Raw genomic sequence first — 55955 nt, 5'->3', positions numbered from 1 at the left:
CCGGCACAGGCCGCTGAGCGTGGTGCGGCCGTACCGGCGCGGGAACTGCCGGACGAGTTCCGGCAGGACCCGGTCCAGCGGGGCGTCCGCGTCGTACAGGGCCTTGAAGTCCATGAGGGCGTCCATCAGGGTGCCCCATTTGCCCTTGGTGATGCCCATGGAGAACAGGATCAGCGTCGTGTAGCTGTCCGTCTTCTCGACGACGATCCCGCGCGCCGCCAGATAGGCGGTCAGGATCCGTGCGGGGATGCCCCAGGTGCCGGTCTCGCCGGTGGCGGTCACGCCCGGGCAGGTGAGGGTCACCTTCACCGGGTCCAGCAGGCAGTAGCCCTCGCTCAGCCCGGCGAAGCCGTGCCAGTCGGCGCCCGGCTCCAGGTGCCAGCACGACGGCTCGCGGCTCAGGAGCGAGGGCCGCGCGTCGGCGAACGCGATGCGCTCCCCGGTCGCCGGATCGGTGACCGACTCGGGCTGCCACACACCGAAGAACCAGTCGGGCCGGTCCCCCGAGGCGGCGATGCGGCGCCCGGTGCGGACCACGGCCTGACGGAAGCGGATCGCCTCGGTGACCGCCTCGTCGATCAGCCACTGTCCCTGCGGGCCGTCCATCATCGCGGTGGCCACGTCCAGCGAGGCGATCGCCGGATACAGCGGTGAGGTGGTGCCGTGCATCATGAACGCCTCGTTGAACCGCTCGTGTTCGACGGGGGCCCGCGGCGCCGACCGGACGTGGACCATCGCGCACTGGGAGAGGGCGGCGAGCAGCTTGTGCGTGGACTGGGTCGCGAAGACCGTGGGCCTGCCCGGCCCGCCTTCCTCGCCGCCCTCGCCCTCACCCTCGTCCTCGCCGTCGCGGTCGCAGTCGGGGAAGGTGTCCGGACCGACCGCCATGCCGTAGCGGCCCGCGTACAGCGGATGGAAGGGGGCGTACGCGAACCAGGCCTCGTCGAAGTGCAGACGCGGGGTGCTCGGGGCCAAGGCGCGGGCCGTCGCGACGGTGTCGTAGCACAGCCCGTCGTAGGTGGAGTTGGTCACGACCGTGTACTGGGCGTCGGGGGAGAGCGCCCCGGCGGTGAGAGGGTTCGCGGCGATCCTCGCGGCCACCGCCGCCGCATCGGTCACGGCGGGCGGCAGGGGGCCGGCGAGTCCGTAGCCGTTGCGGGTCGGCACCAGGTAGACGGGACGCGCCCCCGAGATCACCAATCCGTGGAGCACGGACTTGTGGCAGTTGCGGTCCACGAGTGCGATCTCGTCGGTCGTCACGCTGTAGTGGCCGACCATCCGGTCCGCGGTGGAGTCCCCGTGCAGGACGAAGTAGGTGCGGTCCGCCCCGAAGACCCGGGCGGCGTTGCGTTCTGCCTCGCCGATCGGGCCGTTGTGCTCGAAGAGGGAGCCGAGTTCGCCGACCGAGATCGACAGGTCGGTACGGAAGAGCCGTTCCCCGTAGTAGTCGAAGAACGCCCGCCCGGCCGGGGACTTGAGGAAGGCGACCCCGCCCGAGTGGGCGGGCGTGTGCCAGGAGTACTCGTGGGAGTCCTCGAACCGCCGCAGGGCCTTGAAGAACGGGGGCAGCAGGTCACGGTGGTAGCCGCGGGACGCCGCCGCGACGCGGCCCGCGATGAAGGAGGGGGTGTCCTCCAGCGCCCAGACGTACCCGACGACCGTCTCCGAGACCCACAGTGGCAGCCGCTCCAGGTCCTGATCGGAGTCGTCCGCCATCACCAGGAAGACCGGGAGGTCCTTGAAACGCCGCGCGATGTGCCGCAGGACCTCCCCGCCGCCGCCCTCCTCGACCGGGCTCCCGGCCGCCCGCGGCAGGTCCCAGGCGACCACGGCCGCCGCGAGACCGGCCTCGGTCTGCAGGGCGGCCCGCGCGTCACGCGCACTCGGCGCCCAGCGCAACTCCAGCCCTTGGTTCTCCAGCTCCTTGCCGATCCTCCGTAGCTGTTCGGCGCTGACGCCGCCACCCATCGGGTTCTCCCGGAGTGCCAGCAGGACCGTAGCGTTCGTCATCTCTTCCGCTCTCCGTGCGCAGGGGTACGGCAGCCCGTACCGGGGCACAGTCTCCAGGCCCCGCCGCCGCTCGCGCCGATCTTCGACGGGGCTTCACCCGCAGGTGGGCGTGGCGCGGGGAAGGTGCGGCGGGAGCCGCTCGGGCCTCCGGTCGACACCCCGTGACGGGTGGGGGAGCATGGCACGAGGGCCGCCTGTCATGTGCCCCTCCCCTCCCCCTCCCGCTCGACTTCGATGGGAGCACCCTCATGTACCGACGCACCCGACGCGCCGTGGTCACGTCCCTGCTCGTCTCCTCGGTCGTATGCGGTGGCACCGCCGTGCTCGCACCGGCCGCCGGCGCGGCGGCCCCAGCTGCCAGCTGTACGGTCACGCCGGGGCCGAACGACACGTACGTCGTCATCACCGGTGAGGGGTTCACGGGACCCCGCAAGCTCAACGACGGCGAGAGCACCGAGGACCTGGCGATAGGCCCGGACGGAACCTTCCGCGTGCAGCGCTTCCAGAAGAACGTCGACTACACGGTCCTCGCGGTCAACGAGGACCAGAACTTCATCTTCGTGAACTGCAAGAGGGTGGCCTCGGCGGCGACGCCGAAGCCGCAGAACCCTCAGAACACGCCTTCGATCCAGCCGGGTTCCCGGCGGGACATCGCCCAGGGCCGCGCGGCCGGCGCCCAGGCGGGCGTCGCTGCGGCCAAGAAGAGCTGCTCGACCAAGCCGGTGGCGGACAAGTCCGGCCAGCAGCACAGCAACGCCTACTGGGCAGCCTGGACCCAGGCGGCCAACCGCGCCTTCAACCTGGCCTGCAAGGGCAGGTGAGCCGCTCCACCCCGAGCCGCGAGACCACCACCAAGGCGGCGGCGCCGCACACTGCGGCGCCGCCGCCGGCGGCTGTCCTGAGCCGACTTCGTTCCTCAGGGCTCACGCAGGCGTACGGCGAGGGCGGCGATGTCGTCGTCGAGGCGTCCCCTGCTGTAGCGCAGGAGGTCGCGGTGAAGAGCCGTGAGCAGTTCGCGGGGCGGGGTGGGGGGCTGCCGGCGCATCCAGGCCGCCAGCGGGAAGAACTCGCCGTTGCGGGCGCGGGCCTCGGTGATCCCGTCGGTGTAGACGAGCAGCAGGTCACCGGGGGTGAAGTCGTAGGTGTCGACGTTGTAGTGATCGCCGATCAGTTCCGCGAGGCTGAGCAGGGGCGAGGGGGTGTCGGACTCGAGCACGCGGAGTTCCCCGCGGTTCAGGAGCAGCGGTGGGGGGTGCCCGCAGTTGAGGATGTCGATACGTCCGCCCCCGTGCGGGATCTCGACGAGAAGGGCGGTGGCGAAGCGTTCCATCGGCCCGTCGGGGGGATAGGCGGCGTTGTAGCGGGTGCTGCTGGCGTCCAGCCTGCGTGCGACGTTGACGATGGCGGACTCGTCGTAGGCCGCCTCCCGGAACGCGTTGACGATCGCCGCGGCCGCGCCCACGGCCGGCAGGCCCTTGCCGCGCACGTCACCGATGAGCAGCCGGACGCCGTATGTCGTGTCGACCACCTCGTAGAAGTCCCCGCCGATGCGGGCCTCCGCCGCGGCCGCGAGGTACAGCGACTCGATCTCCACGTTCCCGAAGCGGCGTGGCATGGGGCTCAGCACCACCTGCTGCGCCGCGTCGGCGACGAGCCGTACCTGGAAGAGGGTGCGTTCTCGCTGGAGCCGTACGTGGCTTCCGTACGCGGCGGCCACGGTGACCGCGATGATCCCCGCGGCCGTCCACCACGTTCCCAGATCGGGGAAGACGAGGCTGAGGCCGATCATCAGAAGGAGGCAGACCGTGCCGAGCAGGACGGTGGGGAGGACCGGCCACATGGCGGCGGCCAGGGCCGGCGCCGCGGGCAGGAGGCGGCTGAAGGCCATTTCCGGCGGGGTGGCGTAGGCCAGGCTGGCGATCACGACGGTCAGAATGACCGGCGACAGCCGCACAAGCCTCCACCGGCCGTAGCGCCGAGCGAGCCGCGGCCGTCCGGTCTCGATCACACTGCCCAGAATATCCGGGTAATGACGGCCCAGCGCTCTGGCGCATGGAGCCGGCGGCCTGCGATGCCCGGTGGCGCGACCGCCGGAACCCGCCCGTCATCGGCAGGGGAGCGGTCCAGGGCCTACCTGCGACGACCCCACTGAACGGGTGGGATCGGCGGCGGGGGCGGGCCGGGCGGCGGGGCCGGGCCGGGCGCCTGGGGTGGACCGGGCGGCTGGGGTGGACCGGGCGGCGGGGCCGGTGCCGTGGGCGGGACGGGCGACTGGTGCGGCAGCAGGTCGATCGGCTCGCGCAGGCGCAGCGCGGCGGGCAGGTCCAGCCGCCCCTCGCGCGAGGCGACCACGACGTCCCGTACCGCGAGCTTGGCCTCCACCGTGCACTGCCCGCTGCGGGCGGCGACGAGCAGGCCGTCGCGGACGACCCCGACGAGCCCGCTGATCCGGAAGAGCACGGTGAGGTGCACGGCGACGGTGGCGGCCTGGGCACCGTCCACGAGGAGGTCCACCGACGGGTGGTGCGTGGAGCTGATCGTGTGGGTGGCCAGGGCGACGACCTCCTCGCTGCCGGGGGACCGGCGCGTGCGGCGCGCCGCCTCCTTGAGGACCTCGTACTTGGACCAGCCCGAAGCCACCAGGGAGACGAGGTCGAGATCGAGGAAGCCGTTGACGACGGTGGCCAGCTCGCGCCCCACGGCCCGGTCGGCCGCGGTGGTCAGGCCGTGCGGGCCCGGGAGGAGGCCCGTCACCGCGCCACGGGCCCGTAGGGAGCCGGCGAGCGCTTCGGGGGCCTGCCCCTCGGGGCCCAGCAGCAGGTCCCGGACGGTGAGGGGCTCGACGACGGGAGCCGTGGTCATGGGCCCTCCTCCTTCAGCGTCTGGTCACCCGGGTCCGGGTGCGGTTCCAGCCGTACGGTGCGGGTAGGCGGGCCGGTCTCGGAGGGCTCGGCCACGTCCGTGGCCGCCGGGGCGGGGCGCAGCCGGGAGCTGACGTGCTCGTGGACCCAGAGCGGCCCGCGGTGGCGGTGACTGAGGAACGCGGATCCCGCGAGGGCCAGCAGGGCCACTCCGAGCAGGCTCGAACCGACGACCAGGCCGACCGGGATCGTGACGGGGGTGGGATCGGGGGTCGGGGTCGGCGTGGGCGGAGTCGGAGGCGTCGGGGTGGGCGGGACCGGACCCGTGCCGTTCACCGTGAACGCCGCCTCGGCCCCCACACCGGGGTCATTCGTGCATTGGGCCCGTACGGTGTAAGAGGCCTCGCTCGTATCCGGCGTCACGTCGAACGCGATGTCGAAGGTGCCGTCCCCGGCGGGCGCCACCGTGTCCCATTGCTCGCCCTCCCACGACAATGCCACCTCCGGGCAGTTGAATCCCGAACCGGTTATGGCCACGGACCCGCCACCGAACGGCAACGAGGGGGGATCGAGCGTCACCTGCGGGTCAGGCTGCGGTCGCGGCCCGGGCGCGGCGGTCACCGTGAATCGCTGGTCGGCAGAGACCTGCTCGTACCCGACGCAGGTTGCGGTGACCGTGTGATCCGTGGAGTCCGCCTCGGACGGAACGGCGAACTCGGCCGTGAACGCGCCGCCGTCCAGCGTGACCTCTGCCGGAGTGACGTCCGGGAGCGGGTTTCCGTCCCACGACAGCGTGACCGTACCGGCTCGGCCGCCGTCCGCGGCGCAGCCGTCGAACCCGGAGCCGGTCACGGCGACCGGCGTCTCTACGTCACCCTCGGCCGGGTCCAGTGTCAGGACCGTCGGCCCGGGCTCGGGTTCGGGTGTCACCTGGAAATCGGCGGTCGCCTTGAGCTTCGAGTTGACGGTGCAGAGCGCGGTGACGTCGTAGCTGCGCGCAGTCGCATCGGACGGCACCGTGACGTCGGTCTCGAACTCACCGGCGGCGTCGGCCGTGACGACGCTCGGGTTGTCGCCGCCCTCCCAGGTGATGCGGATCTCGGCGGCCTCGGCGGGGCGCGGCTCCGGCACCGGGCCGGCCTTCGTGCAACGGTCGAACCCGTAGCCGTGGACCCCCACCCGGCTCCCCGGCGGCCCTTCGGACGGATCGAGCGTGAGGGACCGCGCTGCCGCGGCCTGGACCGGCGAGGTGGCGGCAGGAGGGGCAACGGGCGCGCCCCACGCGAACGCCGTGCTCAACAGCACCGCGGTCAGCGAACGGCCGGCCCATCGGGCAAAGGGAAGCATGACCCTCCGTGAGCTGCCTCCCATTCTCCTCGGGGTCCCGCCGGCCCGCCTCCGCCGCCCTCGGGGCCGCAGCAGTCGGGGTCATCGCGTGCGCCCCATTCGCCTCAAGGTTGACCATCTCAACGCTGAGGTAAAAGCGGCCGCCGTGGTCACACGGCGCGATTCACGGCGCCGCAGGTGCGTCCGGTTGCTCGGCGATGATCAGGAACCGGTGCGCACGCACGTCGAGACGTCCTTCGGAGCGCATCCGATGGTGGAGGCGACGCAGCGCGGCTTCGTAGCGCTCGGGGTCGAAGTCGGGGATCTGCCAAGCGACCAGGCGCAGGTGGTAGACCACGGCGCCGATGTCGTAGAAGGTCAGCACCGGAAACTCTTCCTCCGCCCGGATCAGCCTCAGGCCCGCCGCGCACAGGGCCTCACTTGCCGTCCGAAGGGTCCAGCTGTCCGGCTCGTGCGCGGCCGTGGCGCCGAGGGCTTCGTTCAGGCCGGCGCAGTCTCGGCTGCCCACCTGCTGTGTCACCAGCGTGCCGCCGGGGCGCAGCGTGCGATGGACTTCGGGCGCGGCCAGACTTCCGTGGCGGTTCAGCATCAGGTCGATCGACCTGTCCGGAAGGGGCAGTTGCGCCCGGTCGGGGGCCGGCACGACCGTGACCCCGAGCGGTTCCAGTCGATCGCGCGCAATGGCGACATTGGGCAGCCAGCCCTCGGTCGCCCACGTCAGCCGGGGCAACGGCCGGAGCGAGGCCAGCAGCTCGCCACCACCCGTGTCGACGTCCAGCAGGCGATCGGCAGTGGCGATGTGCGCGCGGGCGATCGCCGGATAGGACCACGACGGTTCCGAGCCCTCGGCCCGTCCGGACAGCCAGCCGAAGTCCCACCCCTCGATCGGAGCGGCCATCGCGGCGGAAACCAACTCGTCGTACCGGGCAGCGGTCATGTCCGGAGGCTAGGGACGCCCACGGGATCCGGCAACGGAATTCCTCCGCGATGTGCCGGATGACGGGCAAGGGGGGGCATCGGCCGCTGGGTCGTCGCGCCTCGCCAGGATTTCAACTGCCGTTCTCCTGTGCCGAGATGATCGTATCGGCTGGTTTTTGAGCCCGCGTCAGGAGGGCTATCGTGTGCCGCATGTCAGCCCCTGAACTCATCCGCATCGTCTCCCGCGACTCGCCCATGGCCCTCGCCCAGGTGGAGCGCGTCCGCGCGGAACTCGCCGCGCTCCATCCCGGCACCGCCACCGAGGTGGTGCCGGTCAAGACGACCGGCGACAAGTGGATGGGGGACCTGGCCGCCGTCGAAGGCAAGGGGGCTTTCACCAAGGAAGTGGACGCGGCCCTGCTCGACGGGAGCGCCGACCTCGCCGTGCACTGCGTCAAGGACATCCCCGCGGACCGGCCGCTCCCGGCCGGGACCGCCTTCGCCGCCTTCCTCAAGCGGGACGACATCCGCGACGCCCTCGTCCACCCCGACGGGCTCGCGCTGGACGAGCTGCCGGCCGGCACCCGCATCGGCACCTCCTCGGTCCGCCGCATCGCCCAGCTCGCGGCCTCACACCCGCACCTGGAGTGCGTACCGATCCGGGGCAACGCCAACAGCCGGCTCGACAAGCTCGCCGCCGGGGACGCCGACGCCCTGCTGCTGGCCGTCTCCGGGCTGGAGCGGATCGGCCGGCCCGACGTGATCAGCGAAATCCTGTCCGCCGAGACGATGTGCCCCCCGATCGGCGCGGGCATCCTCGCCCTCCAGTGCCGGGAGGGCGACACCGCCCTGATCGAAGCCGTGAGCGCCCTCGGCGACCCCGCCACCCACCGCGAAGCCACCGCGGAGCGCATGTTCCTCCACGTGCTCCAGGGCCACTGCAACAGCCCGATCGCCGGATACGCCTCCAGCGAGGGCGACGGAGAACTCGCGCTGTACGCGAAAGTCTTCACCCCGGACGGCAAGCGGATCCTGCGCGCACACGAATGGGCCGGCCCGCTCGACCCCGCCACCCTCGGCACCTCCGTCGCCGTCGCCCTCCTGCGGCAGGGCGCCCGAGAACTCATCGACGGCATCGCCCACTGACGGCACGGCGCGGCCCGGGTCGGCACGGCGCGGCCCGGCTCGGTCCGGTCGCTACGTCGTGCGCGTGAAGGCCCGGCGGTAGGAGCGGGGCGGGACGCCTCGGCGTCGTACGAACTGTTCGCGCAGCACTGCGGCGCTCCCGTAGCCGACCTGGCGGGCGATCTCCTCGACCGGAAGGTCCGTGGTTTCCAGGAGTTCCTCGGCTCTGCTCAGTCGCAGGCTGCGCAGCCAGGCGTGCGGGGTGGTGCCGGTCGCGGCGCTGAAGCGGCGGGCGAAGGAGCGTTTGCTCATCATGGCGCGGTGGGCCAGTTCCGTGACGGGCAGGGGCTGGTGGAGGTGCTCGCGGGCCCAGGCGAGTACCTCGGCGAGCCGTTCGTCCCGGCCGTTCTCGGGGGCGGGCGCGGCCAGGTACTGGGCCTGCCCGCCGTCGCGGTGGGAGGGCAGCACCATGTCCCGGGCGATCGCGTTGGCCAGGGCGGCGCCGTGCTCGCGCCGCAGCAGGTGCAGGCACAGGTCGAAGCCCGCCGCGGCGCCCGCGCCCGTGACGATGCTCCCTTCGTCGACGTAGAGGGCGTCAGGATCCACGGTGACGTGCGGGTGGCGGCCGGCAAGCAGTTCGGCGAACCGCCAGTGGGTGGTCGCCCGCCGGCCGTCGAGCAGTCCGGCGGCGGCGAGCGCGAACGTGCCGACGCAGTGCGCCGCGACCACGGCGCCGCGCCCGTGCGCGGCCCTCAGCGCGTCGAGTACGGCGGGTGCGGGTGGTGTCCGGAATCCGGCCCCGGGCAGGGCTATGAGCAGGTCGGCCGAGGCGAGCCGGTCCAGGCCGTGCGCGATGGAGACGGGGACGCCGCAGTCCGTGGAGACCGGTCCGGGCCGGTCGGCGCACAGGGCGAAGTCGAAGCCCGGTACCGCTGCTCCGTGGGGACCGAACACCTCGGTGACGATGCCCACGGCGAGCATGCCGACGCCGGGAGGGACGTACGCGGCGACGGTCTTGAACGGGGGCACGGTCACGGTCACGGTCACGAGCGCAGTGTGGCACACGGTTGGCACGAAAGCTGCGATGAGAGGCATCTCTGCCACTCGTGAACTGCCGCCGCTCCCGGAAGGATTGAGGCCATGACAGACGCACCGCTCGGCCGCAGCGCCGCATACAAGATCCTGACCACCGGCTACGTGGGATCCACCGGTCCCGGAGTGGCCGCGACCGTCTCCTACGTACACGACGCGGGACGGCACGTGATCTTCGACCCGGGGATGGTGGCGAGCCACGACGACATCCTCGTCCCGCTCGCGGAGCTGGGGCTCGGGCCCGAGGACATCACCGACGTGGTGCTCAGCCACCACCACCCGGACAACACCATGAACGTGGGCCTCTTCGGCCGTGCCCGGGTGCATGACCACAAGGTGGAATACCTCGCCGATCAGTGGCGGAACCGGGACGCGGAGGGCTACGAACTCACCCCCTCGCTGCGTCTCATCCGCACCCCGGGCCACAGCCTTGAGGACATCACACTGCTGGCGGGCACCGGTGCGGGCGTGGTGGCCTTCGCCGGCGACCTGTGGTGGCACGCGAACGGTCCGGCGGACGACCCGGTCGCTCCGGACCGCGAGGTTCTGCGCGCCTCCCGGCTGCGGGTGCTGGCCGCGGCGGACCTGATCGTGCCGGGCCACGGCGGCCCGTTCGAAGCCGACGTCAACACCCCGCTGTAGCGGTTGGTTCCGTTGGGCTGACGACTGCTCGGCTCAGGTCGCCGACCTCACCCACCTGAGCCTCCGGGCGTTTGGAGAACGGCCCCGGGCGTCACTTGTGGACGACGGTCCGGCCCCCGATGACCCAGAGGCCGGCCGGGACCGGGGCGCACTGGGTGGCCCGGCCGGGCTTGCTCGGGTCCGACAGGTCGGCGCCGGCCCAGCCGACCCGGCGCTCGCCGTGCTCGTCGGCCGGGTAGAAGGTGAGACCTGTCTCGGGGTGCCAGCCGGCCGGCCCGGTGGTCGCCGGGCCTCCGCCGACCGGGGTGACGGTGGCCGTGGCGACCGGCCCGGTGACGGTGACGGCGCCACCGTCGGTGTTCAGGCAGTCGACGTCGAACTCGACCCGAACGGTGCCCTCTCCGATGAACACGTGCTGGACGACGGCGTGCCCGCGGGTGCGGCCGTCGACGTTCCGGGCTTCCACCCAGGCGGTGAGCCGCTCGCCGGGGTTGGCGCCCGGACCGTGCTCGTTGAGCAGGGTCCAGCTGAGCAGGGTGAGGTGCTCGGCGGGCACTGGTACGGGGGCGGCCCCGGCGGCCCCGGCCGCCCCGGCGGTTCCGGCTACGAGGGCCAGGGCCGAGGCGACGAGTGCGACGGTCGTGGTGAGCCTGCGCATGATCAATCCTCCACGGAGAGCGGGGAATCGGACGTTCACCCGCTGCCGTCAAACCTCTCAGCTCGCCCCGTCCGCGGCTTCCCCCGTACGGAGGGACCGCCTCCCCCGGGCGGGGGAGGCTCTTCGACACGTCCTTCGCAGTGCTACGTGGCGGAGGGGGCGATGCCGTCGGGACCCGCACCCGCTGCCGGTCGGTTCGTGTAGCGGTCGCGCAGGGCGCCGCTGGGCGCGAGGCGGGAGTTGCCCCACGCGGCCGGCGTGACGATCACAGGGCGCAGGGAGCGCCCCAGGGGAGTCAGTACGTATTCGTGGCGGACCAGAGAGCGGAGACGGCCCCCGCGGCGCAGGAGCTTCACTGCGGCTCCGCCCAGCCGTTCCGGACGGCGTGACCGCCGAGCTGCATCCGGGTCCGGACGCCGGCCAGGTCCATGAGGTGGCGCAGGCGCCGCTGCAGCGTGCGCGGTGACACACCGAGCTGGGTCGCGACCGCCTGGTCGGTCAGACCGGCCAGCAGGAGCGCGAGGATCCTGCGGTCCAGGTCGGTCGGGCCCTCCTGCCCGCGCTCGACGGTGGTCTCGGCGGCTCCGCCGGTGCCCGACAGCTCCAGGGGATGGGCGGTGCGCCATACCGTCTCGAACAGCGCGTCCAGCGCGTCCAGCAGACCGCTGCGGTGCAGCAGCACGGCGCCGGGCTCCCCGTCCGGTGTGACCGCGAGCGGCACGAGGCCGAGGTCGGCGTCGGCCAGTACGAGTTTCATCGGCAGCTGGTCGGCGACGCGCAGTTGCACCCCGTTGTGCAGGGAACGGATCGCATCGGTCACGATGCCCGGCTCTGCCAGCGCGGCCCGGTCCAAAACCGCCCGGAACCGCACGCCGCGGCCGAGGGCCACGGGTTCGGCGGTGTTCTCGTCGGGGGGCACGGCGACGAACGGTGCGGTGATGAAGGTGCGGATCTGCCTGCGGGCCGCGTGCTGTACCTGGAGGAAGCGGTGACCGATGGCGTCGACGCCCGTGACGACCTCGATCAGATCGTTGATGCTGCTCCCGGTCATCGCCGCCCGGTGTTCCTCGGCGAAGGTCACCAGGGCCTGCTCGGCCATGCGCAGCCCGTCCCGGCGCTGGCTGATGAGAGAGCCGAGTGCCATCGCCGGCGGCGCGGCGGTGAACCGCTCGTCCGCCGACCTGATCACCAGTCCCCACCCGACCAGCCGGGACAGGGCCGTGTCCACGTCGGCCCGCGGTACGAGGAGCCGGTCCGACAGCAGCATCGCGGTGGAGTCCGGCAGCCCGAGGAGCACCCGGTAGACGCGCTCGTCATCGGGTTCGAGGCCCAGCACATCCAGCATCGACGACCGACTCCGTTCCGCTTGCGACAGCGGGGAGAGTATGCGCCACGGCGGCAGGACATGAGTAGTCCCTGCCGGCAGCAACTGCGACGGGAAGGGCCCCGGGGAGTCGCCTCCCCGGGGCCCGACGGTGCGGTTCATCGCAGGCCGTACGCCCGGATGATCTCGTTCTTGACGCTGTAGCCGCTGTTCGTCTCGGCGCCCGCGCGGACCGAGACGAAGCCGCCGGGCTTCTTCGCGGTCCTGAACGAACCCTTCCAGTAGCCGTCGGCGCCCTTGGCCAGGGTCACCTTCTGCCAGGTGGCGCCGTCGTCGTACGAGACGTCCAGCTTCACCGACTTGACGGTGCCCGGCACGGTGCCGCCGTCCATCGACACCGGCTTGAGCGCGATCCGCTGCTCCGCATTGGCCTTGACGTCGCCGTGCAGGTCCGACTCCAGCTTGTAGTCCAGGTTCAGGACCGAGAACCGCTCGAAGAAGTCGGAGTCGACGGTGTCGGACATGAAGGTCCACTCGGTGTGGGTGCGCGTCGAGAGCCGGAAGAGGTCACCGGGCCGCTCCGCGTCGAGGACGGCGCGGTAGGGCAGGTTGCCCTTCGGCACCTCGATCCACTGCATGTCCGTGCTGTGCGGATTGTCATGGATCAGCGTCTTGCCCTGGAAGACCTGAAGGTGGGTCGGCGTCTCGCCCCACGGCAGGTAGCCGCCCAGCCGCATGGTGTCGCTGGAGGAGGCCCACGCCTGCACGTTCCACGTCATCTGGTTCTGCCAGCGGGAGTTGTACACGCCGAAGGACTCGCCCTGGCCGGGGCGGATCGCCGGGGCGAACCAGTCCAGACGGGTGGTCCTGCCCTTGGCGTACGTGTTGTCGCCCGACACCATCACCCACGGCATGGCGCCTTCGACGCCCTGCGCGTGGAACTCCCTCCAGACCTGGCCGGGGGTCACCCATTCGGTACGGGTGCCCGGGTGCCACTCGCGCTCGGGGAGGTTGAACGACGGGTTGAGGGTGAAGTCGGAACGGTAGCCTTCCGCCGCCCCGCCCTGCGCGGCCGAGTAGTAGCGGGCATCGATCCGGGCGAGGTCACCCCGGGTCGGCTTGTAGACCAGGGCCCGGTCCGGCACCCGGCCGGGGTAGTCCCGGGTCAGGTCGTAGACGAACGGCGTGTACTCGGTCTGCTTCGCGGTCAGCTCGAAGGCGCCGGTCTTGGCCATCGCGATGAGGGTCCTGCCCGCGTCGCGGTGCACGGTGGCGACCGGGATGGCCGACTCGCCGACGTACTCCATCAGGGCGCCGACACCGTCGTTGACCACGATCAGGGCCTTCGCACCGGCCGCGACCGCCGCCTCGGCGCGCGCCTGCGGCGAGACCGCGTCGCTGCGCTCGACGACGACGGCCTTGCCCTTGGCGCTGACCTTCTCGTACGCGGCCGCCGCGCCGTTGCCCGCGTAGACCGTGTCCAGCTTGTCCGTGGCGGTGCCCAGCGCGCTGCCCGCCTGTACCAGCGCCTCGAAGCCCAGGCGGCCGCCCAGAGCGCTCAGGGTGAGCGGCGGCTCGCCCTTGCGCCAGCGGGTGATCAGCATGAACTCGCCCTGCGTCATCGGCTCCGTCGGCGAGACGTACACGTCGTCGTACGTCGGCGGCACCACGTACCCGCTGCGGAAGTCCGTGAACGGGTCGAGGCCCTTGTAGTGGACGTTGAAGTCGACCTTGCGCTGGCGGTCCTCGGTGCGCTGCGGCGCCTCGGTCTGGAGCAGGCGCGCCTTGCGGGCGTCGAGCACCACGTCCGCGGAGCGGTCCTTGAGCAGGGTCTCCGGGTCGACCATCACGGCCAGGCCCGAGCGGTCCGCGTCCTCGCCGGCCACGTCGAGATAGGCCGCGACGGTGTACGTACCGGGCGCCATGCGCAGGGTGGTCTGGCCGTCGACGTACACCGACCACGGCCAGAGGTCACCGGCCAGGTTGACCGTGGCCCAGCCGGCGGCGGGCTTGCCGTCCCGGCCGACCAGCTTGATGTTCAGGTCGTAGCGCTCCTCCTCCTTGAGCAGGGCCACGGAGGTGCGGGTCACCGGCTTCCCGGTGGTCGCGTCGGTGCCCATCACGTAGCCGACGTCCCGGCCTGCCGGGGCGGTTCGCGGGTCACCGGTCACCGGGACGACGGCGGTGCCGCCCGCGGGGACGGTCACGGTGGCGGCTCCCAGCTTGAACGGGCCGCCGTCGTCGGTCAGTGCCAGGTTCAGCCTGACGTCGGCGGAACCGGAGTTGGTGAAGGTCAGGTCCTTGGTGACGGCGGCGTCGCTCGGCTCGTGCGGCCACGTGTAGTTGCCGAAGAAGAGCGATCCGGTGCTGCGGACCGTGGTGCGCACGGCGGCGGCCACGTCGAGACGGCCGGTGCCGACCTCGTACGGCGAGTACCGGTTGCCCAGCCCGTTCGCGGTGCTCATCAGGTGTTCCTTGAGCCGGGCGCCGGTCCAGTCCGGGTGCTGCTGGGCCAGGATCGCCGCCGCGCCGACCACGTGCGGGGTGGCCATGGAAGTGCCGCTGAGGGTGCGGTAGAGGCCCTCGCCGCCGCCGCTCATCTCCTGGGAGCGGGCCGCGGTGATGTCCACGCCGGGCGCCGCGATGTCCGGCTTCATGGCGCCGGAGTAGGCCAGTGGGCCGGTGCTGGAGAAGGACGCGAGCTGGTCCTGCTTGTCCGTGGCGGCCACGGTCAGCGCCGAGGCGGCCGCGCCCGGGGCGGAGATGCTCTCCGGGCCGGCGTTGCCGGCGGCTATGACGAACAGGGTGCCGTACTGCGCGGACAGTGCGTCGACGGCCTGCGACATCGGGTCGCTGCCGTCCGTCGGATAGGAGTCGCCGAGGCTCATGTTGACGACGTCCGCACCGGACTCGGCGGCCCACTGCATGCCGGCCATGACCCAGGAGTCCTGGCCGGAGCCCTCCGGGCCGCCGAGCACCTTGCCGACGACCAGGTCGGCGCCGGGGGCGACGCCCTTGTTGACACCGCCGGAGGCGGCTCCCGAGCCGACGATGGTGCCGGCCACGTGCGTGCCGTGCCCGTTGACGTCGGTGACGCCCTCACCCGGGACGAAGCTGGCCGTGCCGTCGATCAGGCCGGCGAAGTCGGGGTGGTTGACGTCGATGCCGGTGTCGAGCACCGCGACCTTGACGCCCTTGCCGGTGTACCCGGCCGCCCAGGCCTCGGGCGCGCCGATCAGCGGCACGCTCTCCTTGAGGTTGGCCTTCACGCGACCGTCGAGCCACAGCTTCGCCACACCCGCGCCCAGCGTCGTGCTGCCCCGCGGCGCGACGTCGGTCCAGAAGGTACGGGCCTGCCGTTTCTCGGTGCTGAGCGCGGCGCCGCGGATGCCCTTGAGGTCGCGGGTCAGCTTGCTGCCGCGGGGGGCCGTCGGCTCGCCGGCCGAGCGGGACTTCGACGGGGCGTACGTCGCGATCAGCGGCACCGCGGCCGACTTCGCGTCGTCGTAGCCCATCTCGATCAGATCGGTGACGTTGAACAGCCGCCGGTCCAGCTTGTCGGTGCCGAGCAGTGGCACCGCCTCGTCCGGGATGACGAACAAGTCGCCTTTGATCTGCTGGACCTTCACGCCGCCGACGGCGCCGGCGGGCCGCTTGACGTCGGCGGTCTGCCGGCCGTCGGCCATCGCGGTGACCGTGACGACATCGCCGGTGACCAGGGTGACCTCGTGGGTCGCCGAGGGCTGGGCGGGAACGGGGGGCTTGCTCGGAGCGGCTTGAGCGGGCGTCTGCAGAACGGCGAGCCCGGACGCCAGCAGCGGCACCACGCCGGCGGCCGAGAGCAGCTGCCAGCGCCTGCGCCGGAAGGCGGAAGCCTGAGAGGGGGAGGACATGCCATGGGTCTATCCGCCCGGTAACACCGACGTGAAGGGCTGACGGCGGCAAGTCCTCGCCATGGCAAGGATTCGCCAGCCGTGAACCGCGCGAATCCGGGCAAGGCGGCGGCGTGCCGGGACAGTTGCCCGTCACGTGGCCGTGGCCGACGACCTGGGCCGTGGCCGACCACCTGGGCCGTCGCCGTTCCTGAGCCAGTGGCCGAGGGACACTGTGTGAGTGCTGATCATGGATGCCGTACTGGAGACCTACGGGGCCACAGGCTTCACCCTGTGGCCCATCGCCGAACCGTCCGTAGACCGCCTTCTGCCCCTGTCCGGACAGCTGTCGCCGCGGCAGGTCGGCACGGCCATGGCGATCCTGACGGACTACGACAAGGAGGACGGCGAGGGTGGAGTCCCCGCGCCCGAGAACGGTGCGGAGCAGATCCGCGCTCTGGTGACAGCGGAGTGTGTCGCCGCTCCCGGTGGTCTGAGGATCCGGGACACCGCCACCGGGGTTACGGCGTTGCCCGGGTGCTGTTTCGGACTGGAGAACTGGCGGGACTGGCTCGTCCTGGCCGACGGCGAGCGGCCCTGGCTCGGGCACGATCCGACGCCGCGCGTCGAGCACGTCGGGGAGACCATCCGGCTGTGGCCCGATGCGGACCGCACCGAGGGGCTCCCCATCGACATTCCCCGGGCCCGGTTGCCCGACCTCCTGGGCTCCGTTCAGGAGGAACTCGTCGCCTTCCTGGCTTCCGTCGGCCGGTGGGCCGAGCAGTGCGCTCCGCCGGTGGCCGCGGCCCTGGTCGGGAAGCTTGACGAGGGCCTGGTCATATCCGCCCCGCTGCCGGACAGCCGTGGCTGAGATGCTCGTCGGCGGTCGTCCGCTTGTCCGGTTGTCGGCTTGTCCGCTCGGCGGCTCGTGGCCCGCCCGTGAGGGTGAGGAAGGCCGGCAGCAGCAAGGCGATGGCCCGAGGCAGCCGGTCAGAGTGCACTCTCCCGCTCCGTGCGTCCGGCCGGGACGGGAATCGGCCGGGCCCTAGCGTGGGTCCGGAACGATCCGGGCGTACCGTCGCCAGGATCCCGGTCTTTCGGAGGAGCCCTACCATGCCCGTCGGAATCTCTGAGCTCACCGGGGACTACGTCCTCGACCCCGCCCACACCCGCATTGGCTTCGTCGCCCGCCACGCCATGGTGACCAAAGTCCGCGGCGCGTTCCACCAGTTCGAGGGGACCGCCCATCTGGACGGCGCCGATCCGGCCCGATCCACCGCCCAGGTGGTGATCAAGGCCGAGAGCATCGACACCGGCGTCGAACAGCGCGACCAACACCTGCGCACCAACGACTTCCTGGACGCTCCCAGCTTCCCCGACATCACCTTCCGCACCACCTCGATCGAGCCTCGCTCGGATGCCGAATACCGCGTCACCGGCGACCTCACCATCAAGGACACCACCCGCCCGGTCACCGTCGACTTCGAGTACACCGGCAATGCCGTCGACCCCTACGGCAACCTGCGCGTCGGCCTGGAGGGATCGGTGACCATCTCCCGCAAGGAGTACGGCGTGACCTGGAACGCGGCCCTGGAAGGCGGCGGCGTGCTGGTCGGCGACAAGGTCGTCCTGGAGTTCGACATCTCCGCGATCAAGCAGGGCTAGCGGCTCCCGACCGCTCGACCGCTCGACCGCTCGACCGCTCGACCGCCCGACCGCCCGGCACGCCGGGCCGGCGGCACGACCACACAGGTGGCCGACGGGTGCTGCGTTCCGCGACGGGTTTCCTCGATGCGGTGCGATTGCCTCTCGGGTGATCGCACCGCCCAGACTCCCTAGGCTACGTTCGTGGTCATCGCCCCCCCCCGCAACGAAGGAGCCCCGAAGGAGCCCGGTGGCGCGCGCTTACGGCTTCGCTCATCTCCGCAGCCGACGGACCGGTCAGGTCAGGTCCGTCTTCGGGTTCACGGACCAGTGGTTGCTCTTGAAGACGCTCCCGGCGAAAGTCACCTCGGCTTCCGAGACGAAACGGAAGCCGACCGAGCGGCAGATGCCGTTCGAGGCGGCGTTGCTCGTTGCCGGGTAGGCGTGCACGATGCCCCAGCGGTCCTCATCCCGGGCCAGCTCCAGGAGAGCGCGGACGGCACGCTTGCCCAGCCCCTGGCCTTGGAACTCGGGCAGAACCATCCAGCCGATCTCGGAGACCGGACCCTGATCGCAATCGTGGGACCAGAGGTTCACCGTCCCTGCCACCACCTCGGGAGCGGCCGGATCGGGGACGATCATCTTGAACCAAGCGAGGTCGGCGGCCGCCTGCTCGGCATCCCGGCGCACCTTGGCCGCCATCTGCTCGGGCGGCTGCGGTCCGCCGAGGTCGGCCATCATGACGGGATCGCATCGCATCCGGACATAGGCGTCGACATCGTCCGGCGACACGTTGCGCAACCTCACGGGCTCCTCCTCGGGTTCACCGAAGATCGTCGCACGGCAGCTGTCTTGGGCGACGCCGAACGCTCATGCTCCCGGCCGAGACTCCGCAGGGCAGCGGCGCAGGATGCCCGCGTGGCCGGGGTCAGGCGAGGGTGAAGCGGCTGCTGGGTTCTCCCCGCAGCCGGCCTCTCGGCAGCCTGCGGCCGAAGGCGAGCAGGAGGAGGTCTTGGGCGGCGCCGTACACGGGAGAGCCGGATCCGTACGACCAGTCCAAGTCCTCGGCGCACAGCCGCACTCCGGAGAGGTCGGCGCCGAAGAACCTCAGGCCGCTGGGCCGGATCCCGTTGAGCAGCACGCGCAGCCGGTCCTCGGGGACCCGCCGGTCGAGGCCGAGGGCGACGGTGATGTCCAGTCCGTGCACCACGTCATGGCCCAGCGCCGCCGCGAACCCACCGACCGGTGGCGTCCAGGGGTGGTGCGCACCCTCGCGCACAAAGGCGGCGAGCGCGGCGGTGGAATGGACGGCCGCGTCCCTGCGGGCGACACGGTCGGTCATCCGGTGCAGGTTCCCCCGCGCCTTGGCCAGTTCGCCCAGGGTCCCCGGCAGCGAGAGCCGGAACCCCATCGACATATGGGCCGCGACCTCACGGACCCGCCATCCCGTGCAGAGGCTCGGCCCGTCCCACTGATCGGGTCGCAGGCCGTCGAGCAGGTCGGCCAGCTCCTCGCGTTCCGCCGCGATCCACGCCCTGACCTCAGCGTTCCTGCCCTTGTGCGATGTCGGGTTCTCCATGCGATCAAGCCTGCAGCCAGCCGAACGATCCCCGCGCAGTAGGCGAACCCGGGACCGCCGTTCCGGTTCTTGACGGGCCGTACGGTCAGCCGGGGCCGCTCACCGAACGCCGTGCCCGGGGGTGTCTCCGGGGTTCCAGGTGTATTCCATCTGGCGAGCGGTGCGGCGGGCGAGTTCGACACCGTAGAGGCGCCCGACGATGTGGAGGCTGGCGTCGATGCCCGCGCTGATTCCCGCGGAGGTGACGATGTCACCGTCGTCGACCCACCGCACGTCGCGCCGCACCCGGATGTCCGGCCAGCGGTCGGCCAGTTCGTCCTGGTCCTCCCAGTGGGTCGTGGCCGGGCGACCGTTCAGCGCGCCCGTGGCGGCCAGCGGGAAGGCGCCGGTGCAGATGCTGAAGGTCAGCGCGGAGGTCTTGCGGCGCCGGGCCAGCCAGTCGATGACCTGCGCGTTCTCTTCGACCGCCGTGGTGACCCCGCCGGGGATCACCAGGACGTCGAAGGGCGGGTCCTCGTCGAGCGTGTGGTCCGGTACGACCTTCAGTCCGCCCCGGGCGCGGACCGGCCGAGCGGCCGCCGCGACCGTCACGACGCGCAGCAGGGGCTCGTCGGCGGCGGTACGGGCCAGTCGGCCGGCCGTGCTGAAGACCTCGAAGGGGCCTCCCATGTCGAGGACTTCGACCTCGTCGAAGACGAGCATGCCGAAGGTGAGCGGGGCAAGGGTGTCACGGTTCATGGCACCAGACTCCGGGTGGACGGGCTCCGCTGATAGTGTCGTAAACGTCGAGCACCGCTAGGATCCCGTCATGCCTCATCACCGGATCGCCTGCCTCGCCTTCGACGGGATGGCGCCGTTCGAGCTCGCCACGGTCGTCGAGGTCTTCGCGGTCCCACGGCCGGAGCTGGACGTGGACGGCTGGTACCGGTTCGAGCTGTGCGCCGAGACACCCGGACCGCACCGGGTCGTGGGCGGCTTCGACATCGTGGTGCACCACGGCCTGGACCGGCTCCGGTTCGCCGACACCGTCATCGTCCCGGGAGTGGCGGACGTACCCCGTGACGTCCCCCCCGCCGTTCTGGACGCGCTGCGCGCCTCGTACGCGCGAGGAGCGCGGGTGATGTCGATCTGCAGCGGGGCGTTCGCGCTGGCCGCCGCGGGTCTCCTGGACGGCAGGGAGGCGACCACGCACTGGCGGCACGCCGAGCTGCTCCGGACGCGATATCCGCAGGTCACGGTCAGCGCATCCGTGCTCTACATCGACGACGGCTCGGTCATCACGGCGGCCGGCACCGCCGCGGGCATCGACGCCTGCCTGCACCTCGTCCGCAAGGACCACGGCTCGGCCGTCGCCGCCCGCGTGGCGCGCCGCATGGTCGTGGCGGCGCACCGCGAGGGCGGCCAGGCCCAGTTCGCGGAGCGTCCCGTGGTGGGCGAGGCCCCCGCGGACGACCCCATCGGCAGCGCCATGGGCCATGCACTGGACAACCTGCACCGGCGCCTCGCCGTCGGTGAACTGGCCGGCGTCGCACACCTGTCGGTACGGCAGTTCGAACGCCGTTTCGCCGACGCGACCGGCCTGCCGCCGGGACGCTGGCTCACGGACCAGCGGATCCGGGCCGCGGCCGTGCTGCTGGAATCCGCGGACCAGCCCCTCGACGTGGTGGCCGGCCGGGTGGGCCTGACGGTCGCCGGTTTCCGTCACCACTTCCGGAAGACGATGGGCGTCAGCCCCTCGACCTACCGGCGCCAGTTCCGGGACGCACCGGGCAACGCCGCACGCGAGAACGCGGTGAACGCGGTGAACGCGGAAGCCTGACCGGCGAGGCTGTCGTGGAGGTGTCGTGGAGGTGCCTCGGACGGGTGTCCGGGTGCGCCCGGGCCCCGGCTCCGGCGCGGTGCGGACCGCCTTGAGGAGTGGCTCAGAACCGGTACAACTCGTTTCCGGCAGGGTCCAGGATCAGGACCAGACGGCCGTTGGGCCAGACCACCAACTGGTCCGGATAGTAGTCCAGTTCAAAGGGCTCATCCGGTGCCTTGGTTCCCGACCACGGCCGCTGCGCGTCCGCGTCGCCCACCGTCACCACCGTGACCTTGGCGCCCGGCTCCAGCCACTCGCTCCAGCAGTACGGTTCGAGTACGAGCTCCAGCGGGCTCCGCCCGCTGTTGGTGACCGGGAGCCGGGCGACCGGAGCGGCCGGGTCCCAAGGCTCCGGCGGTGCGAGCACCACGGGTTCCGCCTCCTCGGCCGACGGGGCGCGCTCCGCGCCCGCGACGGCGCTCTCGCCCGCCGCCGGGCCCCGTTCCCCCAGACGTTTCCAGAACATCCGGGGAGCCTACCCGCCGCCCCTCCCGGGTTCAGCGCTCGGGCAGGACCCGGCCGTCCTCGTCGAGCGGGGGGTGGAGCCGTGTGGGGTCCTGGGTGTTGACGTCGGACGGGCGCGGGCCTTCGGGGCCGTCGACGCCCCAGCGCACCAGGCGCCGGGTGCGGGCGATCTCGTACATGCTGCCCTGGAATTCCACCCGGTTGACGCGGCACCCGGCCCGAAGCCTGTCGGCGGCCGCGGCGTACTCGGCCAGCTCCGCGGCCGCCGGGCCGGTGGAGCCCGCGCCGGCGGCGGTCACGGTACGGGCGTCGCTGTGCATGTCGGCGTCGTACGCGATGAGACCGCGCATCCGCGGCCACATCCACGTCAGGGAGAAGTCCAGGGCCTTGCGGGCGGAGTGCGCGCTGGTGTGCGGGCCGTTGACCGGTGTCCAGCCGCCCGCGGAACGCTCCACGATCATGAACGACGGCGGCAGCAGCAGTACGTCCGGATGGCTGTCCAGCGCCCGCTGCGCGTCGGAGCGCACGTCCTCGGGGAACCGGCCGCCGGAGTAGGACAGGCCGCGCAGTGCCAGCTGTTCGACGGCCTGGGCCGGGGTGACCGGAGCGTCGGGATCCAGTACCAGGTCGTCGTCCACGTCCGGGCCCGCGCTGCCGCGGGACCAGTCCGGGACGGGCGGTTCCGGATCGCTCGGGCGCGGCCCTTCGATGCCGTCCGGGCCCGTGACGGCGTACTCCTCGGCGCGCACGATCCGGTACCGGATCCCGGCCACGGCGACTTCGTCGACCCGTTCGACGTCCAGGCGGGCGACCGCCGCGAGCAGGGCGCGCCGTTCCGCCCGGTCGTGCGCATCGTCCTTCGCGCGGAACCACAACAGGGAGTTCATGCTGTCGCGGGCCTGCTGCGGGCACCCGCCGGTGACGGCGCTCACCACCCGCCAGCGGGGCCCGTCCCCGGCGCCCTGCACAGCCACCCCGAACACCGGTCCGCGTACGACCACATCGCCGGCCCGGGCATTGGCCTCGACCGCGTCGGCTTCCGCCGCGGCCTCCACCGGCTCCACGGGCACCCGCACCACCATCGGCCGCGATCGGGCCGGCCGCCCCACATCCCCACGGTCCATGCGCCCATCCTGCAGATCCGCACACGGCCCCGCCCCGGATTCTCCGGTTCCGTACCCGCCGGGAAGCCACGTGTGGCAAGGTGCGGGCGCCCTGCGATGATCGCGCGGTGAGTGACGCGAGTGGTGTGAGCGACCTGGGTGGAGGAGCGATTCCGGTGGCGGCGGATGCCGTCGAGTAGCGGCGACCGGCGCGGGGGAGCAGCGCCTACCGGTGCTCCGGGGCCCGCGGCGGCGGGGGCGGCGGAGACGGCTGCGGGGGCGGGATCGCGGCGCTGCCGGGCGCCGTCTCGGGCCAGACCAGCAGGACGGGGCACGGCGCGTGGTCGACGACGAAACGGCCGGCCGGTCCGAGGCTGCGGGGTCCGAGGTGGGTGCGGTCGCCGTCACGGGCGAGGACCAGCAGGTCGGCACCCGCGGAGGCGGCCACGACTTCCCGCTCGGCACGGCCGGTGCGCTCCTGCCGGGTGCACGGGCGGCCCAGCCGCCGTGCGGCGTCCGCGAGGAGTTGATCGGCGGAGGCGGCGGCCAGGTGTTCCAGCCGTGTGCCGGGATCGCGTTCGGGGTGGCCGCGGCCGAGGAGGCCGGCGAACGCGCCGTGCGCCGCGCCGGCGACGTCGACCGGGGTGACGTGGAGGAGGACGACGTCCGCGCCGGCGGGAGCGTGGTCGCGGGCGGCGTCGACACAGGCGGGCCAGGTGCCCTCGGCGATCCAGACCAGCACGGCCATGGGGTTCAGCCTCCTTGCATCGCGGTCAGGGAGACCCACAGTGCCAGCACCGCGGCCGCCAGGCTTGCCGGTACGGCGTACAGGCCGAGCCGTGTGAACTCCTTCAGCTCCACCTCGGCGTCGTGGGCGTGCACGATGCGCCGCCACAGCAGGGTGGCCAGCGAGCCGGCGTACGTGAGGTTGGGGCCGATGTTCACCCCGAGCAGCACGGCCAGGACCGCGCCGGGCCCGGACGGGGCGGTCAGCGGCAGCAGTACGAGTACGGCGGGCAGGTTGTTGATCATGTTGGCCAGTACGGCGGCCAGCGCGGCGATGCCCAGCAGGGCCGGCAGGCCGGTCCCGTCGGGGATCAGCCGGCCGAGGGCCGAATCGAGGCCGTTGTCGACGACGGCGCGGACCACGATGCCGAGGGCCAGGACGAAGGCGAGGAAGGGCAGCGCGGCGGCGCGCACGATGGCGGCCGGGGTGGTGCGGCGCCGTGCGAGGGCGCGTACGGCGAGGACGGTGGCGCCCGCGAACGCCGCCCAGGCCGGGTCGATGCCGACCGCGGAGGTGACCACGAACCCCGCCAGTGTGCACGCCACCGTGGCCAGGGCGAACAGCGGTGCCTCGCTCGGTGGGGCGGTGGCCGGGGCGGCTGAGCCGGCGTCCAGGTCGGTGGCGAAGAACCGGCGGAACACGACGTACTCGACGCCGATGGCCACCAGCCAGGGCAGGGCCATCAGGGCGCCGAACCGGGTGAAGCTGAGTCCGCTGGCGGTGAACGCCAGCAGGTTGGTGAGGTTGGAGACCGGCAGGAGCAGGGAGGCGGTGTTCGACAGGTGGGTGCAGGCGTACACGTGCGGCCGTGACCGGGCGCCGAGCCGCGCGGCGGTGGCGAACACCACCGGGGTCAGCAGCACGATGGTGGCGTCCAGGCTGAGCACCGCGGTGATCACCGAAGCGAGGGCGAACACCTGCGCCAGCAGGCGGCGCGGCCGTCCCGCCGCGGTGCGGGCCATCCACGCGCCGCAGGCGTGGAACAGCCCCTCGTCGTCGCACAGCTGGGCCAGGACGAGTACGGCCGCCAGGAAGCCGATCACCGGCCCCAGCCGGGCGGCCTCCTCTGCCGCGTGGTCCAGCGAGATCGCCCCGGTGGCGATGACGGCACCGGCGGCCGGGACGGCGACGACGGCCTCCGGCCAGCCGAAGGGACGGATGACCGCGCACGCCAGCACGACCACGAGAAGAACGGCGGAGAGGGCCTCCGCGAGAGCGGTACTCACACCGCATCTTCTCCCGGTCGGCGGATGCTCCGGCAAACGACGAGGCTCCGGCAGGTCCGGCGCGGTCCGTGCCGCAGGCGCACTGGGTGCGTCGATGGTGACGGTGCACAGCGGGGGAGGCACCGGCATCATGGCCGCGGCTGTTGCCGCGGCCCGCGACTTCCCGCGCCTGCGGGTCCTCGCCTTGACCGTGGTCACCAGCATGACCGGTTCCGACCTCGCGGATGTCGGGGTCGACGCCTCGACCGAGGAGCAAGTGCTGCGGCTGGGGCGGCTGGCGCACCGGGCCGGGTGCCACGGCGTGATCGCGTCTCCGCAGGAAGCCGCGCAGCTGCGCGGCGTGCTGGGTGCCGGCTCCCTGATCGTCACGCCGGGCGTCACGCTGCCCGGTGAGGAGCGGGCCGAGCACGCCCGACCCGGGACGCCGCGTGCCGCCATCGCCGCGGGGGCGTCACACATCGTCCTGGGCAGATCGGTCACCCGAGCGCCGGACCCCGTGGCCGCGGTACGGCTCGCCCGCGCCGACCTGGCGGCGGACGGGTGATGGCCGTCCCGGTGCTCGCAGGACCGTGGCGGCCGCAGAGGCGGACCTCTTCGTCCGCAACACGATCGCCGCCCCTCCGCGCGTTGATCCGCGGCTTCGGGCAATTGCTGCAGGAGCTCGGGGCACACCACCCGCTTACCATGATCAACGGTCAATGGTGAATGGACCGACGTGGCCCCGTGCAAGGAAAAAACCTAAGTGAAACCCGTATCTGATGTCAGGCAATTCCGAAGACTGTGGCTGGCGACGGCCACGTCGAACCTTTCGGACGGGGTGAGTCTGGCTGCCGCACCACTGCTCGCGGCCAGCATCACCCGTGACCCCGCGCTGATCGCCGGGATCACGGTGGTGCAGCGGGCTCCCTGGCTGTTCCTGGCCTTCATATCGGGGGCCATGGCCGACAGGCTCGACCGCAGGCGCGTCACGCAGGCGGCGAACTGGATCCGCGCGGCGGCCTTCGCGACCCTGCTGGTCGCGGTGGTCTCCGACAGCATGTCGATGTCGCTGCTGTACGTGGTCTTCTTCGCGATCGGCACCGCCGAGACCCTGTACGACAGTTCGACAGCCGCGTGGCTACCGACGCTCGTCGAGTCGAAGGACCTGGCCTGGGCCAACGGCCGACTACAGACCACCTACGTCATCTGCAACGAATTCGTCGGGCCCCCGGTCGGCGGATTCCTCTTCGCTGCCGCCGCATTCGCCCCCTTCGCCCTGGGCACGGCGGGCTACCTGGCCGCGGTGGGTCTGCTCGCGTTGATCCCGGCAGCGGTCAAGCACCGCCAGGAGGCGGAGTACGAGCCGCTGACGGTGAGGTGCGTCAAGGAGGACATCGGCGTCGGTGCCCGGTGGTACTGGTCGTCGCCCACACTCCGGGCGATGAGTCTGGTGGCCGCGGTGGGAAATGCGGCCAGTGCGGCGAGCTACGGAATCCTCGTGCTGCTGGCGCAGGAGGAACTCGGGGTATCGGAGAGCGGGTACGGAGTCCTGCTCGCCGCAGGTGCCGTCGGCGCGGTCACGGGCGGTATGGCAGCCGGAAAGGTCGGGGAGTGGCTCCGGCCCGGCACGCTGATCCTCGTCACGAACCTGGTCTCGGCGGCGTCCACCGCCGGCATGGGCCTGGCCGTCAACCCGGCCGTCACGGTCGTGTTCATGGCACTCGACGGATTCGCCGTCCTCATCCAGACCATCCACGTCGTCACACTGCGACAGCAGATCGTCCCGAACGAACTGATGGGACGGGTCACTTCCGTGTACCGCGCCCTCGCGGTCGGGTCCTTCAGCGTCGGGGGGATCGCCGGAGGTCTGGTGGCCAAGTCCTTCGGGATCCCGGCTTCCTTCTACGCAGGCGGAGCGGCCATGGCCGTCACTGCCTTCATGGTGCTGCCGGTCCTGAACAACGCGCGGATCGCCCGGGTGAAGGAAGAAGCGGAAACGTCACGGGCCTCCGAGCGGCAGCGCGAGGGAATCTCGCAGTAGATCTCTCCCGGGGTGTGACCGAGATACGTGCCGAAGGGGGCAACGGGATGATCTTGAAACCCTGAGCGCCCGTCGGCCGTCACCCAGAGCACGCTGCCGGCGTAACGGGCGGAGCGGACCGCCAAGCACTACCGGGGCCCGGTCCGCGAGCAGGCCGGAGTGACGTACGACCAGGCCAAGGCTGAGGTGAACGCCTCGATCGGTACGGGCATCCACGACCGCATGAGCGCTGCTCGGCGGGCGGGGCTCATGCGGCTGTTGGAGGACCGTGACAGCGACGGGACGACGCTGTCAACCGGCTGAAGACCACGGCGACCAACAAGGTCGAGTCGTTCAACCGGTTCTTCCAGCACATCAACCGGTTCGGCGAGTACAGGACCCGCGGACTCGGCATCCAGCCCGAGGCACGACCCGAAGCTCGACGTCGACTTCACCCCGCTGTGCGGCTCTTCAGTGAAGATCTGACCGGACCTCGGTCAGTCGATGCCTTCGACGATGCGGAAGTCGCGCTCGACGCCGTCGGAAAGGGCGACCAGCGCCTCCTGGTAGGCCGCACTCTCGCGCGCCGCGACGGCCTGCTCGAAGCTGTCGAACTCGATCAGGACGGTGCGCTCGGCGATTCCGGCGTCATGCGCCACGACCCGACCGCCGCGGGCGAGGACCCGGCCGCCCCCGGCCTTGACGGCCGCAGGGGCCAGCTTGTTGTAAGCAGCCAGCTTCTCAGGGTCTGAAATGGTGCGGTAGACGCTGACCCAGTAGCCCTTGGGCATGGAACCTCCAGTGTTCGGATGAGTGCATCTGACTTACGGGTTGGTCTCGGACGAGCGTCGGCGGGCGAGAGCGAGGCTTGCCAGCGCCGTGATCGCCATGGCGCCGATGCCGACCAGCGCCGCGGTGGTGTAGGCGTTGTCGTCGGGGAAGAGGTGGCCGGGGCCGGTGCCCGCGGCGAGGATCAGGCCGCCGATGGCGCTGCCCAGGGAGTACCCGACGCTGCGGACGACGTAGTTGAAGCTCATGGCGCTCGACGTCTCGCTCTTGGGGGTGACGGCCAGGATGACGCCGGGCATCGCGGCCGAGAAGCCGCCGACGCCGAAGCCGAGCACGCCCATCGCCGCGAACAGTTCGGCCAGGTCCGACCGGGCCGCCGCGAACAGGGCGAACCCGCCGCCGACCACGACGGCGCTGCCGGCCAGGAGCAGGGGGTCGGCGATCCGCGTCCGGACCCGCGGCGTGAGCTTGCCGGCGACGAACCCCAGCACCGAGAACGGGATGAGGACCAGCCCGGCGACGAAGGTCGTCAGCCCGAAGCCGTAGCCGGCGCCGTGCGGCGTCTGCGCGTACCGGGTGATGAGCGTGAGCAGGAGGTACATGCCGATCCCGCCGGCGAACATGGCGAGGTTCGCCCCGGCGACCGCCGGGTGCCGCACCGCCCGCACATCGACCAGGGGCGTCGTGCTGCGCAGCTCGATGACGGCCCAGACGCAGAGCAGCACCACCGCGACGACGGCGAGGCCCGCCGCCACGGCGAGGTGCCGGCTCCACAGATTCCGTTCGCCGGCGAGGAACAGCACCAGGAGCAGCGCAGCGGCCAGGACGACCGCGCCTGCCACGTCCACGGGGGCGGAGCGGCCTTCGGGGGCTTCGGGCATGGAGCGCCACGCGGTCAGGAGGGCGGCGGCGGTGACGACCAGGCCGAGGCCGTAGGCGGCCCGTACCCCGCCGAGCTCGGCGAGCAGTGCGGCCAGCGGGTAGCCGACGCCGGCCCCGATGATCGAGACCACCGAGATCAGGGCGATCACGGCCGCGCTGCGCTCCTCGGGGAGGTGGTCCCGGGCCACGCCCATCATCAGCGCCGTCAGCCCGAGCCCGACGCCCTGGGCCGCCCTGCCGGCCAGCAGCCACGCGAACGGCAGCGGCAGCACGGTGAGCGCGCTGCCGGCGACGACGACCGCCAGCGTGGCGAGGATCGTGGCCCGCCGGTGCGGGCCGGCTCCGAGCCGGCCCAGGACCGGCGTGGCGACGGCGCCGCTGAGCAGCGCGATGGTCAGCGTCCACTGCGCGCTGCCGAGCGAGACGTGGAACGAGGTCGCCACGCTGGTGATGAGCGGCGTCCCGAGGCTGGCGACCGCCGCCACGACCAGGGCGACGAACATCAGGGCGGGGGCCAGCAGCCGCGCCTCGGAACGCGCCACCGGGAACGCCTTCACCGAGACCCCGCCGACCGGCTGCCCGGTCACTGCTTCGGCCCTTCGCGGTCCTGGCTTTCGAGCTCTGCCAGATGCTTCAGCGCCGGAAGGGCCGCCACCAGCGCCTCGACCTCGTCGCCGGCGAGCCCGCCGATCAACCGCTCGAACGCGTGGACGCCCGCCTGGCGCCGCGTCCGGACGTAGGAGGCGCCGGCCTCGGTCAGGCACACCAGCGTGACCCGCTTGTCGGACGCGTCGCCCCGCCGCTCGACCAGGCCGGACTCCTCCATCACCCGGACCAGGGCGGTCATTGCGGGCTGGGTGACGCCCTCGACCGCGGCCAGATCGGTGATGCGCCGCGGGCCGGTCCGGTCCAGGGTGGCCAGGGTGGCGGCGGACGTCAGGCTCATGTCCCGGGGCAGGCGTCTCGCGGCCCTGGTGGCCAGGCCGTAGAGGGCTGCCCCGATGGCGGCGGACGCGCCGGGAGCGGTGTCTTGACGACTCATGCTCGAAGCATAGCACTTTTATATTCACAGTTTATGGAAATGGCCGACTGACGCGGGCGGCGTGCCCCTTGGGCACTGGTGACGCCCTTCACGGGAGCGGGCCGGTATGCCCCGGAATCCTGCTGCGAGGGCCGGCCTCCAATACCGTGGCCCGGGCAGGTGATGCGATAGCGCTGCCGCGGGGGCGGGGTTCGTGACGGTTCTTGTGGGCTCTCGCCGTATTTCAGAGGGATGCCCGCGCTGTTCTGCCAGCGGCAGAACAGCGGCCGGACCGGGCTCGACGATCACTACAGTCCAGTCTCATGACGGCGATGACGACGCGTACGGTCGAGTATCCGGCCGACGGTTTGACGATGATCGGGCACCTCGCGCTCCCGGCCGGTGTCGACCGCCGGCCCGCGGTGCTGCTCGGACCAGAGGGCATGGGGCTCAGCGACGTCGAGCGCCGCCGGGCCGATGCTCTCGCCGAGCTGGGATATGTAGCGCTGGCCTTCGACCTTCACGGCGGGCGCTATTTGGGCGACCCCGAGGAGATGCTGGCCCGTTGCCTGCCCCTGCTCGCTGATCCCGACCGGATGCGGCGCATCGGCCACGCGGCACTCGACGAGTTGCGCACCGAGCCCCGGACCGACCCCGACCGGATCGCGGCCATCGGCTACGGCACCGGGGGCGCCATCGCGCTGGAACTCGGGCGAGGCGGCGTCAACCTGCGCGCGATCGGGACGGTCAACGCAACTACCACGGGCCGACCGGGCGAGGCGGCGCGCATTCGCTGCCCGGTGTGGGCCGGGGTCGGGTCGGAAGACCCGATCATGCCGCCCGCGCAACGGGACGCGTTCACCGCTGAGATGCAGGCCGCGGGCGTCGACTGGCGCCTCGTGGTCTACGGCGGCGCCTTGCACGCCTTCCATCACCCGCCGGTCGGCCACCCCGTGGTCCCCGGCGTCGGCTACCACCCACGGCACGCGCAGCGAGCCTGGAGCGACGTCGTCGACCTGCTCGCCGAGTGTCTGCCCGTGACGGAGGATCTGGGGCATGGCCCAGGGAAGCATGCTGGCCCCGGGCACTGACAGTCCACTCCCCTCAAGTCCGCACAGCAGAAACGCATTCGGGCGGTGCCTTGCTCGATCGCGGAGACGTGTTCACAACTACCGCAGTGGATACCGCATTTACTGCGGCAGTACCGGAAGGGCGGTACGGCGTGACGATCGAACCGGTGACCGAACTCGGGAGCGGGGCGCACTTCGGTTGCCGCGTGCTCGGGTCGGCTCGGGTCGTACCTCTGTCCGCCCCGCCGTCGTCGTACACCGCGGCGGTCGGGCGGTAGCTGCGCTACGCCCGCCCCGGCGCCGACTCGGTCGCCCGGCACGTCGCCGAACGCGACCCCGCTGCACGCTTCGATTCACGCCGCCGCGCCGGCCGGGTCGGCGAGAGGCCTGGAGACCCCGCTCGTGCGGTACGGCCCCGACGGCCTGTCACAGCCGCCAGTACGTACCTGCACGGGAATCGACGTGCACCACGTGCCGGCCGACGCGCACCACGTGGTACCCGGGGCCCGACCACGAGCCGTCGGCCCCGTCGGCCCCGTCGGCGCCGGGCAGCGGGTCCCAGATCTCCAGGAAGGTACTGCCGTCCGGGTTGGTGCCCCACTCGACGAGATGGTCGCCCTCCCACCGGAAAGCGCCGACGTCTTCGCCGGGCTCGCCCGTGAGGTGGTGGAAGCGCACTCGGGAACCGTCGTAGGACGTCGTACCCGCGAAGCCCCGGCTGTCGGCGTAGTACGGGCCGGCCTGCAGCCACACCGCTTCGCGTTCCACGAGAAGGGGTCCGCCGTTGCGGCTGATGCCGCGCCGCAGCCAGGCGCCGCGCTCGGGCACCGGTACGCCGGGGTGGTCCGGGAAGCGGACCTCCGGCCCCGGCCCCGGTTCAGGCGCGGTCATCGGCGGCCGGGTCGTCCACGGCCAGAAGGGTCAGCGGTACGTTGCCGCGCACTGCCTGCGAGTACGGGCAGACCGCGTCCGCCCGGTGCAGCAGGGGCTGGAGGTCCGCGGCCCGCCACCCCGGCAGGCTCACGGTGAGGGCCACCGCGAGGCCGTAGCCCGCGGGCGTGTCCGTGGTGCCGAGCTGGACCTCGCAGGCGACGCGCGCGGCCGAGGCGTCCGCCCCGAACTCGGCGGCGACCTCCGCGAGCGCCGAGGTGAAGCAGGCGGCGAAGCCGGCCGCGAACAGCTGCTCGGGGTTGGTGGTGCCGGCCGCGTTCTTGCGCGGCGGGGCGAGGCGGACGTCCAGCCGCCCGTCGTCCGTGCGGACGGATCCGGTACGGCCCCCGGCGGCATGCGCGGTCGTCCGGTACAGGCTGCGGGTGAGTGGCACGGTCATGGCGTTCGGCCCATCTTGCTCGACGAGGACGCCGCCCGGGCGCGGACGGCGTACGGCGCTGCTCCTGCAGCACCTCGCGCGTCGTCGTGCGTAACCGGGTACGGCGCATCTCGTCCGGGGCCGTGAATCCGACCGCCGGACAAACTAGCAACGGAGCCGGCCGACCGGGGCCCGCCCCCGCGGTGACGTTCCTCACCCCTGACTCCCGGCGCATCAGGCTCTGACGGCCGCATGGAGCACTCAAGCACGGGAGCCGTCGAGGACGAGGTCGACCAGGCGTGGGGCGAGGGCCTCTTCGAGGGGTTCGCCGGTGAGGAGGACCCTGGCGAGGAGGGGGCCCGTGATGGCTTCCACGACGAGGTGCGGGTCGGTGCCGGCGGCCAGTTCGCCGCGGTCGATGCCGCGCTGGACGAGTGTTTCGGCGGGTTCGAGGCGGGCCTGCCAGTACGTGCGCCGCCCCTTCTCCAGTGCGCCTTCCTCGCGGACCGTTCCCAGGAGCAGCAGCGCGGCGCCGGCGGGTGTGGCGAAGAAGCGGGTCAGAGCCGTGAACAGCTCGCACAGGTCCTCGCGGACGGCGCCGGTGTCGGGCGTGGGAAGGGCCTGCTCGGTACGGGTGGCGAGCGCGTCGAAGATGAGGTTCTCGCGGGTTTTCCAGCGTCGGTACACCGAGGTCTCGTGGACGCCTGCGGCGCGGGCGACGGCGCCGACGGTGGTGGCCGCCAGCCCCTGAGAGGTGAGCAGGTCGACCGTGGCGGCCAGGACGGCCTGGCGCATCCGTTCCCCGCGCCGCCGCAGTGGCGGTGCGTCCTGCCCGCCCGATTCCTTGTCCGGCTCCTCGTCGATGGTCACTCGGCCACCCTATCGCAAGGGTCCTTGCGATACGAAGCGGACGAGGTTACGTTGGAAAGCAAGTCGACTTGCGTTGGCTCGTCGGCCGGCTCCCGGCCAGACCCGCCGGGCCTCGCCCCAGCAGCCCCGGGCATCGCCTCGCCCGGCCCCGGGCCTCGCCTCGCCCGGCCCCAAGCCTCGCCCGGCCCGGCCCGGACATCCCCTCCCATGCCATGCCACAGACCGGAAGTGGATCAACCGCAATGGAACTCATGCGTGCCGCGCGCCTGCACATCCCCTCGCGCACCCTGACCGTCGAAGAGGTCCCCGTTCCCGCCCCCGGACCCGGGCAGGTGCTGGTCAAAGTGGAGGCCGCGGGCGTCTGCCTCTCCGACGTACACCTCATCGACGGCACGCTCACCCCGGCCCACCTGGCGGGCGACACCGTCACCCTGGGACACGAGGTCGCCGGCGTCATCGTCGAGTGCGGACCGCACGTCACGGACTGGAGCGCGGGCCGACGCGTCGTCCTACAGGCGGGTGAGGTGCGCGACGACCGGGTCCTGACGCGTGGTGTCGACTACGACGGCGGCTGGGCCTCGTACGCACTCGCCTCCGTCGAGACCCTCGTCGCCCTCCCCGGATCGATTCCCTTCGAACAGGGAGCGATCATCCCGGACGCCGTCTCCACTCCCTGGGGTGCCATCACGACGACCGCAGACGTACGCGCGGGCCAGGCCGTCGGGGTGTGGGGCATCGGCGGTCTCGGCGTCCACGCCGTCCAGCTGCTGCGCGCCATCGGCGCCTGCCCCATCGTCGCGGTGGACCCCGCCCCCGCCGCCCGCAGGCGCGCACTCGACCACGGCGCCGACCTGGCGCTGGATCCCGCCGACCGCAGCCTGCCCGACCGGATCCTGGCCACCACCGGCGGCCGCGGACTCGAGGCCGCGTTCGACTTCGCCGGAGTCGCAGCGGTACGGGAGCAGGCCCTGAGCGTGCTCGGGCGGAAGGGACGCCTGGTCCTGGTCGGACTGACCGACCAGCCGCTGACCGTCACCGACGGCACCCTCTTCAGTTACCTCCAGCACCAGGTCCTCGGCCACTACGGATCCGCGGAGGACGCCGTGGCGCAGCTGATGACCCTGGCCGGGGGCGGCAGGCTGGACTTCTCCCGCTCCATCACCGACGTACTCCTGCTCGCCGACGCGGCCAAAGCCGTCGAGCGCCTGCGCACCAAGCAAGGCGATCCCATCCGCCTCGTCCTGCGCCCGTGAGCCCGTCACCCAGCTCCGTCACCCAGCCCCTGACCCAGCTCCGTCACCCAGCCCCTGACCCAGCTCCGTCACCCAGTCCCGTCACCCTCAGGCACGCACGCCCCTCCCACGCACGAAAGGCCCCGCCATGCCCGTGGACCCCGCCCTCGCGGCCCTGCTCGATCAGCTCAACGGCACGCCCGCCCCGCGCATCCGCGACACCGACCCGAACGTGCTGCGCGACGCGAACCGGCAGCTGGGCGCCGGCTTCGCCGCGACGGCGCCGATCCCGGTCGGCTCGGTGGAGGACGGCACGGTCCCCGGCCCCGCGGGGAACATCCCCGTACGCGTCTACCGGCCGGCGACCGATGGCCCCGTTCCCACCGTGGTGTTCTTCCACGGCGGCGGCTGGATCGCCGGTGACCTCGACACGCACGACGACGTCACCCGCAGGCTCTGCCGCGACGTGGAGGCCGTGGTCGTCGCCGTCGACTACCGGCTGGCACCCGAGCACCCCTTCCCGGCCGCCCACGACGACTGCCTCGCCGCGGCCCGCCACATCGCCGACCGCATCGACGACTACGGCGCCCGCCCGGACCGGCTCGCCGTGGCGGGCGACAGCGCCGGAGCGAACCTGGCCGCCACCGTCGCCCTCTCCTTCCGCGACGAAGGCCGGCCACTGGCGGCCCAACTGCTCGCCTACCCGGCCACCGACTTCGACGGCGACCATCCCTCCCGCACCCAGAACGCCACCGGATACGTCCTGAGCCGCCAAGACGTCCTCGACCTGCAACACCTGTACGCCGGCGACGACCCCGCCGTCCGCTCCTCCGCCGCTGTCTCCCCGCTGCGCGCGGACCGTCACGCCGGCCTCGCCCCGGCGGTCATCGGCACCGCCCGGTACGACCCCCTGCGCGACGAGGGCGACGCTTACGCCGCCGCCCTCGCCCGTGCGGGCGTGGACGTCTTCGCCCGCACGGGCGAGGGGCTGATCCACGCCTTCCTCAACCTCGACCGCGTCTCCCCGGCGGCCGACGCGGCCGTCGCCGAACTGTACGCACAGCTCAAGAAGCGGCTCGCCTGATCCTGGAAGGAGTTCGAGGAGGTCGTCTACCAGGTGACCGGCAGGGCCACCGGTCCGCGGATGAGGGCGTCCCGCTGCCAGGCCACGTGGCCCGGATCGATGGCCAGCCGGAGGTCGGGGAGGCGCGTGAGGAGGGTGGTCAGCAGCAGTTCGGCTTCCATGCGGGCCAGCGAGGGTGCCAGGCAGTGGTGGGGGCCGTAGCCGAAGGCCAGGTGGGGCGGGCCTTCGCGGTCGATGTCGATCCGGTGCGGCGCGGGGTAGTGCCGCTCGTCCCAGTTCGCCGCCACGTACGAGACGTAGACGGCCTCGCCGCGGCGGATCAGGACGCCTCCCACTTCGACGTCCTCGGTGGCGATGCGGGCCTGTCCCACGCCGTGCTTGTGGGGGATCCAGCGCAGCAGTTCCTCCACGGCCGCCGGCACGGCGTGCGGGTCGGACCGCAGCCGGCTCCTCAGGCCCTCGTCGGTCAGCAGGAGGTAGACCATGTTGGAGGTGTGGTTGCGCACCGCGTGCCAACCGTTGATCCCCATCAGTGTGGCCAGGGCGAGGAGTTCCTCTTCCTCGATCCTGCCGCTTTCGACCGCGGCTCCCAGCTCGCTGATGAGGTCGTCCTGCGGGTGGAGCCGGCGTTGGCGGGCCAGTTCGCGGAAGCAGGCGCTCGCTTCCTCCTTGGCCTGCCGGGCGCGCTCGACTCCCGCTTCGTCCCTCGCCCGGGTCAGGATGGTGTCCGCCCACGTGCGCAGGCGCGGCCGGTCGGCCTCCGGCACACCCAGTACGGAACCGATGACGTGCAGGGGGAAGGGGGAGGTCACGTGCTGGACGAGGTCGGCGGGCGGTCCGGCGGCGGCCATCGCGTCGATGTGTTCGTCGAGCACGGCCTGGGTCCCGGGCCGCAAGGCCGCCAGGCCGAATCGGTTGAACGCCGAGGAGACCACGGAACGGACGCGGGTGTGGTCGGGAGGGTCGACGAAGCTGACCGCGCGGTCCAGCGGAACGAGGTACCTGTTCATGCTGGGCAGTGGCCGGCCGACGATGTCGCGACTGAACCGGCGATCGGAGGTGACGAACCGGACGGCGTCGTGCCGTGTCGCCAGCCAGCACTCTCCGGAGGCTCCGTGCGGCAGCCGGATCCGGATGACCGGTCCGGCCCGCAGCGCCTCGCGGAGGAACGGGTCGAAGTCGAGCGCAGCCAAGTCTGACGCCTCGTACAAGGGGGCCGGGCCGTCGTGCATCACCGGCTCCTCGTCGGCTGGTCATGGCGCAGCGGGGTGAGCTGCTCGATGTCGTAGCGCCGGCGCAGTGCGGCGATGGCGCCGTGGTCCACGGGCCCGTCGCAGGAGAGGATCTCCAGGAGTTCCTCGAAATAGCGCTCGTGGTCCGGGGGCGGGGAGGACTGGAAGAACATCCGGGCCGGGACGCCGGTGGGGTTGGCGAAGGCGTGCGGACAGCCGGGCGGGACCAGGATGACCGTGCCGGGCGTGGCGCGGACCACCCGGTCGCCCTTCGGCGACCGCCATCCCCGCCACCCGTCCGGAGTGCGCACACGGGGCTCGAAGGCGAGGACGTCGAGTTCGCCCTCAAGGACGTAGAACAGCTCCTCGCTGCGCGCGTGGACGTGCGCGCCGACGTCGAAGCCCGGTGGCACGACCACCTCGAAGCTCGATGCGAGGCGCGACTGGGCGCCGGTCACTTTGAACGTCACGTGCTGGGCGGCGGCTCGGAGGGTGCGGCCTTCGCCGGGGGGCACGATCAGACCGGCCTCCGCCGTCGGGGCGGCGGGGGAGTAGCCGGTCATCGGGTTTCCTTCGGCGAGGGTCACGGCGTACGGCTCCAGCGGCCCAGCGTCATCTCGGCCGTGATGCCGGGGCCGAACCCGGCCAGAAGGCCACGCGCCCGGTCGGCGGCGCCCCCCTCGTCGAACAGGCGGCGCAAGGCGTCCAGTACGACGGCGCTCGCGATGTTCCCGTACTCGGTGAGCGTGGCCCGGCTGTGGCGGAACGCCTCCGGTTTGACGTGGAGGAAGGTGCTCAGGTCGTCGAGGATCCGCGGCCCACCGGCATGCACGATGTAGAAGTCGAGGTCCGACGCATCCCAGCCGTGCCCGTCGGCGAGGCTGCGCAGGGCGGGGGCGAGCGGCTCCATGGTGCCGGGCACGCGCTTGTCCAGCAGGAAGTGGAAGCCGGTGGCCCGTACGTCGTACGCGATCCAGTCCTCCGTTCCCGGGACGAGGTACGAGCCGTTGCGCTCCAGGCTGATGCCGTGGCCCCCCGTCCCGCGGACGACCGCTGCGGCCACCCCGTCGCCGAACAGACCGTTGGACAGCAGCGATCCGATGCCGATGTCGGTGGGCTGGTAGCACAGTGAGCAGAACTCACACGCCACGATCAGCGCGTTCGCCTCCGGATAGGCCGTGCAGAAATCGTGCGCGCGGTTGATCGCCGCCCCACCGGCCGCGCAGCCCAGCTGAGCGATCGGCAACTGCCGTGTACTGGAGGCGAATCCCATCGTGTTGATCAGCCAGGCCGTGAGCGAAGGCATCATGAACCCGGTGCAGGACACATAGATGATCACGTCGATCTCCGCGGCCGTCAGCTCGCCGTCCGCCAGCGCGCGCCGGACGACCAGCGGTACGCGGGCCTTCGCCTCCGCCGCGTACAGCCTGTTGCGTTCCTCGAAGCCCGGGTGCGCGAGGGTCTCACCGACCGGCCGTACGAGATGGCGGGTCCGCACCCCGGTGTTCTCGATCAGACGTAACGCGAGGCCCAGTTGGGGGTGACCGGCATGGCGCGAGCGTGCGAGTTCGAGCGTCTCCTCCATGGTGATGACGTATTCCGGAACCGACACGGCCGGCCGACACAACGTCGCCATACAACACCCCTACCCCACCGGCACGAGAGCGCCTTCGTTGACCCCGACGCCTCCTTAACGATCAACGTTCGTGCTGGTCACCCATGTGGACCCGGCGGGTCCTATAAGCGGGCCGGGCCGCCGCGGGGGCCGGTCCCGCTTCGACGGGGCGCGGCGCCGGGCGGGTCAGTCCGCCGTGGCCTGGGTGCGGCGGGCGTAGGCGCGGGCGGCGCGGGCGCGATCGCCGCAGCGGGTGGAGCACCAGTGGCGGCGGCCGTGGCGCAGGAGGTAGCGGCTGCAGGGGGTGGAGCCGCAGGCGGTGAGGCGCTCGGCGTCGGGTCCGGTGAGCAGGTCGGCCGCGTTGGCCGCGAGGACGGCGAGGGCGTGCTCGACGATCTGGGTGACGGGGTGGGCCGCCTCGCGGTGCAGGCCGCGGTCCGGGTCCCAGTGGAGCAGGGAGGCGGCGGGCGCCCGCGTGAGGGCGTCGTTGACGGCGGCCAGGGCGGCGGCAGGGGCGGGCAGTCCGGCGACGTGGGAGGCGAGCAGGGCGCGGACCTGCTCGCGCAGGGTGCGCAGCCGGGTGGCGCACATCTCGATCAGGCCGGTGTCGGCCGGGGCGAGACCCCGGTCGACGAGCCACTGTTCGGCGGCGCCGGGGGTGGCGAGGAGATCGACGGAGTGCCCGCCGGGGAGGGTGAGGGCGCTGTTGGCGAGGTCGAGGGCGGGGTACTGCTCGGCGCCCGGCGTCGGCGGCGGTTCGGCGGTCGCGATCTCTTCCATGGCCCTCATGCTACAACCCCGCTCTTTCCATGATGCTCACGTTAGATCTTGCGCTTAACCGTGAGAATCGCCTACGGTGACTCACGGATAATCCACTGCCTATCCGTGAGGTGCATGTTCCGTGACTGCCGCCAGCGCCACCCCCGAACCGTTCTCCGTCCGCGTCTTCGGCGGCCCCACCGCCCTTTTCGAGTACGGCGGCCTGCGGTTCCTGACCGACCCGACCTTCGACGCTCCCGGCGACTACCAGGTGCCCGGAGGTCCGCTCCTGGTCAAGACCGCCCCTTCCGCCGGCGCCCCCGATGACCTGGGCCGCATCGACGTGGTCCTGCTCTCCCACGACCAGCACGCCGACAACCTCGACACCTCCGGCCGGGCCCTGCTCGCCGACGTCCCCCTCACCCTCACCACCCCCGGCGCCGGACAGCGTCTGGGAGGCAACGCCAAGGGCCTGGCCGACTGGGAGTCCATCGAGCTGGGCCGCCCCGGCGGGGGCGCCGTCACCGTCACCGGCGTGCCCGCCATCCACGGCCCCGGACCGCGCGAGGAGATCGAGCCGATCGCCGGGCAGGTCGTCGGCTTCGTCCTGACCGGCGAGGGACTGCCCACCGTCTACGTCAGCGGCGACAACGCCTCCCTCGACCTCGTCAAGGAGATCGCCGCACGTTTCGCGCCCGTGGACACCGCCGTCCTCTTCGCCGGTGCTCCCCGCTTCCCCGTCCTCTTCAACGGCGAACCGGTCGTCCTGGACAGCGCCCAGGCGGCCGAAGCCGCCGGGATACTCGGGGCCCGCCGGGTCGTCCCCGTCCACTACGACAGCTGGGCCCACTTCACCGAAGGCCTTGACCAGCTCGTCGCGGCCTTCACCGCAGCCGGCCTCGCGGACCGCCTGGACCTGGGTCACCGGGACTGACCGGCCCCGGGCCACCGGGACTGACCGGCCCCGGGCCGGAGGCCGCGCCTCCCGGGTCGCGGACCCGACCCGGGGTCTCCGGTCCGGCCGTGCCGGTCAGAAGCCGCAGGGCGTTCGCGCGTCCTGGAAGCGCTCCGGGTGCCGCCGCCGGTACTCGACCAAGGACTGGGCCACGGCGGCGCCTTCGCCCACGGCGGCGCCGACCCGCTTGACCGATCCGGACCGTACGTCGCCCACGGCGAAGACGCCGGGCCGGCTGGTCTCCATCGGCAGCGCGTCCGGGCCGGCTCCGCCGCTGCCGGTCAGGACGTACCCGCGGTCGTCGAGCCCCAGGGCGCCGCCGAGCCACTCGGTCGACGGGCGGCCGCCGATCAGGACGTACAGGCAGTGCGCGTCGACGGTCCGCTCGTCGCCCCGGCGGTCCCGCAGCCGGAGTCCGGTGAGGGTGGACCCGCCGAGGCAGCCGGCCACCTCGGTGCCCAACATGACGTTGAGGCCGGGGGTCCGCTCGATGCGCTGCACCAGGTAGCTCGACATGGACGCGCCGAGGTCCGTGCCCCGGACCAGCAGGGTGACGGAGCGGGCGTAGCGAGCGAAGTAGAGGGCGGCCTGTCCGGCGGAGTTGCCCGCGCCCACCATGTACACGTCCTCCCCGGCCGTCGACGGGGCGTCGGAGAGGCAAGACCCGTAGTACACACCGGAGTTGAGGAGGCGGTCGACCCCGGGTGCCGTCAGGCGGTTCCAGTCCACGCCCGTGGCGACCACCACGGCGGCCGCGGTCACCGAGGCCGTCTCATCGGTGCCGGCCTTGACGAACTCGACGGCATGGCCGCCGCCGTCGATCGGGGTCACCCGACTGGCCACCCGGGTGGGCTGCCACTCGACGCGGGCCCTGCGTGCCTGTTGCAAGGCGCGCTGGGCCAGGTCGCCACCCGTCAGCCCCACCGGGAATCCGAGGTAGTTCTCGATCCGTGAGGTCGTTCCCGCTTGTCCGCCGGGCGCGTCGTCCTCGATGACGACCACGCTCATGCCCTCGGCGGCGGCGTACACCGCCGCGGACAGGCCCCCGGGGCCGCCGCCGATCACCGCGACGTCGTAGTGGTCCTGCTCGGCCGGCCGGATGAGGCCGAGCCGCTCGGCCAACTCGCTGATCGAAGGGTCCGCCATCTCGGTGCCGTCGCCGAGCCGGACGGTCACCGGGGCCTCCCGCACGTCCTCCTCGGGCAGCCACCGGAAGAGCACGCCGCTGCGGCCGAGGAAGTCGCGCACCGCGTACGCGGCGGGGGAGAAGCGGCTGCCGCGCACCTCGGCGGTGGACAGAGCTCCGTGGCAGTCGGCATTCCAGGTGCACAGGGAGTCGTCGAGCGCGTGCCGGAGGTGCTCGGCCGGGCTCTCCTCGCCCCGGTCCGCTCCGGAACGGGCGCCGGGCACGGAGCCGGAGTGCCCGGCCAGCGACAGCCAGCGCACGCCGGGATGCGTGGCGCCGGGCTCGGGGGCCTCATCGGCGAGCACGGCCGCGACGGGCACCTTCCGGTCGGCCAACGACGTCAGCGCCCGGACCACCTCCGCCGGTCCTCCGACCTGCAGTACGCGGAACGACGTCCGGTACCAGCTCTGCACCAGCTCGGCCGTCTCGTGCCGGCGGAGCGGATCGGAGTCGGAGAGAACGATCACCGGCAGTGCGGCATCGGCCATCAAGAGGTCCTCCAGGTGTGTCTCGAGGGGCGGCTTCCCCTCGCGGTCAACGAGCGGGGACGCGATACGCATCGGCTCGCGAGGAGCCACTGCGGGCGCGCGGGGCAGAGGGGGGCGCGCGGGCCCCCCTGTGCGCTGCTCAGAGACGGCCGAAGAACTGGTTTCCGCGTGCCGAGTGCTTCTCGCTCGTGTAGTACTCCTTCATCGCGGAGCTGATCTCGTCGCGGCTCAACTGCCCGTCGCCGTCCACGTCCAGCTGGTTGAACGCCTCGTCGAAGGTCTCCCGGGGCAGGCGGAACATGCCGTGGAGCAGGGAGGTGTACTCCTCGCGCGTCAGCATGCCGTCGCCATCGCGGTCGCCGAGCTCGGTCCAGGCATTGCTCATGTTCCTGATCCGTTCCCAGATCCGGTTCTGGTCCGTGACGATCCGGGCTCGGAACGCCGCCCGGAACTCCTGCCGGTCGACCGCTCCGTCGTCGTTCTTGTCCATCTTGTGGAAGACGGCGTCCCAGAGGTCGGCCAGCGAAGTCCGGAGGCCGGCCACGGCGTCCGGGGCGTACCCGAGTGACTCGGCGAGCCTGTCCGAGAGGCCGATGACGTCCGACTTGTCGAGCCGCCCGTCGCGGTCCGAGTCGAACACATCGAACGCCCGCTCCAGCTTGATGTCCAGAAGGCTCACGACGCCGTCCCTTCACTGCATGTGGTCGCATGATTACGGTGTGAGGCGGCGCCCAGGAAACCACACGCCCTGGTCCTCGCGCATGGAAAGAGCGGCCCGACTGGGCCTTACGGGTGACGGGTGACCGGTGACGGTGGCCGTGACGGCCTGTCGCACCGCGAAGGCTTCCGACCCGTCCGGTGGGACGGGTCGGAAGCCTTCGCGGAGGCGGGGCTCACATGACCGGCTACCGCGACGCCGTGACCGCGGCGGGCGAGCGGTGCGACGGGGTGTCGGACCCGAGCGCCCCGAGGATGTCGTCCATCCGCTGCTTGGCGTCGCCGAAGAGCATCCGGGTGTTGTCCCGGTAGAAGAGGGGGTTGGGAACGCCCGCGTATCCGGTCGCCATCGAGCGCTTGAAGACGACGACGTTCTCCGCCTCCCACACCCGCAGTACCGGCATGCCGGCGATCGGGCTGCCGGGGTCCTCGGCGGCGGCCGGGTTGACGGTGTCGTTGGCGCCGATGACGAGCACGACCGTGGTGTCGGAGAGCTCGTCGTTGATCTCGTCCATTTCCAGGACGATGTCGTACGGCACCTTCGCCTCCGCCAGCAGCACGTTCATGTGCCCCGGCAGCCTTCCGGCCACGGGGTGGATCCCGAACCGTACGTTCACCCCTCGCTCGCGCAGCTTGCGGGTCAGCTCGGCGACGGGGTACTGGGCCTGTGCGACGGCCATTCCGTAGCCCGGGGCGATCACGACGGAGGAGGCGTTCTGCAGCAGTTCGGCGGTGGCTTCGGCGGTGATCTCCTGGTGCTCACCGAGGTCGGTGTCGTCGCTCGCGGCGGCCTCGACGCCGAAGCCGCCCGCGATCACGGAGATGAACGAGCGGTTCATCGCCTGGCACATGATGTAGGAGAGGTACGCGCCGGAGGAGCCGACCAGCGCTCCGGTGACGATGAGCAGGTTGTTGTTCAGCAGGAACCCGGACGCCGCCGCGGCCCAGCCGGAGTAGCTGTTGAGCATCGACACGACGACCGGCATGTCACCGCCGCCGATCGAGGCGACCAGATGCACTCCGAGGGCGAGCGCCACCGCGGTGACCGCGATGAGCAGACCGAGGCTCGGGCTGATGACGAAGAAGACCGTCAGGACCGCGAACGCGACGAGGGCCCCGAGGTTGATCAGGTTCTTGCCGGGCAGTACCAGCGGGCTGGACTTGATGCGCGCCGACAGCTTCAGGTAGGCGATGATCGATCCGCTGAAGGTGACGGCGCCGATGAATATCCCGATGAACACTTCGGCGTGGTGGATGCCGAGCAGGTCCTGGGCCACCGCGACATGCCCGGGACCCTCCGCCTCGACCTCGAAGTAGCCGTTCCAGCCGACGAGTACGGCGGCCAGGCCGACGAAGCTGTGCAGGAGGGCGATGAGCTCCGGCATGCCGGTCATCTCGACGACCCGGGCACGCCAGATCCCGACGCCCGCGCCGATCACCATGGCGACGACGAGCAGGGTCAGCCCGGTCGCGGTGATGCTGCGCGAGGCCAGGCCGATGGTGGCGGCGAGGGCGATCACCATGCCGGAGGCGCCGAACACGAGCCCCGAACGGGAGCTTTCGTGCTTCGAGAGCCCGGCGAGGCTGAGGATGAACAGGAGTGCGGCGACGATGTAAGCGGCCTGCGCGGCCGTGGCGGCAGTCATGGGGGGATCAGCCTCTCGAGAACATGGCGAGCATGCGGCGGGTGACCGCGAATCCGCCGAAGATGTTGATGCTGGCCAGCAGGATCGCGACGGACGACAGCACGGTGATCGTGATGTCCGTGTGGGCGATCTGCAGGAGGGCGCCCACGACGACGATTCCGGAGATGGCGTTCGTGACCGACATGAGTGGTGTGTGCAGGGCGTGGTGCACCTTGCCGATGACGTAGTAGCCGATGACGATCGCGAGCACGAAGACGGTGAAGTTGCCGATCAGCTGCGACGGGGAGAAGGCGGTCAGCAGGAAGAGCGCGGCCATCCCGGTACCGGCGAGCGCGTACTTCGCCGCCGCGGACATCGGCTTCTTTTCGGGTGCGACGGCCTTCACGGCCACCGGTGCCTGCGCCGCCGGAGCGGCGGACACCTGTACCGGTGGCGGGGGCCAGGTCGTCTCGCCGTCGCGCACCACGGTCATGGACCGCTGGACCACGTCTTCGAAGTCGATCCGGTGCCGGCCGTCCTTGGCCGGCGTGAGCAGCTTCATCAGGTTGACGAGGTTCGTGCCGTACAGCTGCGACGCCTGGGCCGGCAGTCGGCTGGGCAGGTCGGTGTAGCCGACGATCGTGACGCCGTTGTCGGTGACGACCACCTCGCCCGCGACGGTGCCGGCGACGTTCCCGCCCTGCGCCGCGGCCATGTCGACGATCACGCTGCCGGGCCGCATGCTCGCGACGTCCTGCGCGGTGAGCAGCTTCGGCGCCGGCCTTCCGGGGATCAGCGCGGTGGTGATGACGATGTCGACGTCGGCGGCCTGCTCGGTGTAGATCTCCGCGGCCCGACGGTCGTATTCCTCCGAGGTCGCCTTCGCGTACCCGTCGGTGCTGGTCCCGTGCTCCACCTCGACGCCGAGGAACTCGCCGCCGAGCGAACGGACCTGCTCCGCCACCTCCGGCCGCGGATCGGTGGCGCGAACGATCGCGCCCAGGCTGCTGGCGGCGCCGATGGCGGCGAGTCCCGCCACGCCGGCGCCCGCGACGAGCACCTTCGCCGGCGGAACCTTTCCGGCCGCGGTCACCTGTCCGGTGAAGAACCGGCCGAACACGTGCGCCGCCTCGATGACCGCGCGGTAGCCGGCGATGTTGGCCATGGAGCTGAGCACGTCCAGGGACTGGGCTCGCGAGATCCGCGGGACCGCGTCCATGGCGAGCACCGTGATCGGACGGCGCCCGAGTTCGTCCACCAGGTCGGGGTTGAGCGCCGGGCCGATCAGGCTGACCAGCGTCGCCCCGTCGCACAGTCTCCGGATCTCGTCGCCGGACGGTGCGTTGACCTTCAGTACGACGTCGGTGCTCCAGGCGTCCCCGACCTTCGCGCTCTGCGCCACGTACGCGTCGTCCGAGAAACCGGAGGCCGTACCCGCTCCCGACTCGACGACGACCTCGTAGCCCAGCGCGACCAGCTGGCGCACGGTCGCGGGCGTGGCCGCCACACGCGTCTCTCCCGGGCTTGTCTCGGCTACGACACCGATCCGCTGCGGTGCGGGATGACCCATGGTTTTACCTCCCTTGTGATGGAACGTGAATGTGGAACGGAGCCGACAGCGGCCACAGTCCGAGGTCGCGGCCGATCAGTCCTTCACGACCTCGTGCGAGCCCGCCCAGATCTTGGGCACGCGGGAGCCCATCCGGGCACGTACGACCCGGCACTCCGTCATGTATCCGTGCCCGCCGAAGATCTGGACGCGGGGGCCGATGCGGTCGGTACGCTTCCGTCACGGCTTCGCATCGCAGGACGCGGTGCACGACACCGTCGCCGGCAGGGAGGCCGGCCGGGCGTGAGGGCAGGGTCGTGCCCGGCCTCCGCTTCCGCCGCGGAGTCAGGGGGAGGGCGGCGTCCAGTTCGGATCGCGCCCGCTCAGCCCGACTGCCCGGTCGAGCAGCGGGGCGTCGTCCGGTACGGGTACGACGGCTCCGAAGATGCCCCCGCCGCGTCCCTCGTCCTCGGCTGCTTCCAGCAGGAACGCGTGCGAGGCGCGCAGCGCGGCCTGGTCGGGTGCGTACGTCTGGCCGGTGGCCCTGGCCAGGTCCCAGCCGTGGATGACCAGTTCGTCGGCCGCGACCACGACCGCGATGGCGGCGGGAAGGTCCACGCCTCCCGCACGGGTCATGCCGGTCCGGGCGGCCGGCTGCCGCCAGGCCTCGGCCAGTTCGTCGAGGACCCGGGGCAGCCCCTCGCGCCAGTCGGCGGGCAGGGAGGGGGTGGTGCTGCCGGGCGCCGTGTCCGTCGTGGGGCCCAGGTCCTTGCGGGCGGCGTCGCGGAACGCGACGGTGAGGCCGGTGAGGTGGCCCAGTAGATCGCGGACCGTGTAGCCGGGGCAGGGCGTCCGGTCGGCGAGCGCCGCCTCCGGGACGGCCGTCGCGAGACGGGCCACGAGCCGGGCCTGGGGTCCGAGGTCGACAGGCGTCGTGTCGGTCATCTGCCGCTCCCTCCGGGGTACTGGGCCTGAAGGGTAGGCCGGTGACGGAGCCGGGAGCCATCGCCACACGGGACGGATCCCTCACGTCCGCACAACGGCGTACACCGCCGCGAGGGCATCGCCCCGACGACCATCAGCTACTCGCAAGACTCTTGCTATTGCACATCATTTGCAATAGACCTTGGTGGCCCTGATCCATCGCCTGCCCAGGATGCGGAGCACGCCATGCCCCACCTGCTGCCGGACCCCGGCCCGCAGCGCACCATCGCCGCCTCGAACTTCGTCTACACCGTCGGCAGTGGCCTCTATCTGACCGCGGGGGTGCTCTACTTCACCCAGGCGGTCCACCTGCCGGCAGCCCAGGTGGGTCTCGGACTCGGGATCGCAGGCGCTCTCGCACTCGCGGTGGGGATAGCGGTCGGTCACCTCGCGGACCGGCGGGGTGCAAGGGGTGTGTACGCCGCCACCCTCGTCGTCCAGGCGCTGGCCACGGCGGGCTTCCTGCTGGCAGAGAGCTTTTGGCCGTTCGTGGTCGCGGTGTGCGCGGCCACCGCGGCGAAAGGGGCCGGGCTGGCCGCACGCAGTCCGATCATCCGGTACCACGGAGGGGACAGGCCGCAGGAGTTCCGCGCCCATCTGCGCGCCGTGACCAACATCGGCATCTCCCTGGGCGCGGTGCTGGCGGGCTGGGCCGTACAGGTCGGCACCCACAGCGCCTACCAACTCCTCGTCATCGGGAACGCGGTCGCCTTCGCCGCCTCCGCGGCCATCGTGTTCCGCCTGCGCCCCGTCAAGCCCGAGCCGGCCGTGCGCGGACCGCGCTGGATCGCACTGCGGGACCGGCCCTACCTCGCCCTCACCGCCCTGGACGGCATCATGGCCATCCAGTTCAAGGTGCTCACCGTCGCCGTGCCCCTCTGGCTGATCGCGGCCACCGCAGCCCCCCACTGGCTCATCGCGGGCACCATGCTGCTGAACACCGTCGTCGTCATCGCCTGCCAGATGCGGGCCAGCCGGAGCATCGACACCCCCGCGGCCGGCGGACTCGCCTACCGCCGGTCCGGCTTCGCCTTCCTCCTGGCCTGCGTGCTGATCTCGCTGTCCGCGGACATTCCCGCCTGGGCCGCGGCGACCCTCCTGCTGGCCGGAGTCACCGTCCACACGATCGGTGAACTGTGGCATTCCGCCGCCGGGTTCGAGATCTCCTTCGCCCTCGCGCCCCAGCGGGCCACCGGCCAGTACCTGGGCGTCTTCGGCCTCGGCGCCGGCCTCGCCGAGGCCGTCGGCCCCGCGCTGCTCATCTCCCTGTGCATTACGTGGGGCCGCCCCGGCTGGTACGTCGTGGGAGCCCTGTTCGCCCTCACGGGCCTGGCCGCCCCGCTCGCCGTCCGGTGGGCGGAGCGCCAACGGCCCGGCGCTCAGCCGCAGCCCGAGAGCGCGGAGGAGCGGGTAGCCGCCTGAGGGGGGCCACTCGTCCGTCGCCCGCCGGTGAGACCGGCGACGCTACGCGGGCTGGGCGAGCCGCTCGCGCGGTGCCAGCGGAACCTCGGCCCACACCTGCTTGCCGCTGCTGAGCGGTACCGACCCCCAGGACGCCGTCGTCGCCTCGACGATGAGGATGCCGCGGCCCCCGGTCGCCGACCAGTCCACGTCCGTGGGCTTGACCGGGCTGCGGGGCGAGGAGTCGTTCACGGCGATCCGCAGCCGGTCCGCGGACAGCGTCAGATCCAGCTGCACCTCACCCTGCGTATGGGCGATCGCATTGGTGACCAGCTCGGAGACGACCAGCAGGGCGATGTCGAGTTCCTCTTCCACACCCCACGAGCGCAGGGTACGCGCGGCGAAACGGCGAGCGTGCAGGACGGCGTTGGGGAGCCGCCAGACGGTCCAGCTCGTCCGCGTCGGCCGGACGCGGGTGCCGTCGTAGCGCAGGAGCAGCAGCGCCACGTCGTCGTCCCGCCGGTTGACGCCCGAAAGCAGTTCGTCGGCCACCATCCCCGGGTCGGACGGGTCCGCCGTGGCCAGTACGTCGCACACCCGGCGCATGCCGTCCTCCAGACGGACGTTGGACGACTCGACCATCCCGTCCGTCAACAGGGCCAGCAGGGTCCCCGGTACCAGGCCGAATTCCGTCATGGGGAATTCGGTGTCCGTGACCACTCCCAGGGGCGGTCCTCCCTCGACCGCGAACTCCTCGGCGCTGCCGTCGGGATAGCGCAGGATCGGCTGCAAGTGGCCGGCGCGGACGAACAAGGCGATGCCCTCCTCCATGTCCAGGTCCACGTACAGACAGGTGGCGAACAGGTCCGTCTCCATGCCGACGAGCAGCCGGTTGGCCCGGGCGATGACCACATCGGGCGGATGGCGCTCCACCGCGTAGGCCCGCACGGCCGTCCGTATCTGGCCCATGATGGTCGCGGCTCCGGCGCTGTGTCCCTGCACGTCGCCGATGACGAGGGCCACGTGGCCGTCGTTGAGCGGGATGACGTCGTACCAGTCGCCGCCCACTTCGAGCCCCACCGTCGCGGGCAGGTACCGGGCGACGGCCATCCCGCCCGGCAGCGAAGGCAGTTTGCGCGGCAGCAGGCTGCGCTGGAGCATCGTGGCGAGTTCGTGGCCGGCGTCGAGCGCGTGGGCGCGCGTCAGCGCCTGCCCCACCAGCCCCGCGGTGGCCGTCAGCAGCGAGCGCTCCTCCGGCCCGAACCGGTGCTCACCGTCCCATCCCACGAGGCAGACCCCGACCATCCGGCCGTCCGCCGGCAGTGGCAGGACGGCGAGGCCCCCGGGGCCGATCCCCGCGAGAGCGGGTTCGAGGTCCGCACCCGGCGGCCAGAGGCTCACATGGCCCTCCCGGAGCGCGTTCTGCAGCGTGGGCAGGTCGTGCATCGAGGCGTCCGGCCACTCCGATCGCCATTCCGAACGCCACATCCCCGGCCAGGCCCGCGGCTCGGGAGGATCGAGGACCGTCACCACGAGCCGGTCGGCCTCCACCTCTGCGACCGCCACCCGGCTCGCGTCCAGCGGGCCGCTCAGGGAGTTGACGACGATCTGGCTCACGTCCCTGATGGTCGTCGCGCCGGCCAGCTTGGTGGACAGCCGCTGCACGATGGAGACTTCGTCGGCGCTCGGGCGCAGATAGGAGGCGTCGGCCACCACGCCGAGGACCCGCACGGGGTTGCCGTCGTCGTCCGTCATCACCCGGCACCGCAGGCCCAGCCAGCGCAGTTCGCCTCCCGGCCTGCGGATGCGGAACGCCAGCTGCTGGGGATCCGTCGTCAGCCTGTCCGGCTCCAGGATGGCCATCAGCGCGGGGACGTCGTCCGGAACGGCGCTCGCGAGCAGCATCTCCACGCTGCCGCCGAACTGATCCGGCGGGATGCCGAGCAGCTCCAGGACGCGCGCGTGCACCTCCATGCGGCCGGACGCGAGGTCCAGGATGAACGCGCCGCCCCGGAGCGGCACCAGCGAGTGTCCCAGTACGGGGCGCGGGGCAGTGCGCCCGGGCGCGTGGGCGGCCACCGATTCGAGTCCGGCACCGACCTGGTCGGCGTACAGCTCCAGCAGGCTCCGGCGGTCGCTGCTGAACCCGTCGGGGACCTCGCCGGCGACGATCAGGCAGCCCAGCTCCTTGGCGCCGTGCCCGAGCGGCAGGGCGCCGAGCGAGAGCTTGGCCGGCGACGCCCGGACGGAGTCGTCCCGTACCCGGCCGGGGAAGTGGTGCGGGTCCTCCTCCACGTACGCGGCGAGCGCCTTCGGGGTCAGCCACAGCGGGCGGCCCGAGCGGTAGGCCTCGGCGGCGGGAGAGTGCCCGTCCACGGAGAGGACCGCGGGCAGCCCGTAGAGCATGGAGCGGTTCCCGGTCATCTCGGCCAGATGGAGTTCCTTGCGGCCTTCGGCGAGCACGTAGACAGCGGCCAGCTCAGCCCCGCAGAACGCAAAGCGCTGCCTCGTCACGGTCTGTAATGCCCTCCTGCGCGGGCAGCCACGGTCGACCGCCTCCCTCCATGCTGTCGCGCCTTGCACCATCGGCGCGAGTCAGGAGCCGACGGGGCCTCGGTGGGGGCCGTGGAGCCGTGGGTCGCCGAGCCGCGTGAGCGAGCCCGCTCGCTGCCGTCGCCGGCTTCCGCCGTACCCGCGGAACCGCCTGCTTCGACGGCCGCCGCTCGGCCGGAGGCATCCCCGGGCCAGGAGTTTTGGATCACGGCTTGGCCGGCGTCGGCGGGGGGCCTACTGCCACAAGATCGGCGTCACCTCGTGGGCCGGCGCCGCCTGCGGCCTGGGCGCCCCGCTGCTGTACGCCGCCTTGGGCCGTGCCGCGCGGCGGTCGGGGCCGACCGGCGTGGCGGCCACCACCCGCTCCTCGCGTAGGCGGAGACCCGGGTCGGGGCGGGCCGGGCGGGGCGTCGCGCGGAGGATGCGGGCACCGCCGTGCTCCGTCCGCCGGGCCGGGAGGCGGTCAACGCGATCCGACGTGTGGGGCGCCTGCGCGCTCCAGCCCCCAGCGGTGCAGCCGGTCGCCGTCGTGCGTGAGCCAGGTGCCGTCCCGCAGCACGGTGACGTCCTCGCCCACCGGCGCCGGGTAGTCCAGTCGGCCGAGCGGACGCAGCGAGTCCGCGCTCACCAGCCAGTGCCGGATCTCCGGCGCCCCGACCTTCGGGTACACCCGGCCCGGGACCAGCACGTGGCGCGCGTCCAGGACCTCGGCGGAGAAGAACTCGTCGTCCTCCGGGGCAACGGCCAGCTCCGCCAGGTCCAGCAGAGCCACCTGCTCCCCGGAGTCGAGGTCGTACGCCGCCAGCTCGTCGCGGTCATCGTCGGGGAACACGTGCTCGGCGTACCGCTGGGTCAGCACGCGGGAGCCCGGGAGGAAGCCCGCCAGCGAATGCATCCACGTGCCGCCGAAGATCCGGAGACCATCGGCGCGCGGCTCGGCCCACCAGGTCGACCAGCTCTGCCAGGCGGTCCAGCAGGACACCACCACGGCGCCGCCGTCCGGATGCCAGGACGACACCGCGGCCGACGCCAGTGAACGGAGCTGCTGCCGGCCGAGCACCTCGCCCGTCGCCGCGTCCAGGAGCAGCAGGTCGTCCCAGGCGTAGTTGCGGTCCGGCTCCAGGTCGTAGACCAGGGCGGCCTTAGCCTTGTCGGGTTCCAGCACCGGCACGACGGCGCTCACCAGCCGTCCGTCCGGGCTGACTGCCGGGGCGGAGTGCGCCCGTGCGGAGCCGTGCCACGGGGCGTGGGGGAGCTCCCAGCGTGTTGCGCCGTCGGAGCCCAGAGCCCGCACCGACGCCGCCCCGGCCACCACGAATCCGCCGTCGGGTGTGGGGACCGCCCGCTCGTCGTCCTTCGTGGGCAGGGCGGCGATCGCACTTGCGGTCATGCCCGCGAGGAAGTCCGCGCCGTCATGGACCTCCAGCAGGCCGGGCGTCCGAACGACGAGCCGTCCTCCGGCGACCGCCTGGAGCGTGCCCCGCGCCCGTATCGTGCCGAGCGGCACCACGTCGATCCGTTCATCCCCCATGGTGTTCATGACGTGCATGTTCGCAAGGGCCGCGCGGGCTCCGCCATCGGTTTCCGCGGCTGGTGTCGGCCATCGGCTCCACCACCGGTGCACGATCTCGCCGGCGCGGTGGGCGACGCTGAGGACCCCGCGGGCATTATCCGGGTGTGGCCGGCCCGAGGAGCTGCCAGAGTCACCGTCGTGACCTTGATGAACCTGCTCGTCGACTTCGCCCGGACCGGCCGCATGGGCCCTCTTCACTGCGGCATGCCGCTGAGCGAGGCCGAGGATCTCCTGGGCCCGGGACGGCCGCACCCGGTTATCCGCATGAGACCGGACATCGACGGCTACCCCTATGCCTGGAACGACCTGGAGCTGGTCGTCACCCAACGCGTCGTCAGCGGAATCTGGATCAGGTCCTGGCCGGGCTCGATGGCCAAGTTGCCGTCCCTGGTCTTGCCGGACTCGGAGTCCTACCCGTCCACCGTGCTCCGAGAGGATCTGATCGCCGGCCTTGATGCCGTCGATTGCCGTCACGAAGTCAACGACCGCCTCACGTTCGACGAGCAGTCCAGTATCCTGACCCAACCTGCGGACGTCTGCGCGGTGTTCTTCAAGCCTGGTCGTGACGAGCACGTGCCCGATCGTGAACGCCACTACCTCGGCGTGATCCATCGGCACACCGCTTGACCTCTCGGCTACCGCCTCGCGCACTCCCGGCGATCGCGGGTCGTGGCTCGTTGGTGAGGCCGGCCGCGATCCGCCGGGTGCCCCCCGCTCCGGCAGGCGTCCCCGGGTCCTACGCGACCTTGGGACCGCAGCGCATGCCGATGTAGACGCAGCCCGTGCCGTCGGGCAGGGTGGAGAAGATCACCGGCATGTAGTCCTCGCTGAACGCAGCGCCCACCCCGGTGCCGGCGAAGACCGTCTCCGTCACCGGCAGCAGATCGATCCGAAGGGGTTCGGAGAAGTCCTTCATGCCGTCGACGAATTCGTACAGCGCGCGGCCCGCGCCGTCCCGCTCGGTCACGGTGATGACCACGCCCTCACGCCGGTAGGTGCCCACCAGGGGTGCGAAATCGACCGCGGGCGGCTGGGCCGGCGGCGCGAAGGGCTCCGGCATGGTCACCCCGGCGAGTTCGGCGAGGAGTTCACGGTAGAGCGCCGCGTACACCTCCCGCGCACCGCCGCCGTTGGTGAGCAGCGCGACCGCGACGCCCGCCGACGGCACCACGCGCAGGTAGCCGTACTGCCCGATGGACGCGCCGTCGTGCCCGTAGCCCGGGACACCGTTCCAGTCGTACAGGGTCCAGCCCAGGCCCCAGCCGTCCGAGCTGACCGTCCACTTGTCGGGACAGTCCACCACCCGGTGCTGCATCAGCGCGACCGTCTCCCCGGAGAGCACGCGGGTGCCGTCCTCGGCCACGCCCCCGGCCAGGTGCATCCGCGCGAGCCGGGCGAGGTCTCCGGCGGTGGCGATGACCCTGCCGTAGGGGCCCGCGGAGCGCGGCATCATGTCCCATTGCGGTGCCGGGTCCGGATCCTGGCCCGGCTCGCCGAGGTGTCCCATCGCCGCCCGGAACCGCAGCGCCTCCTCGGGCAGCGTCATGGTGCGGGTGAGTCCGAGCGGGGTCAGCAGCAGGTCCCTCAGCGCCTGGTCCCAGACCTTGCCGGTCACCACCTCGATGATCCGGCCGAGTACGTTGTAGCCGACGCTGCTGTAGGAAATCGTGGAGCCGGGCGGGCAGTCGAGCGCCACGCCCTTCGCGGCCTCGACGTACTGGGCGAGGCAGTCGTCACCGCGCCCGCTGTCGTGGGTGAAGTCGCAGGTGAGACCACCGGTGTGGCTGAGCAGCCGGCGCGTGGTGATCGCCCTGGTCGCGTCGGGGTCGGCGACCGAGAACTCCGGCAGTACGTCGACGACCGGTGCGTCCAGGTCCAGTTCACCCGATTCGGCGAGTTGCATGATCAGGGTGGCGGTGTAGACCTTGGCTATCGAGCCCATCTGGAAGACGGAGTCGGTCGTCACCTCCACGCCCGTTCCACGGTGGAGCATGCCGCTGGCCAGTTCGTGGACGGTTCCGTCGACGAGGAGCGCGAGGGACGCGCCGGGGACGTGGTGCTCGGCGCGCAGCGCGTCGAGTCGGGCCTGCCAGTGGCCGAGGTCCGGTCTCCGGCCCGCGGAATCCCGGGACCCCCATGCGCCCGCGGCGTTCCAGTCGCCCCGCTCGTCCCAGCTCACGTTCTTCGGCATGTCCGCTCCCATCCGATGTGATGTGTGGTGCGTTCTTACGTTGACAACGCCCGGCTGCGCCGCCCCCGGGCGAGGAGGCAGGTGAGGGCGCCCAGGAGGAAGCCGTACACGGATACCAGTCCGTGGCCGTTGGACTGGGCGAACCACATGGCCAGGCCGAGCACCGGAACGCCTGCGGCCAACAGGGCTTCCTTGCCCCGCGCCTCGCCCCGGGCGGTCCGGATGACGCGGACGAGCAGGGCCGAGGCCAGGGTCGCGCCGAGGAAGTAGGTGGCTCCCGAACTGCCCGCGAAGTTGCGCGGGTCGGTGCTGTGGTGACCACCTGCGCCGACCAGGCCGTCGATGTGCTCGGGCAGCAGGATCCCCGCGAGGAACAGGCCCAGAGTGAGCGGGGCGCCCCAGAACCAGTCGGCCAGGGCGGCGATGACCGCGAGCGTGGCGATGTTCCAGGCCCCGCCGAACAGTCCGCCGTTCTGCATGAACACCGAGGTGACGACCCGCCACCAGCCGGACTTGGCAGGGTCGCTGTCGAAGGTGTCCATCGCGCCGGCCCAGCACAGCTGGAGCGCCACGCCGCTCAGCGCGAGCCCGGTCAGGGCCACCGCCGCCCAGGGAACGCGCCGCCCGCGCAGGGTGTCCTCGCCCAGCAGGGCCAGTCCGCCCTTGAACATCAAGACCATCATCGCCGCCGTGGTCACGTTGAACACCAGCGTGCCCATCGTCACCACCCCCTTCAGTCCCCGTGGCTTCCAGCGGGGACGACAGTAGCCCCGTGATCAGCCAAATTCAAACAGTGTTAGAAAATCGCGGTAGGCTGCCCCTCGTGAAGCTGACAGTGGAGAGGATCATCGACGCCGGCATGGCGGTGTTCGCCGAAACCGGCTACCACGGACTGTCCATGAGGCGCGTCGCGCAGCGACTCGACGCCCAGGCGGGGAGCCTGTACTACCACGTGCCGAACAAGAGCGCCCTGGTACAGCTCATGGCGGACCGCGTCGCCCGGCAGGCCTACGACGCCGGCACCACCGCCCTGGACGAGCTGGACCCCGGGGCGGACTGGCGGCAACGGATCGAAGCCCAGCTGGTGACGCTCCGCCACAGCATCCGCCGCCATGCCGGCGGCCCGGTCATGCTCGCCGACAGCCCGAAAGTCCTCAGCCCCGGCGCGCTGTCCTTGATGGAGCGGCTGCTGGAGACCCTGCGCGAGGCAGGGGTACCGGCCGCGCACCGCGGTGTCGGCGCGGACGCACTGCTCAGCCATGTCACGGGATTCGTCCTCCAGGAACAGAGCCAGTCGCCCACGGTGGCCGTGAGCGCCGACGACGCCGCCGCCTTGCGGGAGCGCTTCCCCATGACCGTCGCAGAGGCCGGCACCCTCACGGAGGACGAGAAGTTCACCCGCAGCGTCCGGCTCCTGTGCGCGGGCATCGAAACGCTCATCGAGCCGACCCGGCGGTAGCGTCCGGGGCCGGTACGTCTCCCTTTCGGCCCGGAAGCCGTACGGTCGAGGTGTGGACGACCGTGACGAGGTCCGCGAGTTCCTCACCTCGCGGCGAGCGACGATCGCCCCCGAGCAGGCCGGGCCGGCCTCCGGCGGCAGTCGACGGGCCCAGGGGCGACTCCGGAGCGCGGTCGCCTCGCGTGTGGGAGGAGCGGTGCGATGGTGAGCCGGATTCTGGTGACGGGGTCCACGGAGGGTCTCGGCCGGGCCGCGGCGGACTCGCTGCTGAGCGAGGGACACGACGTCGTGGTCCACGCCCGGAACGAGCAGCGCGCGGCGGACCTCCAGGAGCTGGTCGGCCGCGGAGCGGGCCTCGTCGTGGGCGACTTCGCCGAGCGGGACGCCGTACGGCGCATCGCCGCCGAGCTGAACGACACGAGGCCGCTCGACGCGGTCATCCACAACGCCGGCGTGTACCGGGGGCCGGACATCATGCCGGTCAACATCATCGCGCCGTACCTGCTCACGGCTCTGCTCCGCGCCCCGCGCCGACTCGTGTATCTGAGCAGCGGCTCGCACTTCGACGGGAGCCCCACGCTCGCCGGGGTCGACTGGCGGGGGAAGGGCCCGGGGTCGTACGCCGACAGCAAGCTGTTCGTCACCGCGCTCGCCGCCGCGGTGGCACGTCTGCGTCCCGGCGTGCTGAGCAACGCCGTGGATCCGGGGTGGGTACCGACCAGGATGGGCGGCCCCCACGCGCCGGACGATCTCGAACTCGGACACCGCACGCAGGAGTGGCTCGCGGTCGACGATGATCCCGGGGCCCAGACGAGCGGCGGGGAATGGGACCACCCCCGGCGGGGCGGGCCGCACCCCTCCCTCCCCGAAGAGGGGGTTCAGGACCGGCTCCCTCGGG

The 55955-nt window shown here is 72.0% G+C and carries 55 protein-coding genes and 1 riboswitch (1 of these 56 running past the window's edge); of the genes, 17 read left to right on the top strand and 38 right to left on the bottom strand.

Annotation, left to right across the window (positions count from 1 at the left end; all coding sequences use genetic code 11):
• Positions 1–2010 carry the 5' portion of an Orn/Lys/Arg decarboxylase N-terminal domain-containing protein gene (locus ADK52_RS14680; RefSeq protein ID WP_053690232.1) on the bottom strand. Its footprint begins 384 nt before the window's first position, so only the first 2010 of its 2394 coding nucleotides appear in the window; the start codon lies at positions 2008–2010; its stop codon lies off the left edge, out of view.
• A 248-nt stretch (positions 2011–2258) separates the two neighbouring features.
• On the opposite strand from ADK52_RS14680, the gene ADK52_RS14675 reads away from it, so the two are divergent.
• Positions 2259–2831: a hypothetical protein gene (locus ADK52_RS14675; RefSeq protein WP_053690231.1), complete on the top strand. Its 573-nt coding sequence runs from the start codon at positions 2259–2261 to the stop codon at positions 2829–2831.
• 95 nt (positions 2832–2926) lie between these two features.
• Here the strand turns inward: ADK52_RS14675 and ADK52_RS14670 are convergent, their stop codons facing one another.
• The 4 genes from ADK52_RS14670 to ADK52_RS14655 form a co-directional block, all read right to left on the bottom strand.
• Entirely contained in the window at positions 2927–4018 is a 1092-nt protein-coding gene (locus ADK52_RS14670; RefSeq protein WP_053690230.1) for a PP2C family protein-serine/threonine phosphatase, read from the bottom strand.
• A gap of 122 nt (positions 4019–4140) precedes the next feature.
• A complete protein-coding gene (locus tag ADK52_RS41510; RefSeq protein ID WP_063783844.1) occupies positions 4141–4872 on the bottom strand; it encodes a hypothetical protein in 732 nt (243 codons plus the stop codon).
• Positions 4869–6218 carry a hypothetical protein gene (locus ADK52_RS14660; RefSeq protein ID WP_159045953.1) on the bottom strand — a complete coding sequence of 450 codons (1350 nt, stop codon included), beginning with the start codon at positions 6216–6218 and terminating at the stop codon, positions 4869–4871. Before ADK52_RS14660 ends, ADK52_RS41510 begins: the two co-directional genes overlap by 4 nt.
• A gap of 163 nt (positions 6219–6381) precedes the next feature.
• Positions 6382–7155, bottom strand: coding sequence for a class I SAM-dependent methyltransferase (locus ADK52_RS14655; protein ID WP_053690228.1), 774 nt, complete (start codon positions 7153–7155; stop codon positions 6382–6384).
• Between the two features lie 191 nt (positions 7156–7346).
• Here ADK52_RS14655 and hemC point away from each other — a divergent pair, with 191 nt between their 5' ends.
• Positions 7347–8282, top strand: coding sequence for a hydroxymethylbilane synthase (gene hemC / locus ADK52_RS14650; protein ID WP_053690227.1), 936 nt, complete (start codon positions 7347–7349; stop codon positions 8280–8282).
• Positions 8283–8333: 51 nt separating this feature from the next.
• Here hemC and ADK52_RS14645 read toward each other — a convergent pair whose 3' ends face one another.
• Positions 8334–9242 (bottom strand): GlxA family transcriptional regulator, encoded by a 909-nt coding sequence (locus tag ADK52_RS14645; RefSeq protein WP_053690265.1) that lies wholly within the window; start codon positions 9240–9242, stop codon positions 8334–8336.
• A gap of 159 nt (positions 9243–9401) precedes the next feature.
• Here ADK52_RS14645 and ADK52_RS14640 point away from each other — a divergent pair, with 159 nt between their 5' ends.
• A complete protein-coding gene (locus ADK52_RS14640; RefSeq protein WP_053690226.1) occupies positions 9402–9995 on the top strand; it encodes an MBL fold metallo-hydrolase in 594 nt (197 codons plus the stop codon).
• A gap of 91 nt (positions 9996–10086) precedes the next feature.
• Here the strand turns inward: ADK52_RS14640 and ADK52_RS14635 are convergent, their stop codons facing one another.
• The 4 genes from ADK52_RS14635 to ADK52_RS14620 form a co-directional block, all read right to left on the bottom strand.
• On the bottom strand, positions 10087–10653 hold the full coding sequence (locus tag ADK52_RS14635; RefSeq protein WP_053690225.1) for a hypothetical protein: 567 nt from the start codon (positions 10651–10653) through the stop codon (positions 10087–10089).
• A gap of 143 nt (positions 10654–10796) precedes the next feature.
• Entirely contained in the window at positions 10797–11009 is a 213-nt protein-coding gene (locus ADK52_RS43670; protein ID WP_053690224.1) for a hypothetical protein, read from the bottom strand.
• Positions 11006–11998, bottom strand: coding sequence for a helix-turn-helix transcriptional regulator (locus tag ADK52_RS14625; protein WP_053690223.1), 993 nt, complete (start codon positions 11996–11998; stop codon positions 11006–11008). The genes ADK52_RS43670 and ADK52_RS14625 overlap by 4 nt, the downstream gene beginning before the upstream one ends.
• A 137-nt stretch (positions 11999–12135) precedes the next feature.
• The gene (locus ADK52_RS14620) at positions 12136–15870 is read right to left on the bottom strand and encodes a S8 family serine peptidase (RefSeq protein WP_053690222.1); all 3735 of its coding nucleotides are present in this window, start codon (positions 15868–15870) and stop codon (positions 12136–12138) included.
• A 220-nt stretch (positions 15871–16090) separates the two neighbouring features.
• On the opposite strand from ADK52_RS14620, the gene ADK52_RS14615 reads away from it, so the two are divergent.
• Together ADK52_RS14615 and ADK52_RS14610 are read left to right on the top strand one after the other, a co-directional pair.
• Entirely contained in the window at positions 16091–16720 is a 630-nt protein-coding gene (locus ADK52_RS14615) for a hypothetical protein (protein WP_053690221.1), read from the top strand.
• A gap of 242 nt (positions 16721–16962) precedes the next feature.
• On the top strand, positions 16963–17514 hold the full coding sequence (locus ADK52_RS14610) for a YceI family protein (protein ID WP_053690220.1): 552 nt from the start codon (positions 16963–16965) through the stop codon (positions 17512–17514).
• 276 nt (positions 17515–17790) lie between these two features.
• Here ADK52_RS14610 and ADK52_RS14605 read toward each other — a convergent pair whose 3' ends face one another.
• The 3 genes from ADK52_RS14605 to ADK52_RS14595 form a co-directional block, all read right to left on the bottom strand.
• Positions 17791–18300, bottom strand: coding sequence for a GNAT family N-acetyltransferase (locus ADK52_RS14605; protein WP_053690219.1), 510 nt, complete (start codon positions 18298–18300; stop codon positions 17791–17793).
• A gap of 121 nt (positions 18301–18421) precedes the next feature.
• The gene (locus tag ADK52_RS14600) at positions 18422–19072 is read right to left on the bottom strand and encodes a maleylpyruvate isomerase family mycothiol-dependent enzyme (RefSeq protein ID WP_053690218.1); all 651 of its coding nucleotides are present in this window, start codon (positions 19070–19072) and stop codon (positions 18422–18424) included.
• A 99-nt stretch (positions 19073–19171) separates the two neighbouring features.
• Positions 19172–19810, bottom strand: coding sequence for a DJ-1/PfpI family protein (locus ADK52_RS14595; RefSeq protein ID WP_053690217.1), 639 nt, complete (start codon positions 19808–19810; stop codon positions 19172–19174).
• A 70-nt stretch (positions 19811–19880) separates the two neighbouring features.
• On the opposite strand from ADK52_RS14595, the gene ADK52_RS14590 reads away from it, so the two are divergent.
• Positions 19881–20891: a helix-turn-helix domain-containing protein gene (locus ADK52_RS14590; protein WP_053690216.1), complete on the top strand. Its 1011-nt coding sequence runs from the start codon at positions 19881–19883 to the stop codon at positions 20889–20891.
• Positions 20892–20994: 103 nt separating this feature from the next.
• On the opposite strand, the gene ADK52_RS14585 is transcribed toward ADK52_RS14590, so the two are convergent.
• The 4 genes from ADK52_RS14585 to ADK52_RS14570 form a co-directional block, all read right to left on the bottom strand.
• A complete protein-coding gene (locus ADK52_RS14585) occupies positions 20995–21399 on the bottom strand; it encodes a hypothetical protein (RefSeq protein WP_053690215.1) in 405 nt (134 codons plus the stop codon).
• Positions 21400–21430: 31 nt separating this feature from the next.
• The gene (locus ADK52_RS14580) at positions 21431–22522 is read right to left on the bottom strand and encodes a DUF5954 family protein (protein WP_053690214.1); all 1092 of its coding nucleotides are present in this window, start codon (positions 22520–22522) and stop codon (positions 21431–21433) included.
• Positions 22523–22727: 205 nt separating this feature from the next.
• Positions 22728–23249 carry a universal stress protein gene (locus tag ADK52_RS14575; RefSeq protein WP_053690213.1) on the bottom strand — a complete coding sequence of 174 codons (522 nt, stop codon included), beginning with the start codon at positions 23247–23249 and terminating at the stop codon, positions 22728–22730.
• A gap of 5 nt (positions 23250–23254) precedes the next feature.
• The gene (locus ADK52_RS14570) at positions 23255–24514 is read right to left on the bottom strand and encodes an SLC13 family permease (protein WP_053690212.1); all 1260 of its coding nucleotides are present in this window, start codon (positions 24512–24514) and stop codon (positions 23255–23257) included.
• On the opposite strand from ADK52_RS14570, the gene ADK52_RS14565 reads away from it, so the two are divergent.
• From ADK52_RS14565 to ADK52_RS42370, 3 genes are all read left to right on the top strand, one after another.
• A complete protein-coding gene (locus tag ADK52_RS14565) occupies positions 24447–25058 on the top strand; it encodes an orotidine 5'-phosphate decarboxylase / HUMPS family protein (RefSeq protein WP_078988328.1) in 612 nt (203 codons plus the stop codon). The genes ADK52_RS14570 and ADK52_RS14565 overlap by 68 nt on opposite strands.
• A gap of 198 nt (positions 25059–25256) precedes the next feature.
• A complete protein-coding gene (locus tag ADK52_RS14560) occupies positions 25257–26534 on the top strand; it encodes an MFS transporter (protein ID WP_078988327.1) in 1278 nt (425 codons plus the stop codon).
• Between the two features lie 159 nt (positions 26535–26693).
• Positions 26694–26837 carry a hypothetical protein gene (locus tag ADK52_RS42370; RefSeq protein ID WP_159045952.1) on the top strand — a complete coding sequence of 48 codons (144 nt, stop codon included), beginning with the start codon at positions 26694–26696 and terminating at the stop codon, positions 26835–26837.
• Between the two features lie 173 nt (positions 26838–27010).
• Here ADK52_RS42370 and ADK52_RS14555 read toward each other — a convergent pair whose 3' ends face one another.
• The 3 genes from ADK52_RS14555 to ADK52_RS14545 are packed head-to-tail and all read right to left on the bottom strand — an operon-like array spanning position 27011 to position 29130.
• Positions 27011–27304, bottom strand: a complete 294-nt coding sequence (locus tag ADK52_RS14555; protein ID WP_053690210.1) for a DUF1330 domain-containing protein — start codon at positions 27302–27304, stop codon at positions 27011–27013.
• A 33-nt stretch (positions 27305–27337) separates the two neighbouring features.
• Positions 27338–28771, bottom strand: coding sequence for an MFS transporter (locus tag ADK52_RS14550; protein ID WP_053690209.1), 1434 nt, complete (start codon positions 28769–28771; stop codon positions 27338–27340).
• Positions 28768–29130 carry a MarR family winged helix-turn-helix transcriptional regulator gene (locus tag ADK52_RS14545; RefSeq protein ID WP_053690208.1) on the bottom strand — a complete coding sequence of 121 codons (363 nt, stop codon included), beginning with the start codon at positions 29128–29130 and terminating at the stop codon, positions 28768–28770. Before ADK52_RS14545 ends, ADK52_RS14550 begins: the two co-directional genes overlap by 4 nt.
• 398 nt (positions 29131–29528) lie before the next feature.
• Here ADK52_RS14545 and ADK52_RS14540 point away from each other — a divergent pair, with 398 nt between their 5' ends.
• Positions 29529–30296: a dienelactone hydrolase family protein gene (locus ADK52_RS14540; RefSeq protein ID WP_053690207.1), complete on the top strand. Its 768-nt coding sequence runs from the start codon at positions 29529–29531 to the stop codon at positions 30294–30296.
• Between the two features lie 405 nt (positions 30297–30701).
• Here ADK52_RS14540 and ADK52_RS14535 read toward each other — a convergent pair whose 3' ends face one another.
• The 3 genes from ADK52_RS14535 to ADK52_RS14525 form a co-directional block, all read right to left on the bottom strand.
• Positions 30702–31166, bottom strand: coding sequence for a hypothetical protein (locus ADK52_RS14535; protein ID WP_053690206.1), 465 nt, complete (start codon positions 31164–31166; stop codon positions 30702–30704).
• A complete protein-coding gene (locus ADK52_RS14530) occupies positions 31153–31605 on the bottom strand; it encodes an Ohr family peroxiredoxin (RefSeq protein WP_053690205.1) in 453 nt (150 codons plus the stop codon). The genes ADK52_RS14535 and ADK52_RS14530 overlap by 14 nt, the downstream gene beginning before the upstream one ends.
• A 75-nt stretch (positions 31606–31680) precedes the next feature.
• Positions 31681–31744, bottom strand: a riboswitch (guanidine-III (ykkC-III) riboswitch).
• Between the two features lie 101 nt (positions 31745–31845).
• Positions 31846–32379, bottom strand: coding sequence for a TetR/AcrR family transcriptional regulator (locus ADK52_RS14525; protein ID WP_053690264.1), 534 nt, complete (start codon positions 32377–32379; stop codon positions 31846–31848).
• Positions 32380–32696: 317 nt separating this feature from the next.
• Between ADK52_RS14525 and ADK52_RS14520 the strand changes: the two genes are divergently transcribed.
• Together ADK52_RS14520 and ADK52_RS14515 are read left to right on the top strand one after the other, a co-directional pair.
• Positions 32697–33707 (top strand): zinc-binding dehydrogenase, encoded by a 1011-nt coding sequence (locus tag ADK52_RS14520; RefSeq protein ID WP_053690204.1) that lies wholly within the window; start codon positions 32697–32699, stop codon positions 33705–33707.
• Between the two features lie 127 nt (positions 33708–33834).
• Positions 33835–34770: an alpha/beta hydrolase gene (locus tag ADK52_RS14515; RefSeq protein ID WP_053690203.1), complete on the top strand. Its 936-nt coding sequence runs from the start codon at positions 33835–33837 to the stop codon at positions 34768–34770.
• 26 nt (positions 34771–34796) lie between these two features.
• On the opposite strand, the gene ADK52_RS14510 is transcribed toward ADK52_RS14515, so the two are convergent.
• From ADK52_RS14510 to ADK52_RS14495, 4 genes are all read right to left on the bottom strand, one after another.
• Positions 34797–35963 (bottom strand): cytochrome P450, encoded by a 1167-nt coding sequence (locus ADK52_RS14510; RefSeq protein ID WP_234343776.1) that lies wholly within the window; start codon positions 35961–35963, stop codon positions 34797–34799.
• A gap of 38 nt (positions 35964–36001) precedes the next feature.
• Positions 36002–36565 carry a cupin domain-containing protein gene (locus ADK52_RS14505; RefSeq protein WP_053690201.1) on the bottom strand — a complete coding sequence of 188 codons (564 nt, stop codon included), beginning with the start codon at positions 36563–36565 and terminating at the stop codon, positions 36002–36004.
• A gap of 20 nt (positions 36566–36585) precedes the next feature.
• Positions 36586–37638 (bottom strand): type III polyketide synthase, encoded by a 1053-nt coding sequence (locus tag ADK52_RS14500; protein ID WP_053690200.1) that lies wholly within the window; start codon positions 37636–37638, stop codon positions 36586–36588.
• Between the two features lie 165 nt (positions 37639–37803).
• Positions 37804–38406 carry an ABATE domain-containing protein gene (locus ADK52_RS14495; RefSeq protein WP_199828504.1) on the bottom strand — a complete coding sequence of 201 codons (603 nt, stop codon included), beginning with the start codon at positions 38404–38406 and terminating at the stop codon, positions 37804–37806.
• Between the two features lie 112 nt (positions 38407–38518).
• On the opposite strand from ADK52_RS14495, the gene ADK52_RS14490 reads away from it, so the two are divergent.
• A complete protein-coding gene (locus ADK52_RS14490) occupies positions 38519–39310 on the top strand; it encodes an MBL fold metallo-hydrolase (protein WP_053690198.1) in 792 nt (263 codons plus the stop codon).
• Positions 39311–39406: 96 nt separating this feature from the next.
• Here the strand turns inward: ADK52_RS14490 and ADK52_RS14485 are convergent, their stop codons facing one another.
• From ADK52_RS14485 to ADK52_RS14460, 6 genes are all read right to left on the bottom strand, one after another.
• Positions 39407–41005: an NAD(P)/FAD-dependent oxidoreductase gene (locus tag ADK52_RS14485; protein ID WP_053690197.1), complete on the bottom strand. Its 1599-nt coding sequence runs from the start codon at positions 41003–41005 to the stop codon at positions 39407–39409.
• Between the two features lie 139 nt (positions 41006–41144).
• Positions 41145–41684 carry an EF-hand domain-containing protein gene (locus ADK52_RS14480; protein WP_053690196.1) on the bottom strand — a complete coding sequence of 180 codons (540 nt, stop codon included), beginning with the start codon at positions 41682–41684 and terminating at the stop codon, positions 41145–41147.
• 226 nt (positions 41685–41910) lie between these two features.
• Positions 41911–43368, bottom strand: coding sequence for a Re/Si-specific NAD(P)(+) transhydrogenase subunit beta (gene pntB / locus ADK52_RS14475; protein WP_053690195.1), 1458 nt, complete (start codon positions 43366–43368; stop codon positions 41911–41913).
• Between the two features lie 7 nt (positions 43369–43375).
• The gene (locus ADK52_RS14470; protein WP_053690194.1) at positions 43376–44917 is read right to left on the bottom strand and encodes a Re/Si-specific NAD(P)(+) transhydrogenase subunit alpha; all 1542 of its coding nucleotides are present in this window, start codon (positions 44915–44917) and stop codon (positions 43376–43378) included.
• Between the two features lie 75 nt (positions 44918–44992).
• Positions 44993–45100 carry a hypothetical protein gene (locus ADK52_RS45045; protein WP_420714875.1) on the bottom strand — a complete coding sequence of 36 codons (108 nt, stop codon included), beginning with the start codon at positions 45098–45100 and terminating at the stop codon, positions 44993–44995.
• 141 nt (positions 45101–45241) lie between these two features.
• The gene (locus tag ADK52_RS14460; RefSeq protein ID WP_053690192.1) at positions 45242–45841 is read right to left on the bottom strand and encodes a TIGR03086 family metal-binding protein; all 600 of its coding nucleotides are present in this window, start codon (positions 45839–45841) and stop codon (positions 45242–45244) included.
• Positions 45842–46066: 225 nt separating this feature from the next.
• On the opposite strand from ADK52_RS14460, the gene ADK52_RS14455 reads away from it, so the two are divergent.
• Positions 46067–47302, top strand: coding sequence for an MFS transporter (locus ADK52_RS14455; protein ID WP_053690191.1), 1236 nt, complete (start codon positions 46067–46069; stop codon positions 47300–47302).
• A 42-nt stretch (positions 47303–47344) separates the two neighbouring features.
• Here ADK52_RS14455 and ADK52_RS14450 read toward each other — a convergent pair whose 3' ends face one another.
• The 3 genes from ADK52_RS14450 to ADK52_RS41505 all read right to left on the bottom strand — a co-directional run bounded on the left by ADK52_RS14450 (position 47345) and on the right by ADK52_RS41505 (position 51374).
• Positions 47345–49795 (bottom strand): SpoIIE family protein phosphatase, encoded by a 2451-nt coding sequence (locus tag ADK52_RS14450; RefSeq protein WP_053690190.1) that lies wholly within the window; start codon positions 49793–49795, stop codon positions 47345–47347.
• A 273-nt stretch (positions 49796–50068) separates the two neighbouring features.
• Complete coding sequence (locus tag ADK52_RS44475; protein WP_267887258.1) at positions 50069–50191, bottom strand: hypothetical protein; 123 nt, start codon at positions 50189–50191, stop codon at positions 50069–50071.
• Positions 50192–50297: 106 nt separating this feature from the next.
• Positions 50298–51374, bottom strand: coding sequence for a hypothetical protein (locus ADK52_RS41505; protein ID WP_159045951.1), 1077 nt, complete (start codon positions 51372–51374; stop codon positions 50298–50300).
• Between the two features lie 180 nt (positions 51375–51554).
• Here ADK52_RS41505 and ADK52_RS14440 point away from each other — a divergent pair, with 180 nt between their 5' ends.
• Complete coding sequence (locus ADK52_RS14440) at positions 51555–52034, top strand: hypothetical protein (protein ID WP_420714874.1); 480 nt, start codon at positions 51555–51557, stop codon at positions 52032–52034.
• A 109-nt stretch (positions 52035–52143) separates the two neighbouring features.
• Here the strand turns inward: ADK52_RS14440 and ADK52_RS14435 are convergent, their stop codons facing one another.
• Together ADK52_RS14435 and ADK52_RS14430 are read right to left on the bottom strand one after the other, a co-directional pair.
• Entirely contained in the window at positions 52144–53598 is a 1455-nt protein-coding gene (locus ADK52_RS14435; protein WP_053690263.1) for a serine hydrolase domain-containing protein, read from the bottom strand.
• Positions 53599–53633: 35 nt separating this feature from the next.
• A complete protein-coding gene (locus tag ADK52_RS14430; protein ID WP_199828503.1) occupies positions 53634–54317 on the bottom strand; it encodes a hypothetical protein in 684 nt (227 codons plus the stop codon).
• 104 nt (positions 54318–54421) lie between these two features.
• Here ADK52_RS14430 and ADK52_RS14425 point away from each other — a divergent pair, with 104 nt between their 5' ends.
• Together ADK52_RS14425 and ADK52_RS14420 are read left to right on the top strand one after the other, a co-directional pair.
• Positions 54422–55057, top strand: a complete 636-nt coding sequence (locus ADK52_RS14425) for a TetR/AcrR family transcriptional regulator (protein WP_053690187.1) — start codon at positions 54422–54424, stop codon at positions 55055–55057.
• Positions 55058–55261: 204 nt separating this feature from the next.
• A partial coding sequence (locus ADK52_RS14420) for an SDR family NAD(P)-dependent oxidoreductase (protein WP_053690186.1) occupies positions 55262–55955 on the top strand: 694 nt, incomplete at its 3' end.

It is taken from the genome of Streptomyces sp. WM6372 (assembly GCF_001279655.1).
In the GTDB taxonomy this organism is placed as follows: Bacteria; Actinomycetota; Actinomycetes; order Streptomycetales; family Streptomycetaceae; genus Streptomyces.
This window is presented reverse-complemented; position numbering and strand designations above follow the sequence as displayed.

Bases quoted from the DNA above. Each gene is read 5' to 3' on its own strand.
- ADK52_RS14675 (WP_053690231.1), top strand. From the start codon at position 2,259: ATGTACCGACGCACCCGACGCGCCGTGGTCACGTCCCTGCTCGTCTCC.
- ADK52_RS41510 (WP_063783844.1), bottom strand. From the start codon at position 4,872: ATGACCACGGCTCCCGTCGTCGAGCCCCTCACCGTCCGGGACCTGCTG.
- ADK52_RS14660 (WP_159045953.1), bottom strand. From the start codon at position 6,218: ATGCTTCCCTTTGCCCGATGGGCCGGCCGTTCGCTGACCGCGGTGCTG.
- ADK52_RS14655 (WP_053690228.1), bottom strand. From the start codon at position 7,155: ATGACCGCTGCCCGGTACGACGAGTTGGTTTCCGCCGCGATGGCCGCT.
- hemC (WP_053690227.1), top strand. From the start codon at position 7,347: ATGTCAGCCCCTGAACTCATCCGCATCGTCTCCCGCGACTCGCCCATG.
- ADK52_RS14645 (WP_053690265.1), bottom strand. From the start codon at position 9,242: ATGCTCGCCGTGGGCATCGTCACCGAGGTGTTCGGTCCCCACGGAGCA.
- ADK52_RS14640 (WP_053690226.1), top strand. From the start codon at position 9,402: ATGACAGACGCACCGCTCGGCCGCAGCGCCGCATACAAGATCCTGACC.
- ADK52_RS14635 (WP_053690225.1), bottom strand. From the start codon at position 10,653: ATGCGCAGGCTCACCACGACCGTCGCACTCGTCGCCTCGGCCCTGGCC.
- ADK52_RS14625 (WP_053690223.1), bottom strand. From the start codon at position 11,998: ATGCTGGATGTGCTGGGCCTCGAACCCGATGACGAGCGCGTCTACCGG.
- ADK52_RS14620 (WP_053690222.1), bottom strand. From the start codon at position 15,870: ATGTCCTCCCCCTCTCAGGCTTCCGCCTTCCGGCGCAGGCGCTGGCAG.
- ADK52_RS14610 (WP_053690220.1), top strand. From the start codon at position 16,963: ATGCCCGTCGGAATCTCTGAGCTCACCGGGGACTACGTCCTCGACCCC.
- ADK52_RS14600 (WP_053690218.1), bottom strand. From the start codon at position 19,072: ATGGAGAACCCGACATCGCACAAGGGCAGGAACGCTGAGGTCAGGGCG.
- ADK52_RS14595 (WP_053690217.1), bottom strand. From the start codon at position 19,810: ATGAACCGTGACACCCTTGCCCCGCTCACCTTCGGCATGCTCGTCTTC.
- ADK52_RS14590 (WP_053690216.1), top strand. From the start codon at position 19,881: ATGCCTCATCACCGGATCGCCTGCCTCGCCTTCGACGGGATGGCGCCG.
- ADK52_RS14585 (WP_053690215.1), bottom strand. From the start codon at position 21,399: ATGTTCTGGAAACGTCTGGGGGAACGGGGCCCGGCGGCGGGCGAGAGC.
- ADK52_RS14580 (WP_053690214.1), bottom strand. From the start codon at position 22,522: ATGGACCGTGGGGATGTGGGGCGGCCGGCCCGATCGCGGCCGATGGTG.
- ADK52_RS14575 (WP_053690213.1), bottom strand. From the start codon at position 23,249: ATGGCCGTGCTGGTCTGGATCGCCGAGGGCACCTGGCCCGCCTGTGTC.
- ADK52_RS14565 (WP_078988328.1), top strand. From the start codon at position 24,447: ATGACCGCGCACGCCAGCACGACCACGAGAAGAACGGCGGAGAGGGCC.
- ADK52_RS14555 (WP_053690210.1), bottom strand. From the start codon at position 27,304: ATGCCCAAGGGCTACTGGGTCAGCGTCTACCGCACCATTTCAGACCCT.
- ADK52_RS14545 (WP_053690208.1), bottom strand. From the start codon at position 29,130: ATGAGCCTGACGTCCGCCGCCACCCTGGCCACCCTGGACCGGACCGGC.
- ADK52_RS14540 (WP_053690207.1), top strand. From the start codon at position 29,529: ATGACGGCGATGACGACGCGTACGGTCGAGTATCCGGCCGACGGTTTG.
- ADK52_RS14535 (WP_053690206.1), bottom strand. From the start codon at position 31,166: ATGACCGCGCCTGAACCGGGGCCGGGGCCGGAGGTCCGCTTCCCGGAC.
- ADK52_RS14530 (WP_053690205.1), bottom strand. From the start codon at position 31,605: ATGACCGTGCCACTCACCCGCAGCCTGTACCGGACGACCGCGCATGCC.
- ADK52_RS14525 (WP_053690264.1), bottom strand. From the start codon at position 32,379: ATGCGCCAGGCCGTCCTGGCCGCCACGGTCGACCTGCTCACCTCTCAG.
- ADK52_RS14520 (WP_053690204.1), top strand. From the start codon at position 32,697: ATGGAACTCATGCGTGCCGCGCGCCTGCACATCCCCTCGCGCACCCTG.
- ADK52_RS14515 (WP_053690203.1), top strand. From the start codon at position 33,835: ATGCCCGTGGACCCCGCCCTCGCGGCCCTGCTCGATCAGCTCAACGGC.
- ADK52_RS14505 (WP_053690201.1), bottom strand. From the start codon at position 36,565: ATGACCGGCTACTCCCCCGCCGCCCCGACGGCGGAGGCCGGTCTGATC.
- ADK52_RS14500 (WP_053690200.1), bottom strand. From the start codon at position 37,638: ATGGCGACGTTGTGTCGGCCGGCCGTGTCGGTTCCGGAATACGTCATC.
- ADK52_RS14495 (WP_199828504.1), bottom strand. From the start codon at position 38,406: ATGAGGGCCATGGAAGAGATCGCGACCGCCGAACCGCCGCCGACGCCG.
- ADK52_RS14485 (WP_053690197.1), bottom strand. From the start codon at position 41,005: ATGGCCGATGCCGCACTGCCGGTGATCGTTCTCTCCGACTCCGATCCG.
- pntB (WP_053690195.1), bottom strand. From the start codon at position 43,368: ATGACTGCCGCCACGGCCGCGCAGGCCGCTTACATCGTCGCCGCACTC.
- ADK52_RS14470 (WP_053690194.1), bottom strand. From the start codon at position 44,917: ATGGGTCATCCCGCACCGCAGCGGATCGGTGTCGTAGCCGAGACAAGC.
- ADK52_RS14460 (WP_053690192.1), bottom strand. From the start codon at position 45,841: ATGACCGACACGACGCCTGTCGACCTCGGACCCCAGGCCCGGCTCGTG.
- ADK52_RS14455 (WP_053690191.1), top strand. From the start codon at position 46,067: ATGCCCCACCTGCTGCCGGACCCCGGCCCGCAGCGCACCATCGCCGCC.
- ADK52_RS41505 (WP_159045951.1), bottom strand. From the start codon at position 51,374: ATGAACACCATGGGGGATGAACGGATCGACGTGGTGCCGCTCGGCACG.
- ADK52_RS14440 (WP_420714874.1), top strand. From the start codon at position 51,555: ATGAACCTGCTCGTCGACTTCGCCCGGACCGGCCGCATGGGCCCTCTT.
- ADK52_RS14435 (WP_053690263.1), bottom strand. From the start codon at position 53,598: ATGCCGAAGAACGTGAGCTGGGACGAGCGGGGCGACTGGAACGCCGCG.
- ADK52_RS14430 (WP_199828503.1), bottom strand. From the start codon at position 54,317: ATGGGCACGCTGGTGTTCAACGTGACCACGGCGGCGATGATGGTCTTG.